This window comes from Nostoc sp. PCC 9305 (assembly GCF_963920915.1).
Lineage (GTDB): Bacteria > Cyanobacteriota > Cyanobacteriia > Cyanobacteriales > Nostocaceae > Nostoc.
On record NZ_CAWUDN010000061.1, the window covers coordinates 1 to 49,089 of the forward strand.

The 49,089-nt window shown below is 42.8% G+C and carries 41 protein-coding genes and 1 pseudogene; 24 read left to right on the forward strand and 18 right to left on the reverse strand.

Annotated elements, in window-relative coordinates:
• Window positions 1–84: 84 nt before the first annotated feature.
• The 7 genes from ACM0OX_RS21750 to ACM0OX_RS21780 all read right to left on the reverse strand — a co-directional run bounded on the left by ACM0OX_RS21750 (window position 85) and on the right by ACM0OX_RS21780 (window position 7,629).
• Window positions 85–1,302 (reverse strand): ABC transporter permease, encoded by a 1,218-nt coding sequence (locus ACM0OX_RS21750; protein ID WP_414517054.1) that lies wholly within the window; start codon window positions 1,300–1,302, stop codon window positions 85–87.
• A gap of 140 nt (window positions 1,303–1,442) precedes the next feature.
• A complete protein-coding gene (locus tag ACM0OX_RS21755; protein ID WP_414517055.1) occupies window positions 1,443–2,960 on the reverse strand; it encodes an efflux RND transporter periplasmic adaptor subunit in 1,518 nt (505 codons plus the stop codon).
• A gap of 13 nt (window positions 2,961–2,973) precedes the next feature.
• Window positions 2,974–4,023 (reverse strand): hypothetical protein, encoded by a 1,050-nt coding sequence (locus tag ACM0OX_RS21760; RefSeq protein ID WP_414517056.1) that lies wholly within the window; start codon window positions 4,021–4,023, stop codon window positions 2,974–2,976.
• Window positions 4,024–4,303: 280 nt separating this feature from the next.
• Window positions 4,304–5,170, reverse strand: a complete 867-nt coding sequence (locus tag ACM0OX_RS21765; protein WP_414517057.1) for a class I SAM-dependent methyltransferase — start codon at window positions 5,168–5,170, stop codon at window positions 4,304–4,306.
• Window positions 5,171–5,364: 194 nt separating this feature from the next.
• The gene (locus ACM0OX_RS21770; protein ID WP_414517058.1) at window positions 5,365–6,258 is read right to left on the reverse strand and encodes a HEAT repeat domain-containing protein; all 894 of its coding nucleotides are present in this window, start codon (window positions 6,256–6,258) and stop codon (window positions 5,365–5,367) included.
• 72 nt (window positions 6,259–6,330) lie between these two features.
• On the reverse strand, window positions 6,331–7,221 hold the full coding sequence (locus tag ACM0OX_RS21775; protein ID WP_414517059.1) for a HEAT repeat domain-containing protein: 891 nt from the start codon (window positions 7,219–7,221) through the stop codon (window positions 6,331–6,333).
• Window positions 7,222–7,437: 216 nt separating this feature from the next.
• Window positions 7,438–7,629, reverse strand: coding sequence for a hypothetical protein (locus tag ACM0OX_RS21780; protein WP_414517060.1), 192 nt, complete (start codon window positions 7,627–7,629; stop codon window positions 7,438–7,440).
• A gap of 396 nt (window positions 7,630–8,025) precedes the next feature.
• Between ACM0OX_RS21780 and arsM the strand changes: the two genes are divergently transcribed.
• The 5 genes from arsM (at window position 8,026) to ACM0OX_RS21805 (ending at window position 12,415) form a co-directional block, all read left to right on the forward strand.
• Window positions 8,026–8,994: an arsenosugar biosynthesis arsenite methyltransferase ArsM gene (gene arsM, locus ACM0OX_RS21785; RefSeq protein ID WP_414517062.1), complete on the forward strand. Its 969-nt coding sequence runs from the start codon at window positions 8,026–8,028 to the stop codon at window positions 8,992–8,994.
• A gap of 254 nt (window positions 8,995–9,248) precedes the next feature.
• On the forward strand, window positions 9,249–10,214 hold the full coding sequence (locus tag ACM0OX_RS21790) for an anion permease (RefSeq protein WP_414517064.1): 966 nt from the start codon (window positions 9,249–9,251) through the stop codon (window positions 10,212–10,214).
• 43 nt (window positions 10,215–10,257) lie between these two features.
• Window positions 10,258–11,265: an arsenosugar biosynthesis radical SAM (seleno)protein ArsS gene (gene arsS / locus ACM0OX_RS21795; protein WP_414517065.1), complete on the forward strand. Its 1,008-nt coding sequence runs from the start codon at window positions 10,258–10,260 to the stop codon at window positions 11,263–11,265.
• Window positions 11,265–12,035, forward strand: a complete 771-nt coding sequence (locus ACM0OX_RS21800; RefSeq protein WP_414517066.1) for an SDR family NAD(P)-dependent oxidoreductase — start codon at window positions 11,265–11,267, stop codon at window positions 12,033–12,035. Before arsS ends, ACM0OX_RS21800 begins: the two co-directional genes overlap by 1 nt.
• A 50-nt stretch (window positions 12,036–12,085) precedes the next feature.
• A complete protein-coding gene (locus tag ACM0OX_RS21805) occupies window positions 12,086–12,415 on the forward strand; it encodes a hypothetical protein (RefSeq protein ID WP_414517067.1) in 330 nt (109 codons plus the stop codon).
• 53 nt (window positions 12,416–12,468) lie between these two features.
• On the opposite strand, the gene ACM0OX_RS21810 is transcribed toward ACM0OX_RS21805, so the two are convergent.
• The 4 genes from ACM0OX_RS21810 to ACM0OX_RS21825 all read right to left on the reverse strand — a co-directional run bounded on the left by ACM0OX_RS21810 (window position 12,469) and on the right by ACM0OX_RS21825 (window position 16,746).
• Complete coding sequence (locus tag ACM0OX_RS21810; protein ID WP_414517068.1) at window positions 12,469–13,389, reverse strand: lysophospholipase; 921 nt, start codon at window positions 13,387–13,389, stop codon at window positions 12,469–12,471.
• Between the two features lie 33 nt (window positions 13,390–13,422).
• On the reverse strand, window positions 13,423–14,388 hold the full coding sequence (locus tag ACM0OX_RS21815; RefSeq protein WP_414517069.1) for a class I SAM-dependent methyltransferase: 966 nt from the start codon (window positions 14,386–14,388) through the stop codon (window positions 13,423–13,425).
• Window positions 14,389–14,680: 292 nt separating this feature from the next.
• Window positions 14,681–14,977 carry a hypothetical protein gene (locus ACM0OX_RS21820; RefSeq protein WP_289794757.1) on the reverse strand — a complete coding sequence of 99 codons (297 nt, stop codon included), beginning with the start codon at window positions 14,975–14,977 and terminating at the stop codon, window positions 14,681–14,683.
• Window positions 14,978–15,099: 122 nt separating this feature from the next.
• On the reverse strand, window positions 15,100–16,746 hold the full coding sequence (locus ACM0OX_RS21825) for a hypothetical protein (protein ID WP_414517070.1): 1,647 nt from the start codon (window positions 16,744–16,746) through the stop codon (window positions 15,100–15,102).
• Window positions 16,747–16,833: 87 nt separating this feature from the next.
• Between ACM0OX_RS21825 and ACM0OX_RS21830 the strand changes: the two genes are divergently transcribed.
• From ACM0OX_RS21830 to rdgB, 3 genes are all read left to right on the forward strand, one after another.
• Entirely contained in the window at window positions 16,834–20,163 is a 3,330-nt protein-coding gene (locus ACM0OX_RS21830) for an alpha-mannosidase (RefSeq protein WP_414517071.1), read from the forward strand.
• Between the two features lie 423 nt (window positions 20,164–20,586).
• Window positions 20,587–22,023 carry a phosphoglucomutase/phosphomannomutase family protein gene (locus ACM0OX_RS21835; protein WP_414517072.1) on the forward strand — a complete coding sequence of 479 codons (1,437 nt, stop codon included), beginning with the start codon at window positions 20,587–20,589 and terminating at the stop codon, window positions 22,021–22,023.
• An 87-nt stretch (window positions 22,024–22,110) separates the two neighbouring features.
• Window positions 22,111–22,686, forward strand: a complete 576-nt coding sequence (rdgB, locus tag ACM0OX_RS21840) for an RdgB/HAM1 family non-canonical purine NTP pyrophosphatase (RefSeq protein ID WP_414517073.1) — start codon at window positions 22,111–22,113, stop codon at window positions 22,684–22,686.
• Between the two features lie 152 nt (window positions 22,687–22,838).
• Here rdgB and ACM0OX_RS21845 read toward each other — a convergent pair whose 3' ends face one another.
• The 3 genes from ACM0OX_RS21845 to thiD form a co-directional block, all read right to left on the reverse strand.
• Window positions 22,839–23,177, reverse strand: a complete 339-nt coding sequence (locus ACM0OX_RS21845) for a P-II family nitrogen regulator (RefSeq protein WP_012410794.1) — start codon at window positions 23,175–23,177, stop codon at window positions 22,839–22,841.
• A gap of 360 nt (window positions 23,178–23,537) precedes the next feature.
• Window positions 23,538–24,146: a hypothetical protein gene (locus tag ACM0OX_RS21850; protein WP_414517074.1), complete on the reverse strand. Its 609-nt coding sequence runs from the start codon at window positions 24,144–24,146 to the stop codon at window positions 23,538–23,540.
• Between the two features lie 199 nt (window positions 24,147–24,345).
• Entirely contained in the window at window positions 24,346–25,179 is an 834-nt protein-coding gene (gene thiD / locus ACM0OX_RS21855) for a bifunctional hydroxymethylpyrimidine kinase/phosphomethylpyrimidine kinase (protein WP_414517075.1), read from the reverse strand.
• A 910-nt stretch (window positions 25,180–26,089) separates the two neighbouring features.
• On the opposite strand from thiD, the gene ACM0OX_RS21860 reads away from it, so the two are divergent.
• Entirely contained in the window at window positions 26,090–28,975 is a 2,886-nt protein-coding gene (locus ACM0OX_RS21860; protein ID WP_414517076.1) for a choice-of-anchor D domain-containing protein, read from the forward strand.
• A gap of 330 nt (window positions 28,976–29,305) precedes the next feature.
• Here the strand turns inward: ACM0OX_RS21860 and ACM0OX_RS21865 are convergent, their stop codons facing one another.
• The gene (locus tag ACM0OX_RS21865) at window positions 29,306–29,740 is read right to left on the reverse strand and encodes a hypothetical protein (protein ID WP_414517077.1); all 435 of its coding nucleotides are present in this window, start codon (window positions 29,738–29,740) and stop codon (window positions 29,306–29,308) included.
• Window positions 29,741–29,859: 119 nt separating this feature from the next.
• Between ACM0OX_RS21865 and ACM0OX_RS21870 the strand changes: the two genes are divergently transcribed.
• Complete coding sequence (locus ACM0OX_RS21870; protein WP_414517078.1) at window positions 29,860–31,710, forward strand: S8 family peptidase; 1,851 nt, start codon at window positions 29,860–29,862, stop codon at window positions 31,708–31,710.
• Between the two features lie 104 nt (window positions 31,711–31,814).
• Complete coding sequence (locus ACM0OX_RS21875; RefSeq protein WP_414517079.1) at window positions 31,815–32,048, forward strand: hypothetical protein; 234 nt, start codon at window positions 31,815–31,817, stop codon at window positions 32,046–32,048.
• On the opposite strand, the gene ACM0OX_RS21880 is transcribed toward ACM0OX_RS21875, so the two are convergent.
• Entirely contained in the window at window positions 32,035–32,358 is a 324-nt protein-coding gene (locus tag ACM0OX_RS21880) for a thioredoxin family protein (RefSeq protein WP_414517080.1), read from the reverse strand. The two genes, ACM0OX_RS21875 and ACM0OX_RS21880, sit on opposite strands and share 14 nt — an antisense overlap.
• 379 nt (window positions 32,359–32,737) lie before the next feature.
• Window positions 32,738–33,817, reverse strand: a complete 1,080-nt coding sequence (recA, locus tag ACM0OX_RS21885) for a recombinase RecA (protein ID WP_179068506.1) — start codon at window positions 33,815–33,817, stop codon at window positions 32,738–32,740.
• Window positions 33,818–34,404: 587 nt separating this feature from the next.
• Here recA and ACM0OX_RS21890 point away from each other — a divergent pair.
• The 10 genes from ACM0OX_RS21890 (at window position 34,405) to ACM0OX_RS21935 (ending at window position 45,986) form a co-directional block, all read left to right on the forward strand.
• The gene (locus tag ACM0OX_RS21890; protein WP_414517081.1) at window positions 34,405–34,938 is read left to right on the forward strand and encodes a hypothetical protein; all 534 of its coding nucleotides are present in this window, start codon (window positions 34,405–34,407) and stop codon (window positions 34,936–34,938) included.
• Between the two features lie 12 nt (window positions 34,939–34,950).
• Window positions 34,951–35,391 carry a hypothetical protein gene (locus ACM0OX_RS21895; RefSeq protein WP_414517083.1) on the forward strand — a complete coding sequence of 147 codons (441 nt, stop codon included), beginning with the start codon at window positions 34,951–34,953 and terminating at the stop codon, window positions 35,389–35,391.
• Window positions 35,392–35,399: 8 nt separating this feature from the next.
• A complete protein-coding gene (locus ACM0OX_RS21900; protein WP_414517084.1) occupies window positions 35,400–35,852 on the forward strand; it encodes an HNH endonuclease in 453 nt (150 codons plus the stop codon).
• Window positions 35,853–35,976: 124 nt separating this feature from the next.
• Complete coding sequence (locus ACM0OX_RS21905; RefSeq protein WP_228012949.1) at window positions 35,977–36,270, forward strand: type II toxin-antitoxin system Phd/YefM family antitoxin; 294 nt, start codon at window positions 35,977–35,979, stop codon at window positions 36,268–36,270.
• Complete coding sequence (locus ACM0OX_RS21910; protein WP_289796253.1) at window positions 36,257–36,538, forward strand: type II toxin-antitoxin system RelE family toxin; 282 nt, start codon at window positions 36,257–36,259, stop codon at window positions 36,536–36,538. Before ACM0OX_RS21905 ends, ACM0OX_RS21910 begins: the two co-directional genes overlap by 14 nt.
• A gap of 61 nt (window positions 36,539–36,599) precedes the next feature.
• A complete protein-coding gene (xseA, locus tag ACM0OX_RS21915; RefSeq protein WP_414517091.1) occupies window positions 36,600–37,832 on the forward strand; it encodes an exodeoxyribonuclease VII large subunit in 1,233 nt (410 codons plus the stop codon).
• 276 nt (window positions 37,833–38,108) lie between these two features.
• Window positions 38,109–38,336, forward strand: coding sequence for an exodeoxyribonuclease VII small subunit (xseB, locus tag ACM0OX_RS21920; RefSeq protein WP_414517085.1), 228 nt, complete (start codon window positions 38,109–38,111; stop codon window positions 38,334–38,336).
• A 298-nt stretch (window positions 38,337–38,634) separates the two neighbouring features.
• A complete protein-coding gene (locus tag ACM0OX_RS21925) occupies window positions 38,635–40,893 on the forward strand; it encodes an ATP-binding protein (protein ID WP_414517086.1) in 2,259 nt (752 codons plus the stop codon).
• Window positions 40,890–41,369, forward strand: a complete 480-nt coding sequence (locus ACM0OX_RS21930; RefSeq protein WP_414517087.1) for a response regulator — start codon at window positions 40,890–40,892, stop codon at window positions 41,367–41,369. Before ACM0OX_RS21925 ends, ACM0OX_RS21930 begins: the two co-directional genes overlap by 4 nt.
• A 108-nt stretch (window positions 41,370–41,477) precedes the next feature.
• Entirely contained in the window at window positions 41,478–45,986 is a 4,509-nt protein-coding gene (locus tag ACM0OX_RS21935; protein ID WP_414517088.1) for a PAS domain-containing protein, read from the forward strand.
• 15 nt (window positions 45,987–46,001) lie between these two features.
• Here the strand turns inward: ACM0OX_RS21935 and ACM0OX_RS21940 are convergent.
• Window positions 46,002–46,118, reverse strand: a pseudogene (locus ACM0OX_RS21940) (Uma2 family endonuclease); the annotation flags it as partial.
• A gap of 198 nt (window positions 46,119–46,316) precedes the next feature.
• Between ACM0OX_RS21940 and ACM0OX_RS21945 the strand changes: the two are divergent.
• The 3 genes from ACM0OX_RS21945 to bioF all read left to right on the forward strand — a co-directional run bounded on the left by ACM0OX_RS21945 (window position 46,317) and on the right by bioF (window position 49,005).
• On the forward strand, window positions 46,317–47,075 hold the full coding sequence (locus tag ACM0OX_RS21945; RefSeq protein ID WP_414517089.1) for a sucrose-phosphate phosphatase: 759 nt from the start codon (window positions 46,317–46,319) through the stop codon (window positions 47,073–47,075).
• Window positions 47,075–47,707, forward strand: coding sequence for a Holliday junction branch migration protein RuvA (gene ruvA / locus ACM0OX_RS21950; RefSeq protein WP_109007998.1), 633 nt, complete (start codon window positions 47,075–47,077; stop codon window positions 47,705–47,707). Before ACM0OX_RS21945 ends, ruvA begins: the two co-directional genes overlap by 1 nt.
• Before the next feature lie 128 nt (window positions 47,708–47,835).
• The gene (bioF, locus tag ACM0OX_RS21955; RefSeq protein WP_414517090.1) at window positions 47,836–49,005 is read left to right on the forward strand and encodes an 8-amino-7-oxononanoate synthase; all 1,170 of its coding nucleotides are present in this window, start codon (window positions 47,836–47,838) and stop codon (window positions 49,003–49,005) included.
• The last annotated feature ends 84 nt before the right edge of the window (window positions 49,006–49,089 follow it).

The window sequence follows — 49,089 nt, forward strand, 5'->3', positions numbered from 1 at the left end:
CTATTTCTTAAATCCTTTGCCAGCAAGCTTTTCGAGACTTAACGGGAAAAGTCAGGTCTATTGAGTTTATTTGCTGAGTCACGTTTAAGCACTTCTAAGAGCAACAATTGGATCGAGTTGGGCAGCACGGCGGGCTGGAGTCACGCCAAAGAATAAACCGATACCACCTGAAACACTGACCGCCAAAACGATCGCTACTGGTGAAACAAAAGTCGCTAATGGTGTCAGTCTTCCAACCAATAAAATGCTACTGACGCCCAAGGCAGTTCCTAGTAAACTACCAGCTACCGACAGCAGCACCGCCTCGACTGTAAACTGAAACAAAATGTCTTGCTGAGTAGCACCGATTGCCTTACGCAGTCCGATTTCTTGGGTACGTTCAGTTACAGAGACTAGCATAGTGTTCATAATGCCAATGCCTCCCACTAGCAGTGAGATACCAGCGATCGCAACTAACATAATAGTCAGTGACCCGGCAATTGTGTTGACAGTCTGCAAGATATCTTTCTGAGCTTGGATGCTAAAGTCATCCTCGCCAGTGATTTTGTGCCGCAACCGCAGTAGGTTGCCGATTTGAAACTGAGCTGCCCGAATGCTGTCTTCATTTTTGGCAGAGACAGCAATTAAGCTTACCTCAACGCCGTAAGGAGAAGTTCGCCCAATGAGGCGGTTAGACATGGTAGTCAGGGGCATATAAAAAGTTTCGTTTTGGTTTGGTTCCAAAAGGGAACCTTTAGATGCCATGACGCCAACTACCTGAAAGCTGACATTTTCAATTCGCACCTGCTTACCGATGGGGTCTTGATTATTGAATATTTTTTTTACTAGTTTTGCTCCCAGTACCACTACCTGGTTATTCCGCTTCAGGTCTATGTCGGTGATGAATCGCCCTTTGGCGACATTAACGCTTTTCACCGACAAGAATGCTGGCGTTGTACCTATAACCTGATTTTTAGAGTTTTTATTGCGGTAAGTAAGCAATTTTCTGGAGTTAATCTGGGGAGCGACTTTTTTGACCGAAGGCACTTGAGCAGCGATCGCCTTGGCATCTTCCAACACCAGCGTTCTCGGATTATCGAAATTAGTGTTGCGAGTTTGGCTAGAGCCGGGAATCACAAACAACATATTTGGCCCTAAGGACTCAAACTCCTTGGTGGCAGACTTTTGCGTTCCTTGTCCCACACCAATCATTGCAATCACCGAAGCATTGCCGATAATCATTCCCAACATCGTCAGGTTGCTGCGGAGTTTGTTTGCCAACAGCGTAGAGACCGCTATTTTAATAATTTCTGCAATATTCATAAACAGTTTTAAATTTTAATAAGTAGAAATGTAGCAGTTCTAATGAATGGCACGCTTGTGTATCGGGTTTAGATTGACTAGGTTCAGAGGAGACTTGGAGATAAATTTTTACCACGTTCCCGTGTCCCCGTGTGCCTGCGTTATTCACTCTTACCCAAATCCGTGGTTTGCCCTTTAGGCAGATCAATGAACACCTTTTCACCCCCTTGTAATCCTTGCAAAACCTGAGTTTGGTCTTCGAGAGTCGGTCCAGTTGTCACAGGGCGAAACTGGGGTTTATTTTTCTGATCTGCTACCAGCACTCCGGTTTTTCCTTGTTGAGTAACAATCGCTACAGTAGGTACTACCAGAGCATTTTTCACGCTTTCGCTGACAATCTTCAGGTCTACATTCATACCAGAGCGCAATTCTATTTGACCAGTATCAATAGCAACCCGCACCTGAAAGGACGTGACATTTTGCTCGACCACAGCTTCCGGCGAAATCAGGTGAACGCGACCCTTAAAGACTTTATCGGGATAGGCATCCGCCATAATATCTACTATCTGTCCCTGCTTAATTTGTCCAATATCGACCTCTGGAACTTGAGCAAGAATCTCTAATCCTCGTGCGATCGCTACAATCGAAGTCGAGGTTGCAGAAGCAGTACTAGAAGCAGAAGTTGTCGGAGTCACAAAAGCCCCCTTTGTCGCATATTTCTGCGTCACAATCCCAGAGAAAGGAGCGCGGATAATCGTATCTTGCAGCTGGACTTCAACAGCCTTGAGCTGCCCTTGGGCAACAGCAACAGCCGCTTGCCGTTGAGCAATTTCCTCTGGACGAGACCCGTTCTTTGCCTGCTTCAACGCTTGCTGTACTTCTATAACAGCTGCTTGCTGTTGGTCAATTTCTTCCGAACGAGTGCCCTTTAGAGACTGCAACAACCGTTGTTGTGCTTCTTTGAGGGTGGCTGTGGCGCTGCGAGCGTCAGATAATAATTCATCCAGCTTGTCCTGTGCAATTGCCCCCTGCTGGACTAAATAACGATAACGTTTCAGGCGTTCGCTTGTCAGTTTCACCTTGGCTTTAGCCTCTTCCACCTTGGCTTTAGCCTGTCCAATTTCCTCTGGACGACTCCCAGCACGAGCTAAAGCCAGTTTGGCTTGGGCTTGTGCCAGACGCGCTCTGGCTTGAGCAATTTCTTCGGGACGGCTGCCAATACGGGCTTGGGTTAGCTGTGCCTGGGATTGCGCTAGGTTAGCACGAGATTGAAACAGTTGTGCTTGAAGCTCCGCATCATCCATACGCGCAACTATTTGTCCTTGTTCCACCCGCTCTCCCTGCTCGACGCGCAACTCTACCAGTCGCCCAGATGTTTTAGGGCTGAGATTGACGCTTTGAGCCGGTACCACCTTGCCACTGGCGATAATACTTAAAATAAGGTTTTTTGATTGTACTGATACGGTGAGTTGAGCAATATCTGATTTAGGCGTCGCCCGATTTACGATCGAGTAACTAGCAGCAGAAATGACTAGTATGCTAGATGCCATCAGCCCAAGGAAGCGAGGAGCAGGTTGGTTGAGCTTGCCCAAGAAGGATTTTCCCGTCTCTTTTGAGTGAGAAATATTTTCTTTTTCTTTGTGAATGTAGTAAAAAAGTTTTTTGAAGGAAATTTGCATAGTTGGAGATGCTTTACGAACAAAGGTCAATTTCCGATAAGATTGCCTGACAAAATTCGCCGGGGTTGTTAGCTGAAACAAAAAGACGCTTGGCTTGATGCTCTGATTTGCCAAAGAGACTAAAAACTGCGACAGGTCTATTGAGAGTGATTTCGACGATTGGCGACCCTTTAACAGTAAAAAAGGCAACATCCTTGTTGAGAGTACGGCAAGGTATGAAATTAGCTACTAACGGGCGAACTGTTTCTACTGCTGTAGTTGGAAATCGAGTATGACTAAGTATGCCACGATTGATTTGAATTTCTGTGGAGGTAATTTGGTGGGGGCGGCGCTTCATTGTTACATAGATGCCAAGTGTCCACAAAATTGTCCATAGATGCGCTAGAAAAAGTAGAACTCCGAGGATTGTAAAATTAATTCGGATTAAGCTCTGGAACAAAAGAAGTTCAGGAATTAAGCTAATCAGCAAAGTAATGCTCAAAAACCGAAAATTAGAGTTTTTTACGTAACCATAACCCGTTTTATCGGGGATACTAAACCTATGTAAAATTGCATATACAGCAGAACCAATAATTACAATTTCATATGCTGTCCATTTTGCGAGCGCTATTGGCAAAAAGAGAAACAAAACCTTCATAATGGCAATTTCTCTTGGCTCTTCGGCTTTTCGATCGTGGCGTTGGCGCATGGCAACAAAAATGCCAGCTAAAATTAAAAGAATCTCTACGACGGCTATCACTCCGGCGGTAATTTCTCGTGAAGCTTTGCCGAAAAGAAGGAGTCCTAGTTCGAGGAAGATAACCGCAGGTATGATGATTCGAGTCCAAGGTAAACGGGCGTAGCAGACATCAACTAAGGTGAAAATAATGCGTGAAAAGCAGATAACAAACACCAAAAAGCTTGCCCAGAATACGCCTGTGCGAGCAAAGAAAATCGCGTCAGGGAAAACAAACCGGAAAATAAGAATCAGTATGACCAGCGCTAGACCCGAAATCCCAACCAGCCGCCTTTTCAGAGAAATTTGAGGCTGGCGAATGTTTGCTAAATAAAAGTTATCATTCATATACTTAAGCGAGTGGTGATGAACTCGCCATTATCTAAAAAGCTGTTAGTAAATTATTATGAATAACCCCAAGAAATCGGTTCTTTCTGGGTTCTAAGCTAAAAAACATCTAATTTGCATAATCAAATTAAACATAACTCTTGTGGGGTGGGCATCTTGCCCGCCCAGCTTATGCAATTTAAATATGGAACAGCTCATAACAAGAAACTGGTTTGCAATCCAAAAATCAACCCGGTTTCTGTAACCTTAATTTTTGTTCAGAAACAGCCTAGAAGAAATGTCATGCTTGCTCAAGCAAGACAATACTGACAATCTTGTAAAAGATTTCCCGATACTTTTTTACCCAGAAGCAACCCAGCAAACGCAACAGCCAACCTAGCTTTGTTTCGCGGTTAAGGCGGTGTGCTTCTTCCCATAAAGAATGAAATTCAGCAACCTTCCAACTGTAACGCTGGAAAAATTCGATCCCTTCATTAGGGGCGAATTGCATTTTGGCATTACCATCTGCAAAATATTTGCTGTATTTCGTCTGATGAACGCCTTTCAATGCCAACGGTGACATTAGCTCAAACAGCCACCAACGGAAGTTGGAATGTGCTTGCAAGCCAGCAGCCAACGAAGCCACTTGAGTGTATGTTAGATAGGCAAGAAGTCCTTCGGTAATTACAAGCACCTGTTTTGCCTCAGTGCTAACCCTAGACAATAGAGCGTTCCTAGAAGCAATATCCGTGAGATCCAACTTAACTAATTCCAGAGAACACATCGGGCGCTCGTGGGCAAGTTTCTGTTCTTTGTAAGAAAGGAGCGCTGGGAAATCAACTTCAATCCAGCGAAGCGATGAAGGTAAGGACAGTCGGTATGGGCGAGTGTCAAGTCCAGCAGCCAGGTTAAGCACAGTATCAACACCTTCTTTTTTAATCAGATGTAAGATCATCTCGTCAATGACATAGGTGCGAACCGCGATTGCCAACGCTTTAGATTTTTGGCGTCCTATTGTCCGCACTATCTCTTCACCGCGCTTTCCAGCCAAAATCTGAGCAAAGGGGTCTTGGAAAAGAGCGTCTGGACGATCGCTTTCCATCGCGCGATAAGTAGCTACTAAACGGGCAGTATCAGAAATATTTTCAATCGGAGAAGAAGTACTCATCTGTTTTCGTCCATCATTCCAAGAGAGTCAATTATGGTGGAAACAACCCCACCGAGGATGAAATTAGTTCAGATAGAGTCTTAGAATCTGTTTTGCAACGCGTAACTCCTGATCTAACAATGCTAATTAGGTAGTCAAATTACCTACTCTTAACATTTGCCATATACCTAAGACTCACAATTTTTAGCGCTCAACTATCTGTCCAAGTCTTTGAGTGCAGTCTGCGCCACATGTTGGACGTAAAAATGCTTATCCTGCAATGCTTGCTGCCAAATTTCTAGGGCAGAATTCTTCTCCAAAACCGCTAAGGAATCATACGCAGTGGCACGCAATCGCGGAGAACTATGCCGCATCGCTAAGGACTCAAGGGTATTGACAGTTGTGCTGTCACCAATGTACCGAGCAAGGTGACAGAGCATCACGCGGCCTGTACCAGGATTTTTGACATAATCAGTAATTGTTCCCGCGTTTAAATCGAACGAATACTGATTATTTATGTTTATCTCAGGTGATACAATCATCAAATTTAATGAAATTGAAAATTCCTGCGGGTGCTCTTGAGAATGAACATCGCGAGAAGCACGATAAAGCATTATCTTGCCTTCAGGTAGAAAAGTATGTTCTAGAAAACGAAGATTGACCTTTTCGCCAGGAACACCAATAATTTTTTCGGAATCGTATTCATATATCGTTGTTCCATATCCCGAACCTAAATAACCTACAGTCAAGAACGAAAAGTTATGGTCATGGGGAAATAAATAAGAAAATACTTTATTTTGCCACTCTCTATCTTCAGGTACTTTAGATGGTGGCATCCACATATTAGCCCGCACAAAAAAACCCTTTCCATTACCTAACATCAACGTCTGTGATGAGTAGGAGTTGGTCGTCTGGAAATTATTCCATTCCAACAGTTCGCGGTTGAATCTTTTGATGAGAAAGTGTCGATTATTTGCTAGCGCCTTCAAATGTTCAGCCGATTCTATGATGCTATCTAAGTCCTTAAGATCCACAGTTGATGATATGTACTCAATATATTCTTCCAAGTTGATAGACTTGTCAGTGTTGATATCGATAGTTATAGCCACAGGTAAACTCCATGAGATTGTAGTTCGTTTTTATATCTTGTGCGCCGACACATTATTCTGAACAAGCCTGTTTTAAGCTGGAAGCTTATCTAGCGATCGCCGTGCAGCATTTCTGATATGAGGATGAGGATCTTCTAAAGCAGTATGGAGCAAATTCACCCCTTGTGTGAAGTCCAGCCGTGCGACACTCCGAATAGCTGCCCATCGCACATAATGGTCTTCGTGTTCTAGAAGGGTTTTCAATGCAGGTATTGATGTATCATCACCAAGTTCAGAAAGCATCCACGCTGTGTATTCCAAACGTGACGACAAAAAATCTGCAGATATAGCTCTCGTCGGAAAAAGTGTGGAACTATCGTACTCCCAAAGTAGAGGCGCTACAGTCTTTGATGTAAAGACAACCAATATTAATGGCTTCTCAGGTGGTCGAACGCGAAATATATCCACTGGAGCACGAAACAAGCCAACATCTCCTGATTCAAGTATGCGACTTCCTTTGTCCACAACACGTTTTTTTCGATCAAATATCTCAATTGGATCGGGATTTGGTTGCTCAAAAGTATCTAAAGTAGCTACGCCACTTCCACTGAAGTCAACGATGCCAACCATGTAATGCTGACTAATACTGTAAATATAATTAGTCAAGATTGCGCTAGGGTCTAGTAACTTCATTACTAAAGAAAAGTTTTCTGAGCGCAAAATTAACATTTCCACTTCAGAAGTCCCATCGGGCGAATAGGTTTCGTCATCGACGAACCTCGCCATTTCGTAGTTTAAGACATCCTTAAGAAAATTTGATTGCAGGAGTTCTCTGAAGTAAGGCTCACATTGCCAAAACGCTTCAGGATCGTCAACCGATGTGAACCTTTCGATCTGCTCAACAAAAGTTGCTAGCTTTGGAACAGCTTTGAGACGTTCACCGGACGTTATAGATACAGGGGAAGAATTTCTGCGTGAATTCATAAGACTCCTTAGTGACAAACTCGAAAAAACTCTACGCACAGCCAATCTCTCAGACATCAACCTGGCTTTATGTAGTTAAACTTAACCTGTGACTACATACACTACTAGGCATCAATCTCAGGGAACCCAGCCACTTTCATGAGGAATTGGTTTTCGTGAAACTGGCTGGGCTTCAAAATTAACTACTGAGAGTCAGTAGTGTTCACCTAAAAACTGTTACTCAGCACCGCCAACTAAGATTAAGAGAATAATAGCTGGGAACCAAAGAGTTCCATCACCAGAGTTTGGGGGGGCTACTACTTCTTCTAAATCTTCCAGAAGCAAACCATTCGTATTTTTCTTGTTCAACATTTGAGTTCTCCTTTGAGAAATTATTGGTGGTTTTACTTGAACTGAAGGTAATGGCATATTTGCCTTCCCTCTGATTCTTAATTGGTAGGAGTGGCATAAGTTTATTCACTTCTCAAATCGACCCTATTCACAATTACCCGATCGCGACTCATGACAATGAGCAATAACAAAGCTCTATATCAGCAATTATCGTTATGAGAATAGTTATCAGTACCATCAGGAAATATGCAAATCTCATAATACACATCTGGTAAAAAAGTAGAGTAGAGACGTAGCACTGCTACGTCTCTACAAGGTTTCTGGGTAACACATATTTAATTTCACCAGATGTCTAATGAGAATGGCTAGGATTTGAAGTTTTTGGCAATCTCAGCAAAAATTCATCCAACTCAGGGTTAATTATATTAGGATGCACAAAGCTGTAATCATCCAAAATCCAAAACTCAAAGTGGCATGACCTATCTAGAAACAGCAGCGCAGTTCTACCGCGAAGTTGCCCAAACCCCGCAAGTTGGACTTTGTTGTGTACAAAGTACGCCCCTGCAACTACCAGGATTGAAAATTCCTTTGCCAATGCAGGAAATGAATTATGGTTGTGGCACCACTGTTCACCCCACCGAACTAGGAAACCAACCTACTGTGCTGTACGTCGGCGTTGGTGGCGGCTTAGAAGCGTTGCAATTCGCTTATTTTTCACGTTATGCAAGTGCTGTAATTGCCGTTGAACCGGTTGGCGCTATGCGGGAAGCAGCTGCACGTAATTTGGAAATTGCTGCTCAAGAAAACCCCTGGTTTAACACCAGCTTTGTCGAAATCCGCGAAGGTGATGCTTTTAATTTACCTGTTGCTGATGCTAGCGTTGATATCGTGGCACAAAATTGCCTTTTCAACATCTTTGAACCAGAAGATTTAACTCGTGCTTTAAAAGAAGCATATCGGGTATTAAAGCCAGGTGGACGCTTGCAGATGAGCGATCCAATTGCTACTCGTCCTATTCCAGCACATCTTCAACAAGATGAACGACTGAGAGCCATGTGTTTATCAGGCGCACTCACATATCAAGAGTATACTGAAAGAATTATAAATGCTGGTTTTGGTCAAGTTGAAATTCGTGCCCGTCGTCCCTATCGCTTACTAGATGCCCATACTTATAATTTAGAAGAAAACCTACTTTTAGAAAGTCTGGATTCTGTTTCATTTAAGGTTGTAATTCCAGAAGATGGTGCTTGCATTTTTACTGGAAAAACAGCAATTTATGCTGGTACTGAACCCTTCTTTGACGATTTGGCAGGCCATCTACTTCAGCTAGGTATTCCGGCTGCGGTGTGTGATAAAACGGCTGCTAAACTTGCTGCTAGTAAGCCAGCAGAAATAATTGTTACCAATTCAACCTGGCATTATAGCGGTGGTGGCTGCTGTTAATTTATTCAGAAGGAATTCAGGTGTCAGGAGTCAGAATGGGCTAAACCTTAGCTATCCGCTAACAGAATGGTTCTGTGCGACACTTCTCTACGTTCGCGCAGCGTGTCGCAGACAGACGCTTTGCGTAGCTTGTTTCCCCGGAGGGGTACGACAAGCTCAGTGCATCGCTGGGTAATGAATGCACAATTTGCATATTTCACGAATTACATTCTGAATTCTAGATTCTGACTTCTTTCTTCTTTATAAACTCCAAAATGTTGTTAATTAGTCTGTTTTTAGCTACGCTTTTTTTAGCATATTCAAATGGAGCAAATGATAATTTTAAAGGTGTAGCGACGCTGTTTGGTAGCCGAACTAGCAGTTATCAAACAGCAATTTTGTGGGCAACTTTTACAACTTTTGCTGGTGCAATAACTGCTACTTTTTTAGCAGGAGCATTAATTAAAAACTTCTCTGGAAAAGGACTATTACCTGATGCGATCGCTAATTCTCCAGAGTTTCATCTTGCAGTAGCGATCGCTACTGGATTGACTGTACTCATTGCCACTCTCATGGGGTTTCCCATTTCCACAACTCACAGTTTAACAGGTGCGCTAGTTGGCGCTGGATTAGTTGCGATCGGACTACAAGTTAATTTTGCCGCTTTAGGAACTTCCTTTATTTTGCCTTTATTACTCAGTCCACTCATTGCTATTTCCTTGGGAGCAGGAATTTACAGCTTATCTGGCTATATTAATTCAAAATGGCATCTACCAGTCAACCAAAAAATGATTGATAGTTGCCATTTTGTCAGTGCTGGAATTATCAGTTTTGCTAGAGGATTAAATGATACTCCTAAGATTGTTTCACTCATCCTAATTATTGAATATTTCTCGATTCAGGGAGGAGCGATCGTGATAGCGATCGCAATGGCACTTGGCGGTTTACTTAACTCTCAAAAAGTTGCAATAACCATGAGTGAAAAGATTACCTCAATGAATCATACTCAAGGACTATCAGCAAATATAGTAACTGGGGTTCTGGTGATTGCAGCTACTCGGTTTGGGCTTCCAGTTTCTACCACTTACACTTCAGTAGGTTCTATTTTTGGTGTAGGATTAATTAGCAAAAAATCTAAATCTAATACGCGTGTTTTTTATCAGATTCTACTATCGTGGATTTTAACTTTACCAACTGCTGCAATTATTAGTGCAATAACCTACAGATTATTGCAAGGTTAGAAAAATTGAATATTGTTGTGCAATTTTTTAGGAGTAGTAACTAATGCAAACTCAACCAAAAATTTTACTAGATACAGCAGTTACAGCCTTTAAAAATAAACTCAGTTCACCTTTGACAAAAAAAGGAATCACTGTTTTACAAATTAATCTAGGTAAGCGTTGTAATCTTACTTGTACACACTGTCATGTCGAAGCCGGGCCAAAACGTACAGAAGAACTTTCTCCTGAAATTTGCGAACAATTGATTTCAATAATCCATAAATTTCCCGAAATTAAAATTGTGGATTTGACTGGTGGCGCACCCGAAATGAATTATGGATTTAAGCCACTGGTAGAAGCAGCAAAAGCAACTGGTAAACAAGTCATTGCCCGGTCTAATTTGACTATTTATTTTGAAGATGGATTTGATGATTTACCAGAATACTTTGCTAAACACCAAGTAAGAGTTGTGGCTTCTCTGCCCTGTTACCTAGCAGATAATGTTGATACAATGCGCGGTACTGGTGTTTTTGATAGTTCAGTCAAAGCTTTGCAGTGGCTTAATCAACTCGGCTATGGTAAAGACCAAAACTTAATTTTGGACTTGGTTTTTAATCCTCAGTTGCCCACCGATGAAAAATTTTCTTTAGCTCCCGAACAGAGTAACCTAGAACGAGATTACAAAATGTTCTTACAAGAACATTTTAATATTGTGTTTAACAACCTCTTCACCTTTACCAACTTACCAGTTGGTAGAACCAAAATGCATTTAGAACGGAGAAAACTATACGCTAGCTATTTGCAGTTTTTAGAGTCGCATTTTAATCCCAGCACAGTTGAACATTTAATGTGTCGCGATGAACTTTCAATTGACTATCTGGGCAATGTATATGATTGTGACTTTAACCAAATGATGAATTTGCCTGCAAAAACTCGCAATGGTGAAACTTTGACAGTTGGCAAATTGTTAGAAGCTGGCAATTTAGACTTGATTAGTGAGGTACAAACTGCTGCTTATTGCTATGGTTGTACTGCTGGGTGTGGTTCTAGTTGTGGTGGCGCTTTGCTCTAATGTCTTTTATCGATGAAATTAATCCTGTCAATGCTTTGATTGTGGGAGCCAGCCAAGGTATTGGTTTGGGTTTTGTGAAAAAATTGCTACAAGATGACAGAATAGCTAAAATTTATGCAACTTCTCGTCAACCAAAATCGGCCTTAGAGTTAATAGCTCTTGCAGACGAATATCCTGAACGATTAATTTATTTAGAGATGGATATTACTGACGAGTTACAGATTATTGAAGCTGTTCAAAAAATACATACTCAAATTGATAAACTGTATTTGGTAGTCAACTGTGTAGGACTGTTACATGAAGATACTTTGCAACCTGAAAAAAGCTTAAGACAGATCAATTCAGAAAATTTGCTGCGCTACTTTCAGATAAATAGTATTGGTGCTGTCTTACTGGCTAAACATTTATTGCCTTTGTTTCGTCATGGCGATCGCAGTGTGTTTGCCACTATTTCTGCTAAATTGGGCAGTATTGGCGATAACCAACTTGGTGGATGGTACGGCTATCGGGCTTCTAAAGCAGCACTCAATATGTTGATGCGAACTGCGGCAATTGAGTATAAAAGAAGTTGTCCGAAAGCATTAGTAGTAACATTGCATCCTGGTACAACTGATACCCGCCTTTCTCGTCCTTTCCAGGGAAATGTCCCTGCGGAAAAATTATTTTCAGTGGAACGTACTGTTACCCAATTATTGGCTGTCATCGAACAGCTTCAAGAAGGCGATAGTGGACAGTTTTTCTCATGGGATGGGAGCAGATTGCCTTGGTAACTGCGTTACGCTGATGCTAATGAAACTTACGTTATTTGTAACCTCAGCCTATGAAGTTTTTTGTCCCAGCAGCCAAGGATGATATCAAAGCAGAGCAGGTATATAGCGCTCTTGCTCAGTCTCTTAAAGCACCAATAACCGAAAAGCGTATTTGGAAGTTAGAGTGGCGCGATCGCGAAATTGATATGGAATGCGAGGTAGGGAAACCTTTACCATCCTTTTACCAAACAGGGAAAGAGCTAGTTCTGGCAATCTTTGAGTGTGAAAACCTTTATAAGATTTGTACTCTTACCCGTGGAGGAGTAAAGGGAGAACCTATTTTGGTTGGAAAAAACTCTCAATCTTCAGCAACGTATTTTTCAGATAATGTAAATAACTGACTCTGCATTTTAATATGCGATCGCCTTTTTCTTAAAATCTCATGTACTGAAATCTAAGAACTAGGAAACTCTAATTCAGCGCTTCCCCGTCCTAACTGCACCACCTCAGATGCTAGGTGTCGCTCTAACCAATCTTCCAAATCAGCCATTACCTCTCGATAATTGAGGTCACGCTGAATTTCGTGATAGGCTTCTGGATACTCAATTCTCAGCTTATCTGTATAGTTTACCAGTTGATAAAAGATATCGCTTCCCACAGGCAAAGCTACTCGGTCTGCGCCACCGTGGAGAATCAATAATGGTAATTGCCAATCACCTGCGTGAGCATTAATCCAATCAACTGTTGCAAAGAATTCTGTAGCCAGACGGGCAGTACCAAGGGTATGTCGCAGTGTATCCTGAGCGATCGCAGCTAAAACCTGCGGATCTCGTGAACCAGCACTGATGTCAATGCCTGTATTTAGGGTGAAACGCGGCCACACCCGTGAGAGCATTTTTCCTAAAAGTACCCGAATCGGTGAAACCCCAACTTTCCCCAAGGTTGGCGCAAGAGCGATCGCTCCCTGCAATAATGATGCTTGTTGGGGATATCGCAGAATGTAATCTAAGACAATCACCGCGCCTAAACTGTGTCCCAAGAGAAAAACTGGACATCCAGGATTCTGAGTCTGAATTAACTGTAAAAAAGCTCCCAAGTCTTCACGAAACTCACTCCAAGCGTTGATATAGCCTTGCTGACCCGGTGAGCGTCCATGACCGCGCAAGTCTAAGGCGTAGACAGCATATTGCTTGGGTATCAACTGCTCAATTATATTACTGTAGCGATCGCTGTGTCCTCCGAGTCCATGTACAATGGCTAATATCGCCCGGACTTTACCCTCTGGATGCCAGCTTTGATAATACAGTTCAAGTCCTCCCACACCTGGGAATCTACCTTGTTTATGAGAGAGTATGCGATCGCTATGGTCAATCATAGGGTTAATTTTTTATCTACATTTAAATAATTTCTATACTATTTTTGAGGATAGTTTTAATTCTACTAATACAATATCTGCTGCGATACTTCCATTAACTCGATGGCGCCTTAATTGTTCAAAGAATATTTTCAAAAATAAAGTAGGATCTTTTATTAGCTCTTGGAGTAATCTCAACTTAGATACTGTTTGATTTTTTCCAAATTTAGATAGACTAAAATTGTTTATAGTTCTTGCCATAACAGAATTTGCAGGTGGCATGTAAAATTTTATCTCACAGCCTAGTTGACGTGCTAGTTCTTCATAAGATTTTTTACTCAAACGTAGCAGATGGTGTGGTGGGTGATTTAATATATCAAACCAGTCTGATTCAACCGACATAGGTGAATAAGGAGTGCTGATGAATATACTACCCATCGGTTTGAGAACAGAAAGCATTGATGCAATAAATTGCTTTGGTTGGCTAATATGTTCTAAGCAATGAAAAGACAATACATAGTTAAAGCTTTCGCTAGGAAATTTATTGTAAAAACTCTCAATTGTTTCACAGTAAACTTCAAATCCTCTTGCCTGACATTGCTCAATCGAGTCTGGAGTTGTGTCCAAACCAACTATACGAGTATTGGAAAGTTTTTTGGCAATTTCTAAAAAATTACCTCCTCCGCAGCCCACATCTAAGACAGAAATTGAATTTTGTCTTTCTCGCTTATTTATTTGCTCAATTACGGCAAACCACTCCCATCTAGTTTCTGGATAATAACCTGCTCTAGTAGTAACCCATTGGTAAAATGACTGGCTGCCTGCTTCTAGAGGAAAAGCATATTCAAGTGAGCAATTTTTACATTGCTGAATCTCATAGTCTATTATTTCAATTTTGTCTGGTGGCTTTTCCGCAAAATAATCTTCTAATTCGCTCATAATATTTTTTTGAGAGAATGAACGAATATGGATGCCTTCATGACTACAAATAGGACATTTATTTGAAATATTTTTAGACATAATAAAGATTGGATTATCTATTTTTTATCTGTTGCAGTTAAAGTTTACTATGTTTTTTATACTTTACAGCAATCTTCTACTGTTGTTGAATAAGACTACGATGAAATACGGTCGGGTGTACAAGTATAAAAACACAATAATAAGCCAGCGCTGAACTTCCCACCCAACCTTACAGACATCGCTTTAGAAAAATTGCAAAATGCCATGCTGGCTTTGTTGCCAACCAAGTACCCTGAACCAACAGGATTAAAGCTGTTACGTTATTTACTCAATCATATATTGCGGTGAGAGATTACTGTTCTAAAAAGTTTGTAACTTTGAAATTTGATGTTCCCTCCCAACAGTGGTTTAAAAATGCGTTTACCTGGGCATCTGCTGCATCAACCGATTCCCTAGATGCATTAAATTGCACTGCTGTCACAATGTATTCAAAGATAATCACAAATTGCTTTTGGGGTGAAATTCTTTCGACTACAATTGTTTCACCTATCTTCGGGATTTGAGGCAGATTTACCACAAACGTCTCAATTTTCGGTTTATCTAATGGATTTTTAAAATTGAAGTATTTACAGTAAACAATAATTTTCACTTAGACAATCACCAATAACATTATAGATAATCAAAATTATCCTTAAACTGAAAAATTGTAAGCCCCGATGAAATCTGATAAGTGTTAATTACGAATTACGAATTACGAATTACGAATTAGTATTATTTCCCCTGCCACAGCTGCCGCAACGACTGAAAAATTCTTACAAATCTCTCTTCTAGCCAGACCATAACATAATCAAGCCATTCCAGAAGTTGCTCTAAGGGGTGCTTCTCATAGCCAGTTAAAGTTGCTTTCGTTTCTATCCAGTCTGGCTGCGCCTCAACTTGACTGCTTTGGTGAAATTGCTGTTGCAAAATTTCCCCTTTACGACTCTCGCTTTTAGTTTGGGAAATGCTACCTCGACTTTGTTTTACAGAGGCGACTTTTCCAGATGTTTTTCGACTTGAGGTAAGATTACGACTTGGTTCTTTTCTTTGTACCAAACCAGATCCGACTTTAGGTTGTTTTACACTCAAATTCTTTTGTGGAAAATGCCCTATTGATAAACTTGGGGCTAAAGCAGTATTTATCCTCCCAGAAGGTGTAACTGGAACTGGCTTGTCAGCAACGGTTTCGCTGTCACCAAATAAATCATTCCACGTTAGCCAAGGATCGTTTGTGAAATCCTGGTTCTCTCCCAGAGGGCTTTGGGATAAGGCTTTTCTAAGGCGTGACGAGAAGAGTTTACCTGGCAATTTTTCATTACTAATTGTTGTCTCAAGTGTTTTTCTATTACCAACACCAAAAAAGTAATTAAGCGCCGCCTCAATCAAAGCCTGAAAATTCTGTGAATGAGTTTCTAAACCATCCGCGTTAGGCGCAATTTCTCCCTTTGTAGCTAATTGCTCTTTGCCATAAAGAAATATGTTTAACTGAGTTTGGGCAACTTGGATAACTTCCTGGCTACGTTCTTGCACTGGGACTAAAGCATTCGATTCCAACTTAGCAATGGCTATATCTAGAAATGCTAATAATCTATCTGTATTAAGTAAATATTTTGGTATACCCTCGGCTAAAACTGGAATTTTAGCTGGATTTACGTCAGTGAGTTTTGCTAATAATCGGTCAATTTGTGGTAGTAGCTGCGTTTCTTTGTTAGCTATAATTAAACGCCAGGACTGCCAGTAATTAGCAACTTCGTTAATAATTCGGTCTTCTAATTTTGCCTGTTGTTCGGGTGTTAAGATATCCAGAATTTCATTGTCGGCAGTAACAAGTACTAAATTTCGATTCATCAAATTTGTGGCAATTCCTCGCACTATTGGCAGACGCTGTTGAAGGGCATTGTCTAATTGTGAAGGGTTGAGACTGACAGCTTGATTAGCCGTAATATTTGATGATTGAGTAAGATTAGAGTTCTTTTCAACCAATTTCAGCCGAAAAAGTCCCAATAAAGCCAAGGGATTAAAATATTCAGATGCTTTCGTAGGAGTGGAGGCGGGTTCATCTGATGACAGATAATTGACTGCCTCTAGTACATTTTGAATGGGACTATCAGCGTTGGGTAGAGTTTCAGGCTGGAAATCGGTATCATTTGGTTGTAACTTTAATCTAGTTTGTGGTTCTTTAGTATGTAGCGTTTTCCCAGATGATTCAGATGACTGAAACAGTAGATACACTGGGTAAAGTAGTACCTCGACACCCCACTTAGTGGCAACTTGCAAATGCCGGAAGGTGTGTTCCCACTGTTGTGTCACCCGCCGAGATTGCTGGTGGACAAAGTTAAATAGTCTGCTTTGATAACGACCAGAGGAACCAGAAGACATAGTAGTAATTTTTTAGTTCAAGTCTTGTTCAGTTGTGAGACTCGCGCCAAACAATAAAAACGACCAACACCTCATATTAGCGAATATATGACCCCGACTGTCTCTCAATCCCAGACCAAATTTATCTCACAAGCAATTGAGCAACTGCGCTCTTTTTGTCAAGTTAATCTTCAGTCTACGTGGCTGTACCAGGAATCTGACTTAGTTATTACTGATGTTGTAGCTGCTGATTTGTCTCATTGGCAACCTGCTCAGTTGAATGTTAAAGAACATATTGCTTGGACGGGTGGGAAAAAAGTGCTATGGCTAGTGCAAAGATTGGTGGTTCCCCAAGATTTACACGGTTATCCCTTGGCGGGGTTATCTTTGCGGCTGGCGTTGGTTTGGTGGGCGGATTCTGCTGAGATTTATGTAAATGGCGAGTTAGTGCTGGAGGGTGATTTATTTGATTGTTCGCCGAGAGTGCTTCTCAGTCAGGGGGTGACGCCAGGGGAAGAATTCACTGTGGCTTTGCGGTTAGTGAGTCCGGGACATTGTGATGGTGCTTTAGTGCGATCGCTCCTAGTTTATGAGTCTTATGTTGATAATAATCCCGATCCGGGTTTTGTGGCTGATGAGTTAGCTGTGGTGCAACTTTATTTAGAAAAATTTGCGCCGGAGAGGTTGGATGTTTTGGCGGCGATGGTGGGGGAGGTTACGAACCGCAGAGGCGCAGAGGACACGGAGGAAGAGAAGGGAGGGTTGGTAAAGTCGTTTTTATCTCTACGCCAAAATTTAATTCAATCCGACATCTTAGCCCTGCTTTTGAAGGGGGGTTGGGGGGATCAAAAATCTAAAATTTTCTTGTTGGGTCATGCTCACTTAGATTTAGCATGGTTATGGCCTGTGAGTGAAACTTGGAATGCGGCGCAAAATACTTTTGAGTCGGTTCTGAAGTTACAAGCAGATTTTCCTGAGTTAATTTTCTGTCATTCGACTCCCGCACTTTATGCTTGGATTGAAGAACATCGCCCGGATTTGTTTAGGGCAATTCAAGCACAGGTAGCCGCCGGACGTTGGGAAGTTGTCGGCGGAATGTGGGTGGAACCGGAACTCAACTTAATTGCTGGTGAATCAATAGTCCGTCAGCTACTATATGGTCAGCGCTACATCCAGGAGAAATTTGGCAAGTTTTCAACTGTAGAATGGGTTCCAGATTCTTTTGGTTTCTGTGCGACTTTACCGCAGTTTTTCGCTAATGCCGGAATTGAGTATTTTGTGACGCAGAAGTTGCGGTGGAATGATACTACTAAATTTGATTATGGGGCTTTTTGGTGGCGATCGCCTGACGGTAGCGAAGTCTTTAGTTTGATGTCTGCACCCATCGGTGAAGCTATAGACCCAGTTAAAATGGCAACTTATGCTCTTGAGTGGCAAACCCAAACTAGTTTACCAGAATCCCTCTGGCTTCCAGGTGTCGGCGACCACGGCGGCGGCCCCACGCGTGATATGTTAGAAACCGCCCAACGCTGGCAAAAGTCACCTTTCTTCCCAGACTTAGAATTTACGACGGCTGAAAAGTATTTACAGCAAATCAGTAAAGGAGGCAGAAGGCAGGAGGCAGAAGGCAGGAGTCAGAATTCAGGAGTCAGAATTCAGGAGTCAGAATTCAGGAGTCAGAATTCTCCCACTGCTTCCCCTGCTTCCCCTACCTCCTCATTCCCTACTTGGAATGACGAACTATATTTAGAATTCCATCGCGGTTGCTACACTACCCACGGCGATCAAAAACGCTGGAATCGTGGTTGTGAAAATTTATTATATCAAGCTGAACTATTTGCTACCTTGGCAACTGTAAGCTGTGGTGTGACATATCCGAAAGCAGAAATCGAAGCAGCTTGGAAATTAGTTTTATTTCAACAGTTTCACGATATTTTACCTGGTTCTGCAATTACCCAAGTTTACACAGATGCCTTGCCCCAATGGCAGCAAGTGGAACAAGTGGGAACGAAAATATTACAGGAATCACTTTTAGCGATCGCATCTCACATTACTCTATCAGAACCACCAAAACCCGATAGTCTACCTATTTTTGTTTTCAATTCTCTCAATTGGCAACGTTCTGAGGTAATCTCTGTAGCCTTACCCACACCACCAACAAATACCCAAGGATGGCAGATTTACGATGCTTCTGGAAACCAGCTTGTCTCCCAATTATCTGAACCATCAACCCTACTATTTCTCGCCACCGAAATTCCACCCGTAGGCTACCGCATATTTTGGCTTTCCCCTTCACTCTCCACTACAGACGAGATGAATCGCGTCTCTCCCTCATCTCCCGCACTTTTCCCAGACTGGATTTTAGAAAATGAATTCTTGCGAGTTGTTATAGATCCTGACACCGGAGATTTATCAAGTGTTTTTGACAAAACTTATCAGCGAGAAGTTTTAAGTGGAGCGGGGAATCAACTGCAAGCTTTTAAAGACAGTGGGCAATATTGGGATGCTTGGAATATAGACCCCAATTATGCTCAACATCCTTTACCCTCAACAAATCTTCAATCTATTCAGTGGTTAGAACAAGGCCCGGTGCAAAGTCGTGTACGCGTGCTGCGTCAGTTGGGTGAATCGGAATTTTGCCAAGACTATATTCTGCAAGCTGGTTCATCTCTGCTGAACATTGCTACAACTGTCAATTGGCAAGAAAATCATGTCTTAGTGAAAGCTGCTTTTCCTCTAAATATTGAAGCCGACTTTGCTACTTATGAAATTCCCTGTGGCGCGATTCGCCGCCCAACTAAACCACAAACCCCCGCAGAACAAGCAAAATGGGAAGTTCCTGCTTTGCGTTGGGCTGATTTAACAGCAGAAGATACACAGACAAATACCACAATTCCCAATCGTTATGGTGTCAGTTTGCTCAATGATTGTAAATACGGTTATGACAGCAAACCAAATCAACTCCGCCTAACACTGCTACGCAGTTCTAATTGGCCAGATTCAGAGGCTGACCGAGGTTTTCATGAGTTCAAATATACCTTGTATCCTCATGCAGGTAGTTGGGAATCAGCCCATACAGTACGGCGTGGTTATGAACTGAATATACCGTTGCAAGTGATATTCAATTGGCCACTCGCTCAATCCTCCGCTACCACTAACAGCACTATTGAAGGAGTAAGTTTCCTAGATTTATCAGCTGAAAATTTAATCTTGATGGCCTTGAAGCCATCTGAAGACGACCCGCAGCAGTTAATTCTGCGATGTTATGAATCTCACGGAGAAACAGCCGAGTTATCTTTGCAAAGTGATTTAGGATTGAATCTCGGAAATCCAGTAGATTTATTAGAGCGTTCCACCAGTACTGAATTTTCATCTCAGCAACAAATCTTGATGATACAACCTTGGAAAATCGCCAATTTCAAGGTGATAAGTAGGTAGGCATAATTAAACATAAAGTAAAATCCTAGTTCGTAGTAAGCGATTCATCGCTCAAAGCAAGGATTATTAGAACTAAAGTCCTGACCCTTCTCCTAACGGAGACGCTGCGCGAAGGGGTTCGTTAGTCGCTCATGGGGGAAACCCCCTTGGGAGAAGGGGTTAAGGGATTTGCAAAACGCCTGTCCGATATAGTTCTCGGCTTAAATTGACATCAATGAGTAGTGCTAAACCCCTACGAAAAATCTATATGTCTCCAGATTTTCGTGAAATGCTATCAGACACTGCACCTCTACATCCAAAAATTCGCTCACTTTTGTGTTGAAACAACCGAATATTACTACTACATATTAATACTATATTCTTTTTTTACTTTATGTACTGTATAAATGCTAGAATCCTCAAGTAGACAGTTAGGATACTTAGATGCCAGTTGTAGCTAACTCAATCAAGTTTGGTACAGACGGCTGGCGGGGCGTTATTGGTGACGAGTTCACCTTTGAACGTCTAGCCCTGGTCGCGCCAGTTGCCGCAAAAGTATTATATGATACATATTTTTCTATAGTAGGTAGCCGGACAATTATTGTCGGTTACGATCGCCGATTCATGGCCGAAGACTTTGCTCGTGCTGTTGCCGATACTGTCACCGCTGTCGGCTTTGATGTGCTACTGAGCGAAAACTATGCCCCAACCCCAGCTTATAGTTGGGCAGCAAAAGAACTCAATGCTTTAGGGGCGCTGGTAATTACAGCTAGCCATAATCCTGGTTCATATTTGGGTTTAAAAGTCAAGGGCTATTTTGGTGGATCGGTGCCGCCAGAAGTCACAAAAGAGATAGAAGCGCAGTTGTCGGTGGGAGTACCACTAGCAGCTACCCCAGGCAAGCAAGAGAAATTCGATCCTTGGCCCAGTTATACCCAAGCGCTAGAAGGTAAAGTTGATATTGGCAAACTTCGAGAAGCGATCGCATCTGGCAAATTGACGTTATTTGCCGATGTCATGCATGGCGCTGCGGCTGGCGGATTGGCGAGACTACTAGGCAATCAAGTCAAAGAAATCAACAGCGATCGCGATCCCCTATTTGGTGGCGGCGCGCCGGAACCCTTGCCTAAATACCTTTCAAAGCTATTTGAAGTCATCAAGACTCACCGAGAAACCGATAAATCAGGTTTAACGGTGGGGTTGGTATTTGATGGAGACTGCGATCGCATTGCAGCAGTAGATGGAGAAGCCAACTTCCTAAGTTCCCAAGTATTAATCCCGATATTAATCGACCATTTAACCCTGCGGCGCGGTTTTACTGGAGAAATAGTCAAAACTGTTAGTGGTTCCGACTTGATGCCCCTTGTAGCAGCACTACATAACCTCTCACTCTTTGAGACAGCGGTTGGTTATAAATATATCGCTGACAGAATGTTAGTAGCAAAAGTGTTACTGGGTGGCGAGGAGTCAGGGGGAATTGGCTATGGCAGCCATATTCCCGAACGTGATGCCCTACTGTCAGCCTTGTACGTACTAGAAGCGATTGTAGAATCTGGTTTGGATTTAGGTGAATATTATCGCCATTTGCAGAAACAAACAGGGTTTACCTCAGCATACGATCGCATTGATTTACCCTTAGCAAGTATGGAAGTGCGATCGCGTCTTTTGCAACAATTGCAAACCCAGCCCTTAACGGAAATTGCAGGGAAAGCAGTGATTGATTGCCAAACAATTGACGGCTACAAGTATCGTTTAGCTGATAAAAGCTGGTTAATGATTCGCTTTAGCGGGACTGAACCAGTTTTACGCCTCTACTGCGAAGCCTCGACAATTGAGCAAGTGCATCAAACTCTTGCTTGGGCGAAACACTGGGCGGAGTAAAATTAGTGAGGAGTTGAGAGTTAGGAGTTAGGAATTAATTAACTCATAACTGATCGCTCCTAACTCCTAACTAATAATTTGTAATTCATGACATTACTTGTAGTAGCCACAGGAAATCCAGGTAAGTTGCGGGAAATGCAAGCTTATCTGGAAAATTCTGGTTGGGAATTAACCCTTAAACCTGAAGAATTGGAAATTGAAGAGACGGGCGAAACTTTTGCCGCTAACGCTTGTCTGAAAGCATCACAAATTGCTAAAGCTACGGGAAACTGGGCAATTGCTGATGATTCTGGCTTGCAAGTAGATGCCCTAAATGGCGCACCAGGGGTGTATTCTGCACGTTATGCCAAAACCGACTCAGAACGGATTGCTAGGCTATTGAAAGAATTAGGCAACGAAGTAAATCGGCAAGCTCAATTTGTTTGTGCAGTAGCGATCGCTCGTCCTGATGGTGCGATCGTATTACAATCTGAAGGTATTTGTCGCGGCGAAATTCTCCACGCACCTCGTGGTGATAGTGGTTTCGGCTACGATCCAATTTTTTATGTGCCAGAGTTGCAATTGACCTTTGCTGAGATGACACGGGAATTAAAAGGGTCAATTAGCCATCGAGGTAAGGCTTTTACAGCTTTACTTCCGCAACTAGAGAGAGTGAAGAATTAGGAGAGACGCGATTAATCGTGTCTGTACAAGAGTTAGGAGAGACGCGATTAATCGCGTCTGTACAAGAGTTAGGAGTTATGAATTCTGCTAAATCTTCATTCATTAGTCCAGACTCACAACTCATAACTTTTAACTCTTAACTCATAACTTTTTTAAACTGCTTCTGTGTTCTTTTCGCCAGTGCGAATCCGAATCACTTGCTCAACAGGCGAGATGAAAATTTTACCATCGCCGATTTCACCAGTGCGGGCAGCAGCAATGATTTTGTCTACCACCATATCAACCTGATTGTCATCAACTACGATTTCCACTTTGAGTTTTTGCAGAAACTCAACTGTGTACTCAGAACCACGATACCGTTCAGTTTGACCTTTCTGGCGTCCGAACCCCCGGACTTCAGAAACAGTCATGCCAACAATACCAGCGTTAACTAAAGCAATTTTCACCTCATCTAGCTTAAATGGGCGGATAATAGCTTCTACTTTTTTCATCTTCTTTACTCCTGACTTCTACTAGCTTCGTTTATATATCTAACCAGATCCGCTGTCTGAAGCTGTAACTAGCGGTGCTTTTCCTAAAAAATATGTAATAATTACAACTTTTTTAAAGTGTGAGTGCTTTACTTGAGGGTTTATGACATAAAAAGCGGCAAGGATTTATTAATTGGATAATCTTTGAGGTTCTAACATAAAGAAGTTGCTGTCAATTTAGCATTTTATGTAGCTTTTATAACCTAAAAATAGATCGTTTCCACCATTTAGCAGATTTGTTTGGATATTTAGAGAGTGATTGCAGCCAAATTATACGGTTGCCCGAAAGCCTGCTACTGCTGCTGACTGTGGAAATGTCAACTAACGTTTCTGGTGTTCAAACAAGGGACGCACGACGAAATATCCAGCACTAAAGGCAGTCAGCATGATTAACAAGATCGTAATAATTAACCACCAGCCATTGAGTCCCTTGACATCTGGCTCAGTAGTGGAATAGTAACTGACTTGTTGCTCTTCTATAAAAACTGGTTCTGATACCGGAAAATTCATTTCCATTACAGGTGCAGAAAAGTCTTGGCGGCGGCTTTTTTCGGCTGGTTGTTTGGATACAACAGATGGACGCGAACGAGAAACCTGCTGAGGTGAACGCGGTTGTGTTACTGGCCGTTTGGCGGCACTTTTAACGTCACCAGAAGCTTGGTTAGCTTGGGGATAATTAGCTGTAGTATGGGAATCCACAAAATTTTGCAAACGAGAAAAAGACTCAACGACTTTGGTAATTTCTTGGCGTAATAGCTGATTTTCTTGCGTTAGTTGCTGATTTTGGGTGGTGAGTGCGTTTAGCCTCGCCTGTGCTGCTTGCAACTCTGTTGACAATTCCCTGTATACAGATAGTGGTACAGAGGGAGGGTAGGCTTGAGTACTCGGTGTTGGCGAATTTCTGTGAACAGAACCTATGGTTGTTCGCATCGGGGGCTTGGTATTAAAAATCAAAGTAATTAGATCGTACAGAGATGCTAACAGAGATAGTCACCCCTGAAACTATGCCCAAGAATAATAGAAAAATACCGAAAGGGCAAAGATTTTTTATTTGGGCATTGGGGATGAGGTACTGAGAAAACTTTTCTCTAGTCCACATCCCCAATGCCCAGTCTCCAATCCCTAATCCCTAGTCTCTAGTCCCTAGTCTCCACAATGGGAAGAAGTGTCCCACAGGGCCTTGCCCTTCGCCAATATCTAGGGCGTGAGTGAGTGCGGTAGTCACATATTCCTTTGCCTGTTGCACTGCGTGCCACAAATCTTTTCCTTTAGCTAGATTAGCAGCGATCGCAGCCGATAGTGTACAACCAGTACCGTGGGTATTTTTTGTCTCTATTTGCTGGCAAGTCAAAACTTCCAACTTGTCCCCATCAAACCAGATATCAACGCCACGCAAATCTCCCTGCATACCTCCGCCTTTGACTAAAACAACCTTCGTCTTTAAAGTCTTGTGAATGATTTCAGCAGCGGCTTGCATATCCTCTAAAGAATTAATTTGTAAACCGCTCAAAATCTCGGCTTCATAGCGATTGGGCGTAATCATAACCGCTTTGGGAATCAGGGCATGGCACAGAGTCTTGACAGCATCATCATTAATCAATTGTGCTCCCGTGCGTGACACCATTACTGGATCGACGACTAGATTATTGATTTGTAAAGCTTCCACTTGCTGGGCAACAGCAAAAATAATTTCCTGATTGAGCAACATTCCAGTTTTGGCAGCTTGTACGCCAATATCCTCAACTACTGCCTGAATTTGCGCCACAACAGCCTCTGTTGGCATAGCGTCAACTCTCTTCACTCCTAGAGTGTTTTGTGCCGTGACGCAGGTTATAGCACTAGTACCGTGGACACAGTGAAAAGCAAAGGTACGTAAGTCAGCTTGAATTCCTGCACCGCCACCGCTATCTGAACCAGCAATGGTTAAAGCAACAGGTATTCTGGAGTTTATTTCAGCGTTCATATTATGAAGATTAAGTAAGTTGGTGTCATCAAACCAAACTATCTCAAAGATTGATGAACTAGGCTAAAATCCTCTTTCTTCCAGAGCGATCGCAACCACAACCTGACTTGAGAGTTCTGAATTATTTAGAGAAACTTCATCAAATCCTTGCACAAGGCGCTTTTTATTCTCATATCACTCTGGAAATAAATAGAACTCCACCAGACATACCCATAGTTTTTTGAATTTTGTTGTAAAAAAACTTACCATGTTCAGGAGTTTTACTGATACCAAGTGCTATTTGTAAAGGTTAGTTTTAATTAAGTTCACAACGCTCAGTTACACCGCTTAAAACAGGTTCAACTAAGTTGTTACATTAGTCCCCTTAAGTTAAAGGGTTAACCTAACTAAAGTTTCAACCAATTTAACTTCGATCGCTTTAACTTTAAGTCCCCAGTTATCAGCTAAGGGTGAATTTTACCATGCAGATTTGGCAACCTCCTGACCTAAAACAACGCATAAAGTTCAGAGGAATTACTATGCCAAATACGATCGTTTTATTGAAAAAAAAGATGCTAAAGCTGGTTTACAAGGAGCAGCAATATCTACGATAGGCTATGCCTACGCAGCTGCTAAAGATGAAGTCTGGAGTAGAAGCATCTACGCACTAATCGTTCAATTAATCTCAACAAAAGTCTGACTATTGACGGTATTGATATTCCTGATTTAACCATTAACGGTTGACAGGAGAAAAATTTTTCAGTTTGACAACAGCGTTTCTACAATCGACGCGATTTTAAGTCGCGATCGGATAACTGTGACTGTTCTTAACAGTGCAGATAAATGACTCATTCAAATAACTACTTAGCAACTGAAGAAAGTTGCACAGATTGTACTAACAATTTCCCTTACACATATTCGGAGTAAACAGATGGCTGGCAATACATATTACGTTTCTGCAACAGGTAGTGATAAAAATAATGGCTTAAACGAAGAATCTGCATTTCTCAGCTTGGGTAGAGCCGTGTATGAGATGAAAGCAGGCGACACGCTCTACGTGATGAATGGAAATTATCAAATGAAAGGGGTTACGGTTTTCAACTTGAATGGCTCACCAGATAACTGGACAACAATAAAAGCTTATCCAGGGGCTACGCCTACGATAACAACAACGGGAAGTGGCATTAATATATTGAGTTCATCCTACGTGCGGATTGAAGGACTTGATATAAAAGGCAATCGAGACAACATCACTCTCGAATATGCCTTACAAGAGAAGGACAACCTTAATAACCCCTTGACTAATAGTAATGGTATTGCTGTTAATGCATGGAAAAACGCTGATGGTGTAGGTGGTACTAATCCCCATCATATTGTCATCACTGGTAACACAATCCGTAACTTTCCAGGTGCAGGCATAGCATTCAGTAATTCAGACTATATAACTGTTGAGAAAAATATTGTATCTGGAAACGCTTGGTATTCCCCTCACGGCAATCAGGGAATAACCTCTCTTCACAGTTTTAATTTTGATAACAATACCACTGACTACAGAATGATTTTTCGAGACAACATTGTCTATGATAACCAAAGTTTAATTCCGTGGAAAGCAGGAGGCACTGACAAAATCACTGAGGGACATGGGATTATGCTTGATACTACCGATGTCAGCAAAGATAATGTGGCATATACAGGTAAGGCATTAATTGCAAATAACATCACTTACAACAATGGAGGTGCAGGTATTAATGTTTTTAAAGCTACCAATGTTGATGTTATCAACAACACCGCTTACAAGAATGCCCAAGTTCTTACAGATTCTGGAGAGATTGGTGTTACTTACTCGGAAAATGTCCGTGTCTACAACAACATTTTGTATGCAAGCGACAATCAAAATGCTAACAGAATTAAGTATGCCACAAATGTCACCTTCGATCGCAATCTTGTTTATAACTCGAACCTATTCCAAGCTTCAGATAATTTAAACGCTACAGGGCTACAGAATCTTTTGGGTCAAGATCCTCTATTTGTTGATGCAGACAAAAGAAATTTTGCACTCAAACCTGAAAGTGTTGCGATTGATGGTGGTTCTAATGGCTTCAATAGCATCACTAAGAAGACTCCTCAGGATGGTGATGGGAATGGCAGTACAGTCATTGATATTGGTGCATACGAAGCTCCCCGTAGCTCTAGCAAAACCCCAGAAATTCAAGTTCTCAATGGCACAGTTAATATTATTGATGGCAACACCGCTATTAACTTTGGCGAGACCCTTGTTGGTGAACCCTTAAGCAAAACCTTTACTATCAAGAACACCGGTATAGCTGTACTCAACCTGAGTAATCTTAAACTTCCCGACGGATTTAGTTTGGTCGGAACTCTTCCAACGAGCCTGGCTGTCAATGCTTCTACCAATATAGTGGTGGCACTCAACCCCACTACACCCGGCATCTATAGTGGCAGCCTCAGTTTAAACAACAACGATATTAATGAAAGCCCCTTTGACTTTGCCATTAGTGGCACAGTTAGTACCCCGGAAATTCAAGTTCTCAATGGCACTGTTAACATTACAGATGGCAATACCACTGCCATTAACTTTGGTGAAACGACTGTTGGTGACAGCTTGACCAAAACCTTTACCATCAAGAACACCGGTACAGGCGCATTGAAGTTGAGTAGTCTTAAACTTCCCGACGGATTTAGTTTGGTCGGAACTCTTCCAACGAGCGTGGCTGTTAATGCTTCTACTGTCATATCAGTGGCACTCAATCCCACTACATCCGGCAGCTATAGTGGCAGCTTCAGTTTAAACAACAACGATATTGATGAAAGCCCCTTTGACTTTGCCATTAGTGGCACAGTCAGACCTGCTCCTGTCCCGGAAATTCAAGTTCTCAATGGCACTAACTCCAATGACACCTTTACTATCCGACGAGGCGATGGCAATTACAGCATCACTGACTTTGGTGGTGTAGGTACTAGTTCCAACCCTTCAGCTGCGGTGGTTGCCAAGATAGACACCTTGCAATTTATTGGGACTGAATTGACTGCGAGAAATCTGCAATTAACTCAAAATGGCAGCAATTTAGAAGTCAGCTTTGGAAATGTGGCTAATACCAAAGTCACTCTGCAAAACTTTAAGTTAGAAAACCTAGACAACTTAGCCGCATCGACAACAAGACCTGCCATCGGCAATATCATATTTGACGGAGAAACGAGTATTACCAAAAGCTTTGATGTGATTAATGCCAATTCCACTCAAGCGTATATTTCCACCGCAAACACTGTCACCTTCCTCAATGACTTGAACAATAACATCAGCGGTTTTTACGCTTCTAATGATGTGATTAATGGTCAAGGGGGTAATGATACAATCGATGGCAGTGGTGGTGACGACCTGCTGCGGGGTGGTACTGGCAACGATCTTCTGATTGGTGGACAAGGCAATGATACTCTTGTGGGTGGTACAGGTGCTGACTCTTTCCTCTACGACACCAATTCCATCTTTAATAGCGCTGTTGTCGGTATTGATACTATCGCTGACTTCAATCGCTCTCAAGGTGATAAGATTATCCTCGATAAGACCACCTTTACTGCTATTACTTCTGTTGTGGGAACGGGTTTTAGTAACGCCAATGATTTTCAAATCAGCAGTTTAGGGGCACTTAGCAATGCTGTAATTGTCTACGATCGTACAACTGGGCAGTTATTTTACAATCAAAATGGCAGCGCTGCTGGTTTCGGCAGTGGTGGTCAATTTGCACAACTTACTGGTGCGCCCTATGTTACTGCCTCTGACTTCATCATTCAAGCATAGCTGGGTCGGGTCAACTGAGTGAAAGTATAATCCAAACATGAATCGAGTTTTAAGACGGCTTTCAATTAGATAGACCACATCCATAGGGGCGCAATAAACATCTGGTAGAAAAAGAATGTAGAGATGTAGCACGGCTACGTCTCTATAAAGGTTTTGGATAACGTATATTGAATTTATGGAGATGTTTAATAAATAGTAGTCAAGTAAAAGCTATTCTAAAAAACATCCTTCCAATAAAAACGTGGTTGCCCATGAATAATATCACCACTAGCGATCTAACTTTTTGACCAGAAATAGCCGTCTTATTTGGAACTTATAGTTTTAATATAACTACTGCTGTGGTTGCGATCGCAAGTCTTGTAATCGCCCCTGCAAAAACTTCCCCCATTCTGCTGCCAAAGGGATTTCTGTAAAGGGAACCCGCACTGAGTTAGTGGATTCGGAAAATAGAAATTCTAATTCTATGGAACGACCTTTCTCCGGTGGATTGTTTACATCTACTAATTTTTCATCTACTAAAAGCTGGATTTGTTTAATATCAAGCAAGGAGAATGTTTCTAGTTTAATCGGCCCTTGAGGCGTCGGTTTTCCCCAAGTGATATTGTTTTCTTTTTGACCTAATACAGCATAAATATCATACTTGGCCCGTTCAAATTGCTCTGCCCAGATGCGATAGGCTTCGACTTTTTGATACTCCTTCGAGCCTTGCCAAGCCAACCAGAAAAACATTACTAACAGCGGCAACCACAAAAGACCACGTTCCATCGTTTAAAAAAATCCTCAGTCCTGAGTGAAACTTGTAACTAAAAGTGCAAAATCTACCAACAAGGGGCGCAGATAAGTTATGGTATGAGCAAACTGGCAAAAAGCGGTGATGAGTTAATATGAGAAAACTTATATTATTGTGCTTGTTTGTCATTGGGCTGGGAGCTGCCATATTTGGTTTCCTGAATTTTCAGGGATTGGCAGCGAAAGGAGAGTTTGAGACGATTTTGCTTGATTTTCGGGAAGATATTCCATCATCTGTGGTGGAACAAGATTTGCAAGCGATCGCCAAACAATACAACGTTACACCCCAATTAGACAACAAGTTTTCCAAAAAAGATAATGTGTATATTATCAAGGGCGATCGCCAACGGCTCCAAGAACTGAAAAAATCTCAGTTTGCCCAAGCGACAGAATTCATTGAACCAAACTATATCTACAACAAGATTCCCCAACCAGGTAAAACCGCTTGGCTAGGTGAATTTTTAACACCTCAAGAAGATGAAGAAACAAGTCCTTCATTAACTGGCCCTAATGACCAATATTACAGCAAGCAGTGGAACTTGCACAAAATCGGTATTGAAGGCGCATGGAGTCAAACTAAAGGCAGTGGCATCACAGTCGCAGTTATTGACACCGGAATTACCAAAGTTCGCGACTTGTATGAGACAAAATTCGTCAAGGGCTATGATTTTGTTAACGACCGAGAAGAAGCCACAGACGATAACGGCCACGGTACTCATGTTGCCGGAACTATTGCCCAAGCCACAAATAATAAATATGGCGTCGCTGGAATTGCCTACGAAGCTAGTCTGATGCCGCTGAAGGTACTCAGTTCTTATGGCGGTGGTACCGTTGCCGATATTGCCGAAGCGATTAAATTTGCTGCTGATAAAGGTGCAGATGTAATTAATATGAGCTTGGGTGGTGGTGGTGAAAGCCAGCTGATGAAACAAGCGATCGAGTATGCCCATAGAAAAGGTGTTGTTATTATTGCCGCAGCCGGCAATGAAAACGCCAATGGAGCAAGCTATCCAGCCCGCTATCCCTACGTCATAGGCGTTTCGGCAATTGGCCCAGATGGCGAAAGAGCGCCCTATTCTAACTTTGGTGCAGGGGTAGATATCTCTGCTCCAGGTGGTAGTGAAGCTGGTAAGATTCTCCAGGAAACTATCGACGAAAAGGGCGAAGGGGTATTTCTGGGTTTTCAGGGTACAAGTATGGCTGCTCCCCACGTTGCTGGGGTTGCAGCATTAATTAAAGCTGCTGGCATCAAAGAACCAGATGAAGTTTTAAAAGTCCTCAAGCAGTCAGCACGAGTCATTCAGGATGATGGTTTGAACTATTATGGTGCTGGACAACTCAATGCAGAAGCAGCAGTCAAACTAGCCTTTAGCGGACAAATCAGTTTTCCAGATTTCTTCCGCTGGTTACGGGATAGCGGCTATCTTAACCCCGGCTTTTGGATTGATGGTGGTGCGGTAGCACTGTTACCCAAGGTTTTAATGGTAGTTGGTTCCTATCTGCTGGCTTGGTTTTTACGCGTTTACTTCCCCTTCACTTGGAGTTGGTCTTTATCTAGTGGACTAATTGCTGGCAGTTCTGGGTTATTCTTCCTCAAGGGAATCTATATTTTTGATCTTCCCCAATGGCCTTTCCGGGTTTTGGGCAGTTCAATTCCCGAATTGGGCAATACTCTCCAGGGAACTGATGCCTTGAATCCTATATTTGCCAGTGTACTGATTCCCATTGTGTTGATGGCATTGCTGCTGGGACATCCTAGTTGGAAATGGTTTGCCATTGGTTCAACTTTAGGTATAGCCGCGTGCTTAACTACAAGTGCGTTTTTCGAGCCGGCAGTTTGGGGATTGGGAAGTGGTAACATAGCACGCCTCTTCCTCATTGCTAATGCCCTAGTCTGTTATGGACTTGTTCGTTTAGCATTGAAAAATGAAGAAAAAATTGCGTAAATTGAGAATGGGAAATCAATTTTTATAACTCCTAACTCTTGTAGAGACGCGATTAATCGCGTCTCTACTAATTTCCTACTCCCCACTCAGCACTCAGAACTGTTATGAGCATTACACTTACAGGTACAGTCGAACGTCGTGATATTGGTACAGGCGCATGGGCGTTAGTTACAGAAGAGGGCGTTACTTACGAAATCCTTAGAGGGGCTGACAAAGACTTACTCAAAGCCGGACAAAAAGCAAAAGTTAAAGGACAGGTGCGTGAAGATATCATGACAACTGCCATGATTGGCCCTGCCTTAGAGGTCAAATCTTTTGAGATAATTAGTTCTGATTAGCTGTGGAATCCAGAACCTCTTGCAGACGGCTTCTAAACTCCCCTTTGGGATGGCCTCCTTTCACTTCACCAACAATCTGAAATTCTCCCTCTGGAGAATTGCAGATGATGTAAGTAGGCCATCCCATTTCTAATTTATCGGGATATTGAGTCAATAAAATCTTGCGATACTTGCGGTAAGCAGTCGTATCTTGCATTTTTACATCGATAAATTCTAAACCCAGTTCTTCAGCCACCTTTTTGTCATAAAAAGACATTTTGTGGCAGATGCCGCACTCTTCTGAAGAGAACTTAATTACAGCTAAACTCATGGGTTGGCTACTCTTTGATTATAAACAAAGTTTTTTAGCATAATGCCATGAAATATTACCATATAGCTGGTCATTAGTGTCAATCTCAGGCTGAAACCCCGATCCAGTATTTTTATCCTTTTTCCCTAATAGTAGTCTGTCAATACGATGGTCGCTGAGTCAAGTAGTACCACTACATGGAAGCAAGCTACGCGCAGCCTCTCCTACGCCAAAATATCAAGTAGGATGTGAAAATCAGTCGAAATCTATTCACTATCTGAATTTAAGCTTGTATTTAACAATATCCAAATTTCGATAAAAAAGATAAAAAATAAGGTGCGTTAGCTTTCTTTGTAACGCACCATCTATTAGCAATTGCAGATTAATAAATCCACATTTTTTATTCTTCTGGCTCTAAATCGACATCTTCCTCTTCATCTTCTTCACTGGCTTTAGCTACGGAGTTAGCAGAAACAACAGCGCCTTTATCTAGCTTTTCACGCACCAGTTTCTTAATTTCCTCAGCAAATTCAGGCTTTTCTTCTAGATACTTAATGGCGTTGTCTCGTCCTTGGGAGATATTATCGCCGTTGTAACTATACCAAGCTCCTTTGCGGATAATAATGCCAGTTTCTTCTGCTAGGTCAACAACACAACCCAAGGTAGAAATACCTTTACCAAAAATAATGTCAAATTCCGCTATTCTAAAAGGCGGCGCTACTTTATTTTTGGCGACTTTGACTTTAACCCGATTACCATATTCATCTGTACCTTTTTTCAAGGTTTGAATCCGACGAATATCCAAACGCACCGAAGCGTAAAATTTCAATGCGTTACCGCCAGTAGTCGTTTCTGGGCTACCGTAAGTAACACCGATTTTTTGCCGTAACTGGTTGATGAAAATTACTGTACAACCAGATTTACCAATATTGCCAGTAATTTTACGTAGGGCTTGGCTCATTAACCGCGCTTGCAGACCAACGTGAGCATCACCCATATCGCCTTCAATTTCAGCACGGGGAACCAGTGCTGCTACTGAATCTATAACTACAATATCAACCGCAGCAGAGCGAACCAGCTGATCGACAATTTCCAAAGCTGATTCGCCAGTGTCAGGTTGAGAAATCAGCAAATTGTCAATATCTACACCCAATGCCGCAGCATAAGTGGGATCGAGGGCGTGTTCTGCATCAACAAAGGCAGCAATACCGCCATTTCTTTGCACTTCGGCTAGCGCATGTAGCGCTACTGTAGTTTTACCAGAACTTTCTGGGCCATAAATTTCAATTACCCGACCTTTGGGTAAACCACCACCTAATGCTAAATCTAGGGTAAGCGCTCCACTAGAAATTGTTTCCACCCGCATCCGGGTAGCGTCGCCTAGGCGCATGATTGCTCCTTTACCAAAGCTGCGCTCAATCTGGTTTAGCACCATAGTCAGTGCTTTTTGCTTGCCAGAAGTATCGGTGTTGATAGCCATTCCTGTCTCTAATGCCTCTTAATATATGGTTTTAAGGAGTGTTGGTGTCGGAGTTTGAGTAGAACAGATATACTATTTTAACCAGAAAATTCTGGAATAGGACTTCTCAAATCAAAAAAGGGGTGTGACAAGATCGTAACTCGATCGCTACCAGATTAGGGTAGTTTTGCACAATGATACCAACTTGCATTCAGAGATAGCTTTTTTTAGCTAGGTAAGCAAGGGTTTTCAAAGAAAAAATTACCTAAACAACTTACCTGACGCCGTGTACATAGTTAGACTGCTTGATTTTGGAGAGATAAAAACTTAGTACAACGCCACGCGATCAATAAACCGTTGAATTTTGCTCACTCACAACATAAACCGTAGTAGTCCCCGACATCGATAAGTTCAGTAAAGTTGGCGTTCTTCTTAAATAGGACTTACGCAAGAGCTTTCTGAAACTCTTATTTCTCCGTGTCCTCTGCGCCCTCTGTGGTTCGTTTTTTCATGATTTTGCGTAAGTCCTGTTAAAGAGAGCCTGTTGGCATGGAAATTATATACTGATAAAATTGTGACATAAATCACATTTATTATTCTAAGCAAACGTGAATAAGTCACAGGCTATTAAGCTACTTGAAAGTGAGGCATGGACAAAAGCAGACGCTATGCGTGCTTTGGAAGTAATTGACTTTAGTACCAATCCCGATGAGATTATCATTCGTAGAGCTATTTCGCGTTTTGCTGGTTCTGAATTAATTAAGCGTCAGCGTCTTCAAGCGGCCCAGAAAGGTCTGGTAACTAAGAAAACTAAAGAAATTGAGTTAATGGAGCAGGAGTATGCTACCAAAATTGACCAAGTTAAAAATTATCCGAAACAGGAAAGAGAAAAATACGATGCTGAAATTAAAAGCTTGTCTCAGAGAAATAACATTTTAGAAGTTGAACTCAAGACAATATATTCTCAAAACAAAAATTTAATAGAAGTGAATGAACAACTCAAAAAAGACAATAAATCTCTCAAAAATTTAGTCGATCAAATTAAACTTAAACTAGCTATCAATACTAAACAAATCCTCAAATATGAAGATAGTGAAATTCGGAAAGCAGTAATTACTTTTTTCCAATGGACTTTAGGATAAAGCACTGAATATATGGCTGCTCAAAAAGGTAAAAAAAGGAATTTTAGAGGAATGAGTTATCGGGTTGTTCAACTCGCTAACTCAAAGAATCGGAGTAAGCTTCATGAGAAAGACCAAATTTGGCTAAAAGAAAACTTTTACAAGAATATTGGTTGGGATCATGTTGTTAATCTTTATCAAAAAATAGAGGAGTTTATAGATAATTATCATGTTGAAGAATTGACACTTGAAGAATTATTTATTGAGGCTGATAGGATTGGTAATAAATATCTCACTAATCAAGAAATAAACAAGTATAACCAAAGATTATCTAAAAAAGTTAATGAAGTTGCAGAAGAAATAGATAAGCAGTTTCCTGAGACAGAGATGGAATTTATTGATTTTAGTCAAAATACCAATATTAAATATAAAAAGAAGCATAACCAAAAGATATATAGAACAGTAAAAATTTAGTGGTAAATATGGTTAACATTGAAGATAAAGAACTTAAAGAATTATTTGCGCTTGCGGATACAATCGGCAACAAGCGGTATCACAGGCTAACTCATGAAGATTTTGAAACTTATAGAAAATTCGATTACTGGCGATATATTAATGGTGATTTTGAGTGTGGAACAACTCAAGAAAGTAAAGATTGGGTGAGAGAAAATTCTAACTGGTATTGTCCAATTTGTGGATCTCACTACTCTGACAAAGGTGGCAAGACGATAGATCACAAGCTACCTCGGTCACAGTATCCTTGGTTATCAATGGAATTCAGGAATTTATGGGTCATTTGCCAGGTTTGTAACAAAGAAAAGGGTGAAATGCATTGGTATAAATATGAACACTATATATTTGTTCGCTATCCAAATCTTTATCTTGCTGTGAAAATGGCACGCCCTAGCCAGTTACTCCAGTCTCTGAAAGATTAAACCAAATAGTGTAATCATCTATTGCTTTGATGTGTGCTGGGAAATCTAACATTCAATAATGAACACTGTATTATCTTGAGCCAGAATTGAGTTCAGAAGAGTTATCTGCTAAAATATAGTCAAAATGTCTAAAATAGTCAAAATTGCTATGCAGACCTACACTCTCACAGATGCTCGTAACAAACACGGTGAGGTTTTTGACAAGGCTGCTACTGAGCCAGTTCTACTAACTAAGCAATCACGGCCTAGCCACGTGATTATTTCAGCCGAGAGCTACCAAAAATTAATGAATCGGCTGGAAGAATTAGAGGATATGGTTTTCGGTCAAGCTGCTGAAGTTGCTCTGAGTCACTCCAAAATGATTGGTACAGAGGCTTTTACATCTGCATTAGAGCATTTAGCTAATGGCGAAGCTTGATGGTCTAGCAACTGTTCTTGATTTTCTGAACGGTTTACAGCCTAAAATAGCAGCACAGATTGCAAAAAAGGTTTTAGCTTTGAATGTTGAGCCTTTACCCGCTGATAGTGAGCAGCTATCTGGTTATCAGGGTTTATATCGAGTTGATAGTGGTGAATATCGAATTATTTACAGGTATTTTCCCGATCGCGATTTAATAGAAGTGATTTTAGTCGGTAAGCGCAATGATGATGATGTTTACAAAAGATTGAAGCGTTTACTCGGTTAAACTTCGGGTTTCATTAAAAATGCTAGAATCGCTCCAGCACAAATGCTTTCAGGCATCTTTGATGACTCTCGACCTTCCCGACTCTCTGATACTCGATACGGCGCTTTCGGTATCTGGATTAACTGACTATATCCGCTTGCTGTTAGAGCAAGATGAACGATTGCGCCAAGTTTGGGTAACTGGCGAAGTTTCTAGCGCTAACAACCATCGCAGTGGGTTGTTTTTCACGCTGCAAGATACCGATCGCAGCGCCGGAATTAAGTGTGTAGTATGGAATAGCCAATTGCCAAAACTCGCCCAAATGCCTGTTCCTGGCGAACAGATAATCATTTTGGGCAGCATTCGCGTCTATCCGCAACGGGGAGAGTATCAGTTATCAGTTTGGCAAACTCTACCTGCTGGTGTTGGTTTACAGGCGTTACGCTATCAACAACTCAAAAATCGCTTGCTGGCTGAGGGGTTATTCGACGCGCAAAGAAAGCGATCGCTCCCCACTCATCCCCAAACGATCGCTGTCGTCACTTCCCCAACGGCTGCTGCTTGGGGTGATATTCAAAAAACCCTGAAGCAAAGGTATCCAGGTTTACACGTTTTATTTTCTCCGGCGACCGTACAAGGCGAGCAAGCGCCTGAATCTATCGTCAAAGCAATTGAGCGAGTGGAAAGAGATGGTCGTGCCGAAGTGCTAATTTTATCGCGGGGTGGTGGCGCGGTGGAAGAGTTGGCTTGTTTTAATGATGAACGAGTGGTGCGATCGCTGGCTAGTTGTTCCATTCCTGTAATTACTGGGATCGGCCATCAACGAGATGAATCTTTAGCAGATTTAGTCGCAGATGTATGTGTGCATACACCCACTGCGGCAGCGGAAATGGTTGTACCAGCACTTTCAGAGTTGTATACTGAGCATCGGCAGCGAGTTGTCGCTTTACATGAGGCGGTGCATGACTTTAGGGAAAATGCTGAGAATAAACTGCAAGTATTGCGGAACCGTTTGCGACGTTTGCGGTTAGATCGGCAAGTGGAGCAGGAAGTGGAAAAGCTAGCTTGGAAGCGTCAGCATTTGGTGCAAATTACAACGGGGCGATCGCAGCAAGCAACACAGCATTTAGAATTATTGCGGCAGAAGTTGGCTAGTCTTGACCCGAAAGCGGTGTTGCAGCGTGGTTATGCGGTGGTGAGAAGGGAAAATGGAGCGATCGCTCGTTCGGCGGCGGAGTTAGCTGTGGGAGAAGAGTTAGTGATTCAGTTGGGGCAGGGTGGGGTTAAAGTGAAGGTTATGGAAATAAATAAATGAGTAATGAGTAATGAGTAATGAGTAATGAGTAATGAGTAAGTAGGTAGACATAATTAAATATAAAATCAACTCCTAGTTTGTAGTGAGCGATTTATCGCTCAGAGCAAGGATTATCAGGACTAAAGTCCTTACTACAAACTTTAAATTTATTTATGCTTAGATACTTAATACCCATTACTTATTACTCATTACTTCAAAATTAAAGACAGTTGAGGTCTTGAACCCTTGAATTTACGATAAACGAACCCCCAAGACGCCAAGGACGCAGAGAGTTGAATGGTTAAACGTAAGAGTGTTTCTACTTCTGAGGAAGGTTGGAATTATGAGGCGAAGGTTGCTGAAATAGAGGGAATTATTACTCGCATTGAGGCGGGTGAATTGGAATTGGAAGCTGTGTTTGACCAATTTGCAACTGCTGTAGAGTATTTGCGTCAGTGCGAAGGTTTTTTGCAGCAGCGACAACAGCAGGTAGATTTGTTGATTGAAACATTAAGCCAAGAGTAGATGCCGGAGACTCTAGTTTGAGTCTAGGCTAGTAGTGTGAATACAGGAGTTTGCTTTTAAGTGAGGTACAAAATACAGGACTCAAAATCTTAGATATAACGCAATACAGTTCAGAATGAGCAACAAAACACTTGTAGAGACGGCGATTTATCGCGTCTAAATCCCCGGACGCTGGGCTTTGTTTTAGGATTTATTTTTGTGGCAGGTTTGAGCGAAAACTGCTGTAACTACGAATTACGAATTACGAATTACGAATTATTTAAGCCAGAGTTCTAATGAGGAGTTGGATAAACAGAGAATGACTGATGAGATCATTGATTTGACAAACTGCGATCGCGAACCGATCCACATTCCAAGTTTGATCCAGCCTCACGGGATTTTACTAGTTTTGCAAGATCCCACCCTGGAAATCCTTCAGGTGAGCAGTAATAGTCAGGAAGTTGTTGGTCGTCAACCTGATGAATTGCTGGGCAAGCCGCTATCAGATTTACTCAATGTCAAGCAGATTAAACTAATTCAACAATGTCTGGCAGAGGATTTTGAGAGCGTTAATCCCCTCAATTTGTCCATCAAACATCAAAATAAATTAATTCATTTTGATGGCATTGTCCATCATTTAGATACTATTATTATTCTCGAATTAGAGCCGAAAAAAGCAAAGGACAAAACAGGCTTTTTTGACTTCTATCAACAGGTAAGAGGAACCATCACCCGCATTCAGAAAGCAGCAACGCTGCTAGAAATGTGCCAGATTGTGGTGACAGAAGTCCGGCGAATTACTGGCTTCGATCGCGTCATGGTCTATCGATTCGATCGCGAAGGGGCAGGCAGTGTCATCGCTGAAGACACCAATCACGAAACGCCCTATTTGGATTTACACTATCCGCCTTCTGATATTCCCAAGCAAGCCCGACAGCTATACACCCTTAATTGGCTGCGGCTGATTCCAGATGCCAGCTACCAGCCTGTCACCTTAATTCCAGCGAACAATCCTTTAACAAATCAACCGTTGGATCTCAGTCTCTCGGTGTTGCGGAGTGTTTCTCCGATTCATCTAGAGTACCTGGAAAATATGGGCGTGACCGCTTCTATGTCTATTTCTCTGATGCACGAGCAAAAGCTTTGGGGATTGATTGCCTGTCACCATTCGTCACCCAAATATATTTCTTACAATATCCGCACCATCTGCGAGTTCATTGGACAGGTGATGTCTGTGGAACTGGCAAATAAAGAAGCAAGTGAAGATATTGATTACAAAAGTCAATTAAAGTCATTACAAACTAAATTTGTGGAAGGCTTGTCTCAGGCTGAGTATTTCCTGGATGGCATGGTGCAAATGAAATCTCAATTACTCAATTTGGTCAGCGCCACAGGAGCGGCGATCTGTAGTGGCGACCAGTATATTCAAGTGGGTAAAACCCCATCAGAGTCGGAGATTCACGCCTTACTTGATTGGATTAAGCTTCAACTGCATCATAACTTGTTTGAGACGCGATCGCTCACGAAAAATTACCCTGCTGCCGAATCATTTAAAGCGATCGCTAGTGGCGTTTTAGCTCTGGAAATTTCCAAAGTTCATCACAATTACATTCTCTGGTTTCGTCCAGAGGTAATTCAAACAGTGAATTGGGGCGGCAACCCCAACAAGCCTGTAGAAGTTTTCTCAGATGGCAGTTTCAGAATGTCTCCTCGCAAATCCTTTGAATTATGGCAAGAAACGGTGCAAGGATCTGCCCTACCCTGGAAACCCTGCGAAATTGAGGTGGTTACTGAACTGCGAAGCCTGATTGTGGGCGTTGTGTTACGGCAGGCAGATAAATTGGCATCGATGAATTTTGAATTACAACGGAGTAACGAAGAACTTGATTCTTTTGCCTACGTTGCTTCCCATGACCTCAAAGAACCGCTGCGGGGCATTCACAACTATGCTAACTTCTTAATGGAAGACTATGCAGACATACTAGATAGCGATGGAATGGCGAAACTGCAAACCTTGGTGCGGCTGACGCAGCGAATGGAAGACCTGATCAATTCCCTCCTCCATTTCTCACGGTTGGGACGCGCCGAACTGATCCGGCAACCAGTGCATCTGTATGAGTTAGTACCCCAGGTAATCACCACCTTGACTATTTCTCGACCGCAGAGCGCAGTTGAGTTTCGCATTCCTCAACCCCTGAAGAGCGTTCAAGGCGATCGCGCTCAAATTAATGAACTCTTCAGCAACCTGATTAGCAACGCTATTAAGTACAATGATAAACCTGATAAATGGGTCGAAATAGGTTTTATTGAAGGAAATGGAGACAGAAAAGTTACTTCTACTTCTCTAACTTTCTACGTTCGTGATAACGGCATTGGCATCTCTCAAGAGCATCTCGACAAAATCTTTCAAATCTTCCGCCGCTTACATGGACGGGACGAATTTGGCGGTGGGACTGGGGTAGGGTTAACCATTGCCCGCAAAATCGTGGAACGTCATGGTGGTAGAATCTGGGTGGAATCTACACCAACTGTTGGTAGTACGTTTTACTTTACTCTGTCGGCGGAGGCAAATACATGACTCAAATTTCAGCCCCTCCGATCCCGGAAAAGCCCCTACTTTTAATTGTCGAGGATAGCAATGAAGACTTTGAGGCACTGCAACGATTTCTAGGGCGATCTACCATTGCGATCGCTATTCAGAGATGTATGAATGGAGAACAAGCCTTAGCCTTTCTTTATCGCACTGGTAGTTATGTGGAACGCGAAAGCGCGTCCCGTCCCGGCTTGATTGTGCTTGACTTGAACCTACCCGGAACCGATGGACGAGAAGTGTTACGCCGGATTAAACAGGATGACAACTTGAAGATGATTCCGGTGGTGGTGTTTACTACCTCTAACAATCCTAAAGATATTGAAGTATGCTATCAATATGGTGTCAACAGCTATATTGTTAAACCAATCAATTTTGCTCAACTGAAAAGAGATATTCAAATGCTCGTGGAATATTGGTTTGAAGTAACGACATTGCCTGATTACCCGCAGGATTCCTTATGATAAAATCTTTACATAGGTGAGGATTTTAGCGCTATTTTTAAAACACTAATTTCTGTATGATAACCTGCGGAATGTGGGCTTTAACTCATCCGCTCAATTAATTTTACGATGTCTCAGCAACAGCGCACCCTCCTAATTGTCGATGATTCCCCAGAAGATCGAGAACTATATCGGCGGTATTTGCTGCGCGATCGCGAATCTTCTTACACTATCCTAGAAGCAACGCTGGGACAACAAGGGCTAGAACTTTGGCAGCAACATCAGCCCGATGCTGTGTTGCTTGATTATCGATTACCTGACCTAGACGGACTAGAATTTCTGGCACAATTGCAACCCTCAATGCAACAGCCTTGCCTACCTGTGATTGTCGTCACTGGGCAGGGCAATGAGGCGATCGCAGTTAAGGCGATCAAAGCGGGCGCGCAAGATTATATTATCAAAGAGCAAATCACCCCAGAAGGGCTACAAATAGCAGTCAATGGGGCAATTGAAACAGTCCGGCTACGTACCCAACTACAACAGCGTATTGAACGAGAGCGCGTAGTCTCACATATTACCCAGAAAATTCACGAATCGCTGAATCTGGATGAAATTCTTCAAACAACCGTAACCGAAGTGCGAGAATTTCTGCACACCGATCGCGTCTTAGTTTTTCAGTTAAAACCTGACGGGAATGGCACAGTAATAGCAGAATCAGTCGGGACACAATGGCGATCGCTTCTCTCGTCTACTGTGTACGATCCCTGCCTTGCTGAGAGCTACATTACCTCGAATCGACCGCAACCTGTCAGGCACGAACCCGCCTTGATTAAAAATTATATCGAACGTTATTATCAGGGACAAGTAACGGCAGTATCAGATATTCACGATCGCAGTATTGACCCCTGCCACGGTGAATTGTTGGCACAGTTTCAAGTCAAAGCTCATCTGGTTGTACCAATTCTGCAAGACAACCAGTTTTGGGGATTGCTAATTGCTCATCATTGTACCTCACCTCGATTTTGGCAGCCCTTAGAAATTGACTTGCTTAAAGAGTTGGCAACTCAGATGAGTATCGCCTTGCGACAGGCAGAACTGTATCAGCAGGCACAACATGAACTAAAAGAACGCCAACAGGTAGAAGCAGAACTACGCCAGAGCGAACAACGGCTGCGATTGGCACTATCAGCTTCGCGGATGGGAACGTGGAACTGGAACATCCAAACCGGAAAAATTTCCTGGTCGGATAATCTGGAAGCCTCATTTGGACTGGAACCAGGAGAGTTTGACGGCTCATTCGAGATGTTTGCCGCGCGAGTCCACCCTGACGATCGCGATCGCGTTCTAGCAGTCGTCAATCGTGCCATCGCCACCGGCGAAGACTATGACATTGAATTTCGAGTGGTATATCCTAATGGCACGATTCGGTGGGCACTAAGTCAGGGTAAGGTATTCTACGACCAACACGGGCAACCAATTCAGATGGCGGGTATCGATCTAGATATCACCGAACGCAAACGATCGGCCGAAACTCTGCGCGAGAGTGAGGAACGTTTTCGGCAGCTTGCAGAAAATATTGATGCGGTGTTCTGGATCAAAGAGGTGCAGGAAAATCGAGTTAGCTATGTTAGCCCTGCATATAAACGCCTGTGGGGATTGAACCCAGAGGAATTGTATCAAGGACAACAAGCATGGGTCGATCGCATCCACCCAGAAGATCGAGCAGCGACAGACAGAGCGTTTCATGAAAAAGCTGTCGCCGGGAAATTCGATGAGGAATACCGAATTATTTTAGCCGATGGTAGTATTCGCTGGGTTCACGATCGCTGCTTTCCCCTTCGAGATGAAACTGGAGAGATTTATCGGTTTGCAGGTATTGCCGAAGACATCAGCGAACGCAAACAGGCAGAGCAAGCCCTGCGAGACAGTGAAGAACGTCTGCAAATGGCACTGGAAGGTTCTGGTGGCGGTCTCTGGGATTGGAACATTGTTACCAATGAAGATTATTTAAGTTCCCGATGGCTGGAAATGCTGGGATATGAGCAAGGAGATTTACCTGGGGACTTTAGCGCTTGGGAGCGACTGATTCATCCTGAGGATAAAGTTTGGGTGATGGAACGGTTGAATGCCCATCTTCACGACGATTCGGTGTCTTACAAATTTGAATATCGCATGTTAACCAAGTCTGGGGAGTGGAAATGGATAGCCAACCACGGAAAGGTAGTTTCGCGCGATCGACAAGGCAATCCACTCCGCCTTTCAGGCATCCATCATGATATCAGCGAGCGCAAACAGGCAGAACTTGCTCTGCGAAAGAGCGAAGAACGCTTCCGCACCTCAGTTGAAAATATGCTGGACTGCTTTGGGGTATACCGTGCTGTACGGAATGAGCAGGGACAGATTGTCGATTTTGTAACTGAATATGTCAATAGTGCGGCTTGTTTCAACAATCAAATGACTTATGAGCAGCAGATTGGGCATGGATTGTGTGAATTACTACCAGGGCATCGTGACAGTGGATTGTTTAATGAATACTGTCAGGTAGTAGAAACAGGGCAGCCGCTCATTAAAGACAGCCTACTTTATGAGGATGATTACGGACAACAACGCTTAGTTAGAGCCTTTGATATCCGCGTGGCTAAATTTGGAGATGGATTTGTTGCCACCTGGCGAGATATCACCACTCGCCAACAAACCGAAGAAGCCTTGCGCCAGAGTGAAGAATTTAAAAACCGCATTTTAGACAGCAGTTCTGATTGCATCAAGGTATTAAGCCTTGATGGGCGGCTGCTGTACATGAATACAGGTGGACTGTGTTTGATGGAAATTGATGACTTAAATGCCCATCTCAATAATGAATGGCTCTGTTTCTGGGAAGGCAGTTCTCGGCAACAGGCAGAGGAGGCATTCGCTGCCACTAAAACAGGTAAAGTCAGCATTTTTAGCGGATACTGCCCAACTGTAAAAGGCACTCCGAAATGGTGGGAAGTGGTCGTTAGCCCGATTTTGGATGCTTCTGGGCAGCTGGAACGAATCTTATTGATTTCACGAGACATTACCGATCGCAAAAAGATAGAACTCCTCTTGCAGGAGAGCGAAGCCCGGTTAAAATTGGCGTACAAAGCGACGCAATCGGGATTATGGGACTGGGACATTATCCGCAACAGAGCTCATGTATCTGAAGAGTATATCAATCTGTATGGGCTTGACCCAAGCACAAAGGAAATCACATATCAACTTTGGTTAAGTATCCTGCATCCAGACGATCGCATCTCAGCTAATGAAGGGGTGAGTCGCACCATCCAGCAACAGGAAGAGTACTATGAAGATGACTTCCGCACTATACATCCTGATGGCATTCGCTGGTTAGCGGCTAGAGGTCAGGTTTTCTATGATGCTGCGGGCAATGCGGTACGGATGGTAGGTAATGTCCAGGATATCACCGATCGCAAACAAGCTGAAATCCAACGCGATCGTCTATTTCAACTAGAACAAGCAGCCAGAGCCGAAGCCGAACGCGCTAATCGGATCAAAGATGAATTTTTGGCGGTTCTCTCCCACGAATTGCGATCGCCTCTTAACCCGATTCTCGGCTGGACAAAACTGCTGCAAACCCGCAAATTTAGTGAAACCAAAACGGCTGAAGCTTTAGCCACCATTGAACGCAACGCGAAACTGCAAACTCAACTGATTGATGACTTGCTCGATCTAGCCAAGATTCTGCGTGGCAAACTGAGCATAGATGCGGCTCCTGTGAATTTGGCATTTGTGATTGAATCTGCGATCGACACAGTAAATACAGCAGCCCTTTCCAAATCAATTGTGTTGCATTCGGTATTGCCGAATATTGGGCAAGTCTCTGGAGATTCCAACCGCCTTCAACAGATCGTTTGGAATTTACTTTCTAATGCGATCAAGTTTACCCCCAAAGGAGGACGGGTAGAAACCCGACTAGAGCAAGTTGACGATCGGGCACAGATTATCGTCAGTGACACTGGCAAAGGCATTAGCTCTGACTTTCTCCCGTATATTTTTGAGTCATTCCGTCAGGAAGATGTCTCAATTACCCGCAAGTATGGGGGGTTAGGATTGGGGTTAGCGATCGTCCGGCAGTTAGTTGAGGCTCACGGCGGCACCATCGCGGCTGATAGTCCGGGTGAAGGCTTGGGAGCCACCTTTACAGTCCAGTTGCCACTGCTGAATGTTGAACCGGAAATCAAGCAGCCAGATGAGTTGCCACAACAAGAACTCGAACTCACGGGGATTAAAGTCCTCACAGTTGATGATGATGCCGATGCCCGTGAGTTATTAACAGTATTACTTACTGAATACGGAGCTACAGTCTTGACTGTTAGCTCTGCGGCAGAAGTTTTAGCAAATCTAGAATCCTTCCAACCCGATGTCTTAGTCAGTGATATTGGGATGCCCGAAGTCGATGGTTATTCCCTGATTCAGCAGATCCGCACCTTAACGCCCGAAAAAGGGGGAGAGATTCCCGCGATCGCTTTGACTGCTTATGCCAGAGTTGATGATTACGAGCGAGCCATCATCAGTGGCTATCAAAGGCACGTTACCAAGCCCCTCGATCCAGAAGAGTTAGTTCAAGCTGTGGTGACACTTGCACACAGTAAACTATGATTCAGTTTAATCGAAAGGTGATGCCACATAAACAACTCCTTCAATCAATTCGGTTTTCTTGAGATTGAGTATGGCATTATAGCGACACTCAAACTCTGCACTAATGAGGCGATCGCCATTCTCAAGAGACAGTAGACAATACGGTTTGGCTAAGGTTTTTTGATGACAATTCTAAATCCCAAAAATGCGATTGATCATTACAAAGACGCGATAAATCGCCGTCTCTACAAAAGAATAATTTCTGATATGATGCTTTGTTTTTAGCAAACAAATCTCTTGCAAAAGTCCCTTCACACGGTAGAATAACGAGATTTTACAAGAGATTTAATCATGAAACCATTTCTGTTTGTAACCGACTTAGATGACACCCTCGTATACCGGACTGTGGGCGATGACAGCGCTTTACCAGAACTAAATCAACTCCTGAGTCAACATCGCCAAGAATACGGTACGAAAATCGTTTATTCTACCGGGCGATCGCCTGTACTTTACAAAGAACTGCAAGCTCAAAAAAATCTTTTGCAACCGGATGCTCTCGTCCTTTCCGTGGGTACTGAAATCTACCTTGATGGTACTGATACTCCAGACTCAGGTTGGTCAGAAATTCTCTCTCCGGGATGGGAACGAGAAACTGTATTATCTATTACAAAAAAATATCCTGAGTTAGTTCGGCAACCAGATTCAGAACAGCGTCCCTTCAAAGTGAGTTGTTTCCTAGAACAAAAAGTATCTGCGAATGTTCTACCACAACTTGAAGCAGAGTTGCAGAAATCTAAATTAAATGTAAAGTTAATCTACAGTAGCGGGATTGACCTTGACATTGTACCCTATAGCAGCGATAAAGGTCAGGCAATGCAATTTTTACGCCAGAAGTGGAAATTTGCAGCAGAACAAACAGTTGTCTGTGGTGATTCAGGTAATGATATTGCTTTATTTGCTGTAGGCAACGAACGGGGAATCATTGTGGGGAATGCCCGCAAAGAGTTACTCCAATGGCACAATGAGTATCCCGCAGACTACCGCTACCTGGCTTCATGTTTTTGTGCAGGTGGAATTATTGAAGGCTTACATTATTTTGGTCTCTTGTAATGATTAGTTATTTAAAAGGTATAGTCGCTGGTATCCAAACAATTGGCGCTAATCGCGTGATTCTGACTCTGGAAGTGAATGGCTTGGGGTATGATTTGCAAGTTCCCCAACGGCTAGCCAATCAGTTACCAGAGTCGGGAGGAGTGGCGCAAATTTTTACCCATTTGCAAATTCGGGAAGAAGTGCCCTTTCTATATGGCTTTGCTTCCCCAGCCGAACGCGATTTATTTCGCCACTTGCTGACTGTCACAGGGATTGGTGCAGCCTTAGCGATCGCCCTCTTAGACACTCTGGAACTACCAGATTTAGTCCAAGCAATTATCGCTGGCAATACGCAAATCCTCATTCAGGCTCCAGGTGTGGGTAAAAAAATCGCTGAACGCATCTGTTTGGAACTGAAAAGCAAATTGGTCGAGTGGCGTAAATCAGCCGGGTTCTTCGTCGCCACAGGCGGGCCAGCACCGGGAATTCTCGAAGAAGTGCAAATGACTCTCTTCGCCTTGGGATATACTGCCCATGAAGTCAGTCACGCTCTCCATGTGGTCAGCGAAGACATCGGACTACCCAAAGATGCTTATGTCGAAGACTGGATTAAACAAGCGATCGCTCATCTCAGTAGCGAACAAGTTTAATTGTCAGTAGTCATTAGTCATTAGTCCTTTGTCATTTGTTATTAGTTATTCTCCCCCTGCCTCCCCTGCCTCCCCTGCTCCCCTGCTCCCCTGCCCCCCTGCCCCCCTGCTCCCTTCCCCCTACCCCAATGACCGACCCTTATGCCTGGCTAGAACAGTCCTTAGCAACAATTCATCGGGCGGACTGGTATCGTTCGGTACAACCTATCGACGGACGTCCGGGTGCAACGGTGGTTTTAGCTGGGCAAGAGGTAATTAATTTTGCCAGCAATGACTATTTGGGATTAGCTGGAGATGAGCGGTTGATGGCAGCGGCGACGGCTGCGATCGCAGAATTTGGGACTGGTAGTACTGGTTCTAGATTACTCAGTGGGCATCGGGAGTTACACAGGGAGTTAGAGGAGGCGATCGCATCTACCAAACAAACAGAAGATGCCTTGGTATTTAGTTCCGGGTATCTAGCGAATTTGGGTGCAATTACCGCCCTTGTAGGCAAACGCGATCTAATATTTTCTGACCAGTACAATCATTCCAGTCTGAAAAATGGAGCGATTCTTAGCGGTGCAGTAGTGGTGGAATATCCACATTGTGATATCGCAGTATTGAAAACTCAGTTGAGTCAACAGCGGCAAAATTACCGACGCTGTTTGATTCTTACTGATACTGTCTTCAGCATGGATGGTGATTTATGTCCGTTGCCTGCACTGTTGGATCTCGCTGATGAATTTAGCTGTATGCTGTTAGTCGATGAAGCTCATGCCACTGGGGTACTAGGAAAAACTGGCGCTGGGTGCGTCGAATATTTCGGGTGTACAGGAAGGCAATTAATTCAAGTTGGCACTTTGAGTAAAGCTTTAGGTAGTTTAGGCGGGTATGTAGCAGGAAGTAGCGCCCTAATTGATTTTTTGCGGAACCGCGCACCCAGTTGGATTTATACCACTGGGCTTTCACCTGCTGATACAGCCGCGGCCTTAGCAGCGATCGAGATCGTGCAACAAGAACCGCAACGCCGTGCCCAATTGTGGGGGAATATACATTACTTGAAAACGTTGCTGCAACAGGTACCTGACCTGAAATTGCTGCCTTCTGAATCACCCATATTATGTTTTCAATTGCCTAATGCCACAGATGCGCTCAAAGCTGGAAAACAGCTAAGAGATGCTGGCATTTTTGCCCCAGCAATTCGTCCCCCCACAGTGCCCACAAGTCGAATCAGAATATCCGTGATGGCAACTCATCAAGTGGCGCATATTGAAAAATTGGTAGCAGTACTAAAGGATATTAGCTGGCGACAGTAGGGTATTGGGCATAATGAACGGAGTTGCGAGGTGGATTCATCCGGTTCAAAGGTGGATGAACGGAGTTCTGAGGTGGATTCATCC

Bases quoted from the DNA above. Each gene is read 5' to 3' on its own strand.
- ACM0OX_RS21750 (WP_414517054.1), bottom strand. From the start codon at position 1,302: ATGAATATTGCAGAAATTATTAAAATAGCGGTCTCTACGCTGTTGGCA.
- ACM0OX_RS21755 (WP_414517055.1), bottom strand. From the start codon at position 2,960: ATGCAAATTTCCTTCAAAAAACTTTTTTACTACATTCACAAAGAAAAA.
- ACM0OX_RS21760 (WP_414517056.1), bottom strand. From the start codon at position 4,023: ATGAATGATAACTTTTATTTAGCAAACATTCGCCAGCCTCAAATTTCT.
- ACM0OX_RS21765 (WP_414517057.1), bottom strand. From the start codon at position 5,170: ATGAGTACTTCTTCTCCGATTGAAAATATTTCTGATACTGCCCGTTTA.
- ACM0OX_RS21775 (WP_414517059.1), bottom strand. From the start codon at position 7,221: ATGAATTCACGCAGAAATTCTTCCCCTGTATCTATAACGTCCGGTGAA.
- ACM0OX_RS21780 (WP_414517060.1), bottom strand. From the start codon at position 7,629: ATGCCATTACCTTCAGTTCAAGTAAAACCACCAATAATTTCTCAAAGG.
- arsM (WP_414517062.1), top strand. From the start codon at position 8,026: ATGACCTATCTAGAAACAGCAGCGCAGTTCTACCGCGAAGTTGCCCAA.
- ACM0OX_RS21790 (WP_414517064.1), top strand. From the start codon at position 9,249: ATGTTGTTAATTAGTCTGTTTTTAGCTACGCTTTTTTTAGCATATTCA.
- arsS (WP_414517065.1), top strand. From the start codon at position 10,258: ATGCAAACTCAACCAAAAATTTTACTAGATACAGCAGTTACAGCCTTT.
- ACM0OX_RS21800 (WP_414517066.1), top strand. From the start codon at position 11,265: ATGTCTTTTATCGATGAAATTAATCCTGTCAATGCTTTGATTGTGGGA.
- ACM0OX_RS21805 (WP_414517067.1), top strand. From the start codon at position 12,086: ATGAAGTTTTTTGTCCCAGCAGCCAAGGATGATATCAAAGCAGAGCAG.
- ACM0OX_RS21810 (WP_414517068.1), bottom strand. From the start codon at position 13,389: ATGATTGACCATAGCGATCGCATACTCTCTCATAAACAAGGTAGATTC.
- ACM0OX_RS21815 (WP_414517069.1), bottom strand. From the start codon at position 14,388: ATGTCTAAAAATATTTCAAATAAATGTCCTATTTGTAGTCATGAAGGC.
- ACM0OX_RS21825 (WP_414517070.1), bottom strand. From the start codon at position 16,746: ATGTCTTCTGGTTCCTCTGGTCGTTATCAAAGCAGACTATTTAACTTT.
- ACM0OX_RS21830 (WP_414517071.1), top strand. From the start codon at position 16,834: ATGACCCCGACTGTCTCTCAATCCCAGACCAAATTTATCTCACAAGCA.
- ACM0OX_RS21835 (WP_414517072.1), top strand. From the start codon at position 20,587: ATGCCAGTTGTAGCTAACTCAATCAAGTTTGGTACAGACGGCTGGCGG.
- rdgB (WP_414517073.1), top strand. From the start codon at position 22,111: ATGACATTACTTGTAGTAGCCACAGGAAATCCAGGTAAGTTGCGGGAA.
- ACM0OX_RS21845 (WP_012410794.1), bottom strand. From the start codon at position 23,177: ATGAAAAAAGTAGAAGCTATTATCCGCCCATTTAAGCTAGATGAGGTG.
- ACM0OX_RS21850 (WP_414517074.1), bottom strand. From the start codon at position 24,146: ATGCGAACAACCATAGGTTCTGTTCACAGAAATTCGCCAACACCGAGT.
- thiD (WP_414517075.1), bottom strand. From the start codon at position 25,179: ATGAACGCTGAAATAAACTCCAGAATACCTGTTGCTTTAACCATTGCT.
- ACM0OX_RS21860 (WP_414517076.1), top strand. From the start codon at position 26,090: ATGGCTGGCAATACATATTACGTTTCTGCAACAGGTAGTGATAAAAAT.
- ACM0OX_RS21865 (WP_414517077.1), bottom strand. From the start codon at position 29,740: ATGGAACGTGGTCTTTTGTGGTTGCCGCTGTTAGTAATGTTTTTCTGG.
- ACM0OX_RS21870 (WP_414517078.1), top strand. From the start codon at position 29,860: ATGAGAAAACTTATATTATTGTGCTTGTTTGTCATTGGGCTGGGAGCT.
- ACM0OX_RS21875 (WP_414517079.1), top strand. From the start codon at position 31,815: ATGAGCATTACACTTACAGGTACAGTCGAACGTCGTGATATTGGTACA.
- ACM0OX_RS21880 (WP_414517080.1), bottom strand. From the start codon at position 32,358: ATGAGTTTAGCTGTAATTAAGTTCTCTTCAGAAGAGTGCGGCATCTGC.
- recA (WP_179068506.1), bottom strand. From the start codon at position 33,817: ATGGCTATCAACACCGATACTTCTGGCAAGCAAAAAGCACTGACTATG.
- ACM0OX_RS21895 (WP_414517083.1), top strand. From the start codon at position 34,951: ATGGCTGCTCAAAAAGGTAAAAAAAGGAATTTTAGAGGAATGAGTTAT.
- ACM0OX_RS21900 (WP_414517084.1), top strand. From the start codon at position 35,400: ATGGTTAACATTGAAGATAAAGAACTTAAAGAATTATTTGCGCTTGCG.
- ACM0OX_RS21905 (WP_228012949.1), top strand. From the start codon at position 35,977: ATGTCTAAAATAGTCAAAATTGCTATGCAGACCTACACTCTCACAGAT.
- ACM0OX_RS21910 (WP_289796253.1), top strand. From the start codon at position 36,257: ATGGCGAAGCTTGATGGTCTAGCAACTGTTCTTGATTTTCTGAACGGT.
- xseA (WP_414517091.1), top strand. From the start codon at position 36,600: ATGACTCTCGACCTTCCCGACTCTCTGATACTCGATACGGCGCTTTCG.
- xseB (WP_414517085.1), top strand. From the start codon at position 38,109: ATGGTTAAACGTAAGAGTGTTTCTACTTCTGAGGAAGGTTGGAATTAT.
- ACM0OX_RS21925 (WP_414517086.1), top strand. From the start codon at position 38,635: ATGACTGATGAGATCATTGATTTGACAAACTGCGATCGCGAACCGATC.
- ACM0OX_RS21930 (WP_414517087.1), top strand. From the start codon at position 40,890: ATGACTCAAATTTCAGCCCCTCCGATCCCGGAAAAGCCCCTACTTTTA.
- ACM0OX_RS21935 (WP_414517088.1), top strand. From the start codon at position 41,478: ATGTCTCAGCAACAGCGCACCCTCCTAATTGTCGATGATTCCCCAGAA.
- ACM0OX_RS21945 (WP_414517089.1), top strand. From the start codon at position 46,317: ATGAAACCATTTCTGTTTGTAACCGACTTAGATGACACCCTCGTATAC.
- ruvA (WP_109007998.1), top strand. From the start codon at position 47,075: ATGATTAGTTATTTAAAAGGTATAGTCGCTGGTATCCAAACAATTGGC.
- bioF (WP_414517090.1), top strand. From the start codon at position 47,836: ATGACCGACCCTTATGCCTGGCTAGAACAGTCCTTAGCAACAATTCAT.